Origin of the sequence: Bacteroides sp. 2_2_4 (assembly GCF_000157055.1) — a bacterium.
Taxonomy (GTDB): Bacteria; Bacteroidota; Bacteroidia; order Bacteroidales; family Bacteroidaceae; genus Bacteroides; species Bacteroides ovatus.
In genome coordinates, this window is sequence record NZ_EQ973357.1 from 73,053 (window position 1) to 124,521 (window position 51,469).

Annotated in this window: 29 protein-coding genes; all 29 read right to left on the minus strand. The window is 43.8% G+C overall.

The annotated features are described in order from the left end of the window. Positions 1–59 precede the first annotated feature (59 nt). Positions 60–2,513 (minus strand): beta-glucosidase, encoded by a 2,454-nt coding sequence (locus tag BSCG_RS21000; protein ID WP_008646513.1) that lies wholly within the window; start codon positions 2,511–2,513, stop codon positions 60–62. 37 nt (positions 2,514–2,550) lie between these two features. Then, the gene (locus tag BSCG_RS20995; RefSeq protein WP_008775208.1) at positions 2,551–4,758 is read right to left on the minus strand and encodes a glycoside hydrolase family 3 N-terminal domain-containing protein; all 2,208 of its coding nucleotides are present in this window, start codon (positions 4,756–4,758) and stop codon (positions 2,551–2,553) included. Between the two features lie 67 nt (positions 4,759–4,825). Next, entirely contained in the window at positions 4,826–5,680 is an 855-nt protein-coding gene (locus BSCG_RS20990; RefSeq protein WP_004311199.1) for a DUF4886 domain-containing protein, read from the minus strand. Positions 5,681–5,707: 27 nt separating this feature from the next. Then, positions 5,708–7,528 carry a DUF4886 domain-containing protein gene (locus BSCG_RS0127340; protein ID WP_032849367.1) on the minus strand — a complete coding sequence of 607 codons (1,821 nt, stop codon included), beginning with the start codon at positions 7,526–7,528 and terminating at the stop codon, positions 5,708–5,710. Between the two features lie 8 nt (positions 7,529–7,536). Continuing rightward, on the minus strand, positions 7,537–9,330 hold the full coding sequence (locus BSCG_RS20985) for a glycoside hydrolase family 2 protein (protein ID WP_008775211.1): 1,794 nt from the start codon (positions 9,328–9,330) through the stop codon (positions 7,537–7,539). Positions 9,331–9,358: 28 nt separating this feature from the next. Continuing rightward, entirely contained in the window at positions 9,359–10,660 is a 1,302-nt protein-coding gene (locus BSCG_RS20980; RefSeq protein WP_004311196.1) for an acetylxylan esterase, read from the minus strand. A gap of 25 nt (positions 10,661–10,685) precedes the next feature. Next, a complete protein-coding gene (locus tag BSCG_RS20975) occupies positions 10,686–12,752 on the minus strand; it encodes an alpha-galactosidase (protein WP_004302512.1) in 2,067 nt (688 codons plus the stop codon). Continuing rightward, positions 12,745–14,625, minus strand: coding sequence for an FAD-dependent oxidoreductase (locus tag BSCG_RS20970; protein ID WP_008646516.1), 1,881 nt, complete (start codon positions 14,623–14,625; stop codon positions 12,745–12,747). The genes BSCG_RS20975 and BSCG_RS20970 overlap by 8 nt, the downstream gene beginning before the upstream one ends. A gap of 20 nt (positions 14,626–14,645) precedes the next feature. Continuing rightward, the gene (locus tag BSCG_RS20965) at positions 14,646–16,247 is read right to left on the minus strand and encodes a hypothetical protein (RefSeq protein WP_004311194.1); all 1,602 of its coding nucleotides are present in this window, start codon (positions 16,245–16,247) and stop codon (positions 14,646–14,648) included. Between the two features lie 88 nt (positions 16,248–16,335). Next, the gene (locus BSCG_RS20960; RefSeq protein WP_008646518.1) at positions 16,336–17,979 is read right to left on the minus strand and encodes a SusE domain-containing protein; all 1,644 of its coding nucleotides are present in this window, start codon (positions 17,977–17,979) and stop codon (positions 16,336–16,338) included. 20 nt (positions 17,980–17,999) lie between these two features. Further along, complete coding sequence (locus tag BSCG_RS20955; RefSeq protein ID WP_004302516.1) at positions 18,000–19,721, minus strand: RagB/SusD family nutrient uptake outer membrane protein; 1,722 nt, start codon at positions 19,719–19,721, stop codon at positions 18,000–18,002. A gap of 17 nt (positions 19,722–19,738) precedes the next feature. Further along, positions 19,739–23,128 (minus strand): SusC/RagA family TonB-linked outer membrane protein, encoded by a 3,390-nt coding sequence (locus tag BSCG_RS20950; RefSeq protein WP_004302517.1) that lies wholly within the window; start codon positions 23,126–23,128, stop codon positions 19,739–19,741. A gap of 56 nt (positions 23,129–23,184) precedes the next feature. After that, positions 23,185–24,741 carry a DUF4832 domain-containing protein gene (locus BSCG_RS20945; RefSeq protein WP_032849368.1) on the minus strand — a complete coding sequence of 519 codons (1,557 nt, stop codon included), beginning with the start codon at positions 24,739–24,741 and terminating at the stop codon, positions 23,185–23,187. A gap of 147 nt (positions 24,742–24,888) precedes the next feature. Continuing rightward, the gene (locus tag BSCG_RS20940; RefSeq protein WP_004311190.1) at positions 24,889–25,815 is read right to left on the minus strand and encodes a FecR family protein; all 927 of its coding nucleotides are present in this window, start codon (positions 25,813–25,815) and stop codon (positions 24,889–24,891) included. Positions 25,816–25,962: 147 nt separating this feature from the next. Then, the gene (locus tag BSCG_RS20935; RefSeq protein ID WP_004311189.1) at positions 25,963–26,505 is read right to left on the minus strand and encodes an RNA polymerase sigma factor; all 543 of its coding nucleotides are present in this window, start codon (positions 26,503–26,505) and stop codon (positions 25,963–25,965) included. Between the two features lie 241 nt (positions 26,506–26,746). Further along, on the minus strand, positions 26,747–27,859 hold the full coding sequence (locus BSCG_RS20930) for a glycoside hydrolase family 105 protein (protein ID WP_004311188.1): 1,113 nt from the start codon (positions 27,857–27,859) through the stop codon (positions 26,747–26,749). Between the two features lie 18 nt (positions 27,860–27,877). Further along, positions 27,878–30,082: a glycoside hydrolase family 3 N-terminal domain-containing protein gene (locus BSCG_RS20925; protein ID WP_032849403.1), complete on the minus strand. Its 2,205-nt coding sequence runs from the start codon at positions 30,080–30,082 to the stop codon at positions 27,878–27,880. Positions 30,083–30,097: 15 nt separating this feature from the next. Beyond that, positions 30,098–30,862 carry a hypothetical protein gene (locus BSCG_RS20920; protein ID WP_004311186.1) on the minus strand — a complete coding sequence of 255 codons (765 nt, stop codon included), beginning with the start codon at positions 30,860–30,862 and terminating at the stop codon, positions 30,098–30,100. A 7-nt stretch (positions 30,863–30,869) separates the two neighbouring features. Next, a complete protein-coding gene (locus BSCG_RS20915; RefSeq protein ID WP_008646528.1) occupies positions 30,870–33,599 on the minus strand; it encodes a sugar-binding domain-containing protein in 2,730 nt (909 codons plus the stop codon). 20 nt (positions 33,600–33,619) lie between these two features. Further along, positions 33,620–34,897 carry a hypothetical protein gene (locus BSCG_RS20910; RefSeq protein ID WP_004311184.1) on the minus strand — a complete coding sequence of 426 codons (1,278 nt, stop codon included), beginning with the start codon at positions 34,895–34,897 and terminating at the stop codon, positions 33,620–33,622. Between the two features lie 93 nt (positions 34,898–34,990). Then, complete coding sequence (locus BSCG_RS20905; protein WP_008646531.1) at positions 34,991–36,784, minus strand: glycoside hydrolase family 2 protein; 1,794 nt, start codon at positions 36,782–36,784, stop codon at positions 34,991–34,993. A 154-nt stretch (positions 36,785–36,938) separates the two neighbouring features. Then, positions 36,939–38,996 (minus strand): alpha-galactosidase, encoded by a 2,058-nt coding sequence (locus BSCG_RS20900; RefSeq protein ID WP_008646532.1) that lies wholly within the window; start codon positions 38,994–38,996, stop codon positions 36,939–36,941. An 81-nt stretch (positions 38,997–39,077) separates the two neighbouring features. After that, entirely contained in the window at positions 39,078–40,640 is a 1,563-nt protein-coding gene (locus BSCG_RS20895; RefSeq protein ID WP_004311181.1) for a hypothetical protein, read from the minus strand. Positions 40,641–40,653: 13 nt separating this feature from the next. Next, the gene (locus tag BSCG_RS20890; RefSeq protein WP_004311180.1) at positions 40,654–42,225 is read right to left on the minus strand and encodes a hypothetical protein; all 1,572 of its coding nucleotides are present in this window, start codon (positions 42,223–42,225) and stop codon (positions 40,654–40,656) included. 72 nt (positions 42,226–42,297) lie between these two features. After that, complete coding sequence (locus tag BSCG_RS20885; RefSeq protein ID WP_050428039.1) at positions 42,298–43,599, minus strand: SusE domain-containing protein; 1,302 nt, start codon at positions 43,597–43,599, stop codon at positions 42,298–42,300. 26 nt (positions 43,600–43,625) lie between these two features. Next, the gene (locus tag BSCG_RS20880) at positions 43,626–45,572 is read right to left on the minus strand and encodes a RagB/SusD family nutrient uptake outer membrane protein (RefSeq protein WP_004311178.1); all 1,947 of its coding nucleotides are present in this window, start codon (positions 45,570–45,572) and stop codon (positions 43,626–43,628) included. A gap of 12 nt (positions 45,573–45,584) precedes the next feature. Further along, on the minus strand, positions 45,585–48,971 hold the full coding sequence (locus BSCG_RS20875; protein ID WP_032849369.1) for a TonB-dependent receptor: 3,387 nt from the start codon (positions 48,969–48,971) through the stop codon (positions 45,585–45,587). A gap of 162 nt (positions 48,972–49,133) precedes the next feature. Continuing rightward, complete coding sequence (locus tag BSCG_RS20870; protein ID WP_008646537.1) at positions 49,134–50,252, minus strand: FecR family protein; 1,119 nt, start codon at positions 50,250–50,252, stop codon at positions 49,134–49,136. 161 nt (positions 50,253–50,413) lie between these two features. Beyond that, the gene (locus BSCG_RS20865; protein ID WP_004311175.1) at positions 50,414–50,965 is read right to left on the minus strand and encodes an RNA polymerase sigma factor; all 552 of its coding nucleotides are present in this window, start codon (positions 50,963–50,965) and stop codon (positions 50,414–50,416) included. Positions 50,966–51,469: the final 504 nt, after the last annotated feature.

Below are 51,469 nucleotides of genomic sequence, written 5' to 3' on the forward strand. Positions count from 1 at the left end.
CAAACTTTATAGAGTCGATTAAGTTTTAATTATTTATTTGTCAGTTCACTATTCAGTAATTATAATTCAATCGCAGCCTTTAAAGGTAATTGATTGGAAGCCGGACCGACAAGAATCTCAAATACCCCCTTTTCTACTACAAAGCGGTGTTGATTCATATCGTAATAAGAAAATGCGTCTTCATTCAATACAATAGAAAGGCGTTGTGTCTCTCCTTTCTTCAAGAACACCTTATCATAGCCTTTCAGTTCTTTCAAAGGACGGGGAACGGAAGATTCTACATCATGCACATATACCTGGGCTATTTCCGAAGCATCCATTTTTCCTGTATTCTTTATATCAAAGCTAACCGTCACCTGATGTTCACCGGTTTTCTCCACAGCTAAATTACTATAAGCGAAAGTAGAATAAGACAACCCATAGCCAAATGGATAAAAAGGTTCTTTACCCGAACGGTCATATCCCCGATAGCCAACAAAAACACCCTCTGAATAATCGACACGTTTAATTTCCGCTTTCAGATTCTCATAATAGCTGTCATGCACCGGATTATCTTCCCATTTCTTTTCGATAGAAATCGGCAACTTACCACTCGGAGAAATCTTTCCAGTCAATATTTCGGCTATTGCCTGTCCACCCTCCTGTCCGGGATACCATGCCATCAAAATCGCTTTTGCAGCCTCATGCCAAGAGGTAAAGTCAACTCCACCGCCAGCATTTAACACTACTACCAGATTCGGATGCAGAGAAGCTACTTTCTGAATGAATAATTCCTGATAATGTAACAGAGCAAACGGGCGATCGAACCCCTCTCCTTCTGTATTGCTATTGAAACCAGTACAGAATACAACATTATCCACCTTTGCCAATCCTTGACGAAGTTTCTCTTCATTCAGCCTGGATGCTTTAAAACGGATAATTGCTGAAGAGATATTATCAAAAAACTCGATTCGGAAGCTGTATTCTTTACCTGCCTCAACCGGCAGTTCCACTTCACGGCTTGAATATGAATGATTACCCCAGTCGCCTGTAATATGCTTATCATTCACAAACAGGCGATAACCATCATCGCCACCAATGGATAGTTTTAATAATCCATCCTTTTGAGACATATAACTGGCTGTCCAACGGACAGAAAATCCATCTTCCGGAAAACCTTCCAGTGGTGCTCCATATTGCCAGTCATAATCAACTGATGCTTCTGTACGAATGACCTCCGGTTGTCCCGAAAGCGTTTTATTCTTAAAATATTCGGCTTTAAATCCTTTCGTCTGCCGAGCGGCATCCGCGTAAAATTCATGAAGAATATCCTCATAAATCACATCGTCCGTCAACAGAACGAGGTTCTTTTTTTTCAGTTTTTCCAGTCCCTCACTAACAGATACCGTAGAAAATGGAGTTACAAAACCACTTCCACCACCCGTAGGAATGCGGTCGGCATTGGGCCCCATCACAGCAGTCTTTCCTTTCAAGGGGAGTAGATTTCCTTCATTCTTCAGTAAGACTACACCTTCGCGTGCCAGTTCTAAAGCAGCCTGGCGGGAAAAAGGATTATCCTGCGCGATGTTACTGTCTTTCTGTTCCTTATCCAGCATGCCGTAAGCAATCAAGGTCTGCAAGATATGCTGCACTTTCAGATTGATGGTTTCTTCTGTCACCGTACCGTTTTTGATAGCAGGTATAAGATTGTCGACATTCATAAAACGTCCTTTCGGCATTTCAAGATCAAGTCCGGCATTAGCGGCTCCTACGGCAGAATATACGGAAGTCCAGTCCGACATTAAGATACCTTTAAATCCCCAGAGATTACGCAAGATATCAATATTCAACCATTTATGTTCGGTAGCATGGACACCGTTCAGAAGATTATAGCTGTTCATTACAGCACTTACATTCGCTTCCTGTACAGCTTTCCGAAAGGCCGGAAAATAAATCTCGTGCAAAGTACGTTCGTCTATGTCCGAACTGGCATGATGACGGCTCCATTCCTGATTATTAGCTGCAAAGTGCTTGATGGTGGCAATAACTCCTTCCGATTGCACGCCTAGGATATATTGTTTAGCCGTTTCACCCGTTAAATAAGGGTCTTCGCCAAAGTATTCAAAGTTACGTCCACACATAGGAGCACGGTAGATATTTACTCCCGGTCCGAGCAGTATATTCACTCCTCTGGCTTTGGCATCCTGTCCCAATCCTTGCCCCAGTTGATAAAGCAGACTCCGGTTCCAGGTAGAAGCGGAAAGTATTCCGGAAGGATAGAGAGTGCTCTTGGGGGCATGATTACGAATTCCCTGCGGTCCGTCCGCCAGTTTTATTTCAGGAATCCCCAGACGGGGGATTGCACGAAGCGAGAAGCTGGTATATCCGGAGATATACTCTATTTTCTCTTGCAAAGTCATTTTAGATACAATTTCCCTGGCACGTTGTTCGGCTTGGGGAGTGATTGTCTGCGCACAGGTTAATATGCTCCATGCAAGCATACATAAACCTATGCCTCCTATTTTCTTTTTCATGGTGATTTTGTATTAATATAGCATTGTTAAAAACCAACTAGTCTATCAGTTCTATTTTAACGGTCTGTCCCTGTACCAAAATATGATATTCTCCGGCTTCAAGGAACCGTTTACCATCCTCATTGACAAAACCGAAATCACGTTCCAGGTCTATGTCAAAACGGAAAGTCTTCGTTTCTCCGGCTCTAATCAACTGTTTTTCAAAGTGTTTCAGTTCTTTCACCGGGCGGGTAATCGAGCAATACGGATCGGATATAAACCAATGAACAGTCTCTGCTCCATCGCGAGCACCGACATTAGTGACAGTCACTTCTACAGACAATCGATCGCCGCGCTTCACTTTAGTAACAGAAGGGGTAACGGTGCCATACTTAAATTCGGTATAACTTAATCCATGCCCGAACGGATATAACGGATCGCTTGTTATATCTTTATAGAATCCTTGATGTCCACGTCCGCTCTTGCGGCGATTGTAATAAATAGGAATTTGTCCCGTTGAATAAGGGAATGTCATGGCAAGTTTACCGGATGGGTTGATACGTCCTGATAATATACCGGCCATCGGCAACGCGCCATTCACACCCGGTTGCCAGATTTCCAGTATAGCATCGGAAATTAGTTCCAGACGATTCAATTCCAACGGACGTCCATTCACCAATACCAGTACGATAGGCTTTCCGGCTTTCTTCAGTTCTGCGGCCAGTTCTTCCTGAATCTGCGGTAATGCGATAGAAGAACGGGAAGCATTCTCCCCACTCCAGGTCATCATCTCACCCAAACAAAGAACAACTACATCAGACCAGCGTGCAGCTTCCAATGCTTCTGCAAATCCTTCTTTGTTATCTCCTTTCGTAGCACAGCCTGCTGCATAACGCAATTCAGCTTTTCCTGCAAATTCAGTAGCCAGTCCATTATAGAGCATGGCAACATCCGTATCTTTTCCATGACCACACCAGGAACCCAACAAGTCCCAACCATTTTTTGCCATTGGTCCTATCACGGCAATCTTCTTTTTATCAGTCAGCGGTAATGTTTTGTTTTCATTTTTCAGCAAGACCATGGATTCCGCCGCAAGCCGGGCTGCAATATCCATACTTTGCGGACGGAAGAAACGTTCTTTCTCACTTGTTGCGGGAGTATAAGGACGTTCGAACAGGCCGAGACGGAATTTCAAAAGTAGAACACGACGTACAGCTTCATCTACTTGAGCTACCGATACTCTGCCCTCTTCTACCAACTCCTGCAAATGGCGGTCGTAAGCATGAGACATCATATCCATTTCAAGACCGGCAGTAAACGCATGCCAGGCTGCTTCTTTTTTGGTCGCTGCCAATCCCTGATTTTTCAACTGTTCGATGGCTCCCCAATCGGAAACAATAAATCCATCATGCCCCCAACGTTTCTTTAATATCTCGGTCATTATGTAAGGATTGGCCGAACCCGGCACACCGCTGATATCATTAAAGGAACTCATCAGTGTTGCCGCACCTGCTTTCACACCCATCTCGTAAGGGAGCAGATAAGTATCCCAAAGAGTTTGTTTGGATATCTCGGTATAGACATAGTCACGCCCGGCTTCGGATGCCCCGTAACCTACATAATGTTTCAGACAAGCTGCCATACGGTTTTCTGCTGACAAGTCATCTCCTTGATAACCTTTGACGGAAGCTGCACCGAATACCCCGTTTGTATAAGGATCTTCACCATAACCCTCTGCCACACGTCCCCAGCGGGGATCACGAGCCACATCAATCATCGGTGAGAAAGTCCAGTCCACTCCCGACATACGCGCTTCCTGTGCAGATACAGCACACGCCTGCTCTACCAAATCCGGATTCCAGGAACAAGCCTGTGCCAACGAAATAGGATACACGGTACGGAAACCATGAATTGCATCGTAGCCGAAAATAATAGGAATACCCAGACGAGACTCTTCCATTGCTTTTTTCTGCATACTATTACGCAGTGCGGGATTTGTTTCGAAGTAAATCAGAGAACCGATTTCTGCGGGCACTTTCTTCACTTCTTCACCTACATTATTCACATTGTTATTCCGTCCCAGGGTATATTGATTAAGCTGCATCATTTTCTCTTCCAAAGTCATGCGGGATAGGAGATCATTTACGCGTTTCTCTATCGGAGCCTTCGGATCTTTATATAGTGCAACATCTTTTTTATCTTTTGCCGAAAGGGTGCATATAGAACCTAGCAAACATAATCCGTAAACCAATACTTTCTTTCTCATCGGTGTTTTCGTCGGTTAATTAGTATATAAATATAGCTTTATCAGACAGCCACAACATGGCTTCTTTTTATCGTCTTTCAGATAAATCAGTCACCTTATACGGATGCTTCACTGCTGCATGAGCAGCTTTCTGGGCAACAGCTTTTCGAGCCTCATCCAGGCTCTCCGGGGCATAAGGATTTCCGATTACATTGCGTTTGAAGATACGTTCGAACCAAGTGCAGGCAGCAGTATAACGTCCGACTTTCACATCCAGATGATGTCCGTCCCGGTTCATATGATCGCCAATGAAAGAGGTACGGGCATTCTGTATGGCAGTGCCCGTAGGGATAATCATCTTAATCTTATATGCCTTACCTGCTTTTTTCACTGCATCTACAATTGCGTGATACATCGTCAGCTGATCGCGGTTGTAGTTTTTAAATCCACCGTGATTGGAAGTGGATGCATAGGCCCAAGTCTGGTGCAGCATCAACTTTGTTTTCTTGGGAAGACGGGCTTTTACATACTCTATGAGCTCGGGAAGAGAGGCTTCATACGTCTCATACATTCCGGAAAAAGTACTTGCCTGTTGCAGGCTGACATAATCCCAGTCTTCATCCGCCAACACCATTTCCAAAGACATCTTGCCTTTTTCCCGTTTCTTTCCATCCGTACCGATTTTCCGGTAGGCATAGGCAGGAGCATTTTCACGTGCATTCTTCACATGGCGTTCCAGAGAACAGCCACCAATAAACATATTGCCGATTATGGTTGAAATGCCTTCGGCTTCCGCAAGTTCATGCAGATATTGCTCAACGGCATCTTGGGAAAAGCTGTTGCCAATGGCAAGTATTCTGACCGTTTTTTGCTGGGCATATGCTCCTCCGGCAAGAAGGAGCAGTATGCACATACAAATCACTATATTTCTATATTGCTTCATTGTAATCAATATGATAAAAAACAAACCTTATTTCGCCAGGCTAATGCATAGTGCATTGATATGTCCTTCCGCGGCACTACCGGTATCAAGCCCTTTCACCTCGACAATGACCTTTCCCTCCGAATCCGGTTCTACATTCTCAAACTTGGCAATGTACTCCTCGAAGTTTGCGGCAGCAAACGAGGCAGCATCCTTGATACCTGTCTTCACTTCTTTAACCGCACTCTCCGTTTTACCTACCAATTTATAAGAAGAGATACGGGCGTCTTTGCTTCCATTGAAACGGATGGCTAAAATAGTGAAATTATATTTCCGGGCTACATCCAGTTGAGAGATTTCTATTCTTCCTGGACCTACATCACCCTGGTTTTTCTCTCCTTTCACTAACAAACCGTCTTTCCATGCAGTCAGAGGAAATTCCACGCCATCCACCGTCACTGGGCTAGCCGGTTCGGAACCGACTCCAGCATGAGTCGCAGTAAATCCGTCAAGCACTCTGACACCAATATTCGTATAATTGTTTTCCACATCTTTTATCCAGCTGGTGGTTGAACTTTCCTGATGAGAAGTTATATTATTCCACGGAGTGGCAGAAAGTGAAGTCGGACCGAAATCAATATAGATGGGGGCTTTCAAGTCGGTGTCAGATATCTCCGGTTGCTTGAAGTCAACCAAATCGGTCACTTCATCAGGTTTCTGCACAGCGTAATGGGCAGCATTTTGTGCAATCTTCACTACCTGCGGGTCAATCGTTTCGGGAGCATACGGGTTGCCAACAACGTTTTGTCCCGTAATCATCTCAAACCAGGTGCAGGCAGCAGTATATCGCCCGTAAGTAACCTCCAGATGATAACCGTCACGGTTGAATGCATCACCCAGGAATGAGGTGCGGCCGTTCTGTATGGCTGTCCCCGAAGGAATCAACAGGCTCAAATCCGTATGATTCGTCATAGCCTGTCGTGCAGCCGTTACGATAGAAGAATACATCGTCATCTGGTTGCTATCATAATCCGGGAAACTTTCATGAGTGGAACTGGAAGCGTATGCCCAAGTCTGATGCCACAGCAGTTTAGCTTTCGGACAACGTTCCTTTATTCCTGCAATCAAATCAGCCAATACCGTATATGTTTCGTATTTACCGGATTTACCGCTCGCCTGTTGCAGACTGATATAATCCCAGTTTTCATCCGCCAATCCCTGTGATAGTTTATAATCGGTTTTACCTACTTTCTCGCCTTTTACTATTTTACGATATTCATAAGCAGCGGCATCCGACTGGAAGTTAGCCCAATGCTTATCCAGGTCACAGCCGCCAATATACATATTTCCGATAATTAACTCATAGCCTGCCGCTTCTGCCAGTTCATACAGATATTGCTCAACGGCATCCTGCGAGAAACTATTGCCAATTGCCAGTATTCGTATAGCATTTTGCTTTACGGTCACCGGAATTGTAGCAACTAGCGGTTTTGTATTTGTAGGACATTCGATAGAAATCGCTGTGCTACCATCCGCAACACCCGTAATAATAATGCTATTATTATCTTCGCTGACAGCTACTGTAGCGATGTTTGCATCTTTGGAAGTACAGGTATATTCCGGTTTCAGCTCTTCTTCACCACCAACCGATACGTTCAGAGTGACAGATTCACCAGTCATGACAGTGACTTCCTTAGAAGCAACCACCATCCAGTTTCCATCTACATATACTATTTTTTCTTCTGTCTGGGTTACAATCTTCTCCGAGTCCGAGCAGGAAACCAACGAACTGCCAACAGAAAATAACGTTACTAAAAAGAATAATCCGCTCAACAGAAAATTATTCTTTATTCTGAAATGCTTTATCATAAGTACTTTTAGTTATTTCTTTTTTTCATGTAATAATCTCTCATCAGATACCATGCCTTCTTGCGCATTCCCTGATCGGATATTAACCCTTTGCGGTTCCAGCCATCCTGATTAGTGGGGTGGAAACGGAACGGAGAACGGAAGTCGAACAGAATCCAGGGAGATACTCCACGCAGGTTAGGGATATTGTCGAACATACGGATATTGTCTCTATACAGACGTGCCTGATACTCTTCACTCCAGGAGCTGACTACATTCTCATCGCCGGACTGACCGTACAGTGCTTCACCACCAAATTCAGAAATAATCAACGGTTTGTCCGTCACTACTTCCCAGATTGCATCTTTCGGTTCAACAGGCCATGGATGATACCAGCCCATATATTTATTGATTGCTACGACATCCAATTGGGAAGTAAAGGAATCTTCCATTACAAAACGCTGTTTCTCACTGTTAAAGCGCACAAGGTCAAAAGCGGCGACATACAGACGGGTAGTATCCAGTTGTTTGCCTGTTTCAAGCAGGGAAGTCAAAAAATCATTCCGTTCTTTGGAAGGCTGTGTTTCATTGGCAACACCCCAGTAACCTACTGCACAACGATTCTGATCGCGCTTTATCATTTCAGAAAGCATCTTCTGTGCTTTCTTACGGGTATCTTTGTCTGTAAAGTCAATGCCTTGCCAAATAGGAATTTCCTGCCAGAGAAGGAAACCCATCTTTTCTGCCAAGCGTACCGTGTATTCATTCTGCGGATAATGTGCCAGACGAATCATGTTCACACCAAGCGCCTTAGCTTCATTCAGCAACATAGCTGCATCGGCTTCCGAGAAAGCACGTCCCATGCGCTGCGGAATCTCCTCATGGAAAGAGATGCAACACATAAATGTCGGTTTCCCGTTCAGGTAAATATCCGTTCCTTTCACTGTGATGTTACGGAAGCCTATTTGTTCCTCCACGCGGTCGGTACTTGAAGAAATGGCCACACCATAGAGTTTCGGTTCTTCGGGCGACCAGCGTTGCAGTTTCTTTGCATTCAATACGGTTTCCGCTTTTCCTTCCGCATCAGTGGTAAGTTCCGCATTGATTTTAAGTTCGGAGATGGCGACTGTCACCTTTTCACCTGCCTTTTTATCAGAAAGACGTACACGGGCAATGATCCGGTCGGGAGCATTTTTATCCAGTTGGATGAAGTAATCTTCTATAAATGTGCGGGGAGTTTTCACCAGCAACACATCTCTTGTGATGCCGCCATAATTCCACCAATCGAACGCCATAGCAGGAATGGCGTCCTTGGTACGACGATTGTTCACTTCTATTGCCAGGAAGTTATCGCCATCTTTCAACAGGTCCGTCACTTCTACTTGGAAAGGGGTGAAGCCACCTTCATGTTCTGCTATTTCTTTTCCGTTCAGGTAGACTTTGCAACGATAGCTGACAGCACCAAAATAAAGAAACTGACGCTTGTCTGCCAGACGTTTGGCATCAAAATGACGCGCATACCATACAGTACCCTCATAATATTTCAGTTCGGGCGACTGCGAGTTCCAGTCTCTCGGGACATTAAGACGCAAGCCGCCTTCGAATGCATATTCGTAGAAATCAGTATTTCCTTTCGGTTGCTGATTTTCATAGATTTTCATTCGTTGTCCCTGATCGTACAGGTCGATAATGGCATTCCATTTACCATTCAGTGAATGAATGTCACGACCGTAGACATTCGTTATCAGTTCTTGTGCCGCAACGCTTCCTGCAAAAGCGATCAGCAACAACAGACATAGATTTAATTTCTTACCTATTTTCATTTATCTATTAGTTTGTGGTATTTATACATTATTCGTTTCTCGATTCATTCTTCAGGAAATTCATCACCCAGTTCCAGGCAGCACTCCACTGCTCTGCATAGGCATAATGGGCAGTCGTTTCGGCCACGAACAACTCTTTCGGAGCATTAATCATGTTGTAAGCCGAATAAGTGGTGGTAGGCGGACAGACCATATCATTATAACCGAAAGTATAGAATCCCGGTACTTTAACCTGCCGGGCAAAGTTGACTACATCAAAGTACTGAATGGTTTTAATCTTCTCCGGTGTCCGGTTCCTTTCATCCTTAAACATGTGCGGCCAACCTCCTGCGCGACCATGAGCATAGCCTGCAATATCACACAAAGCCGGATAGAAAGAAACTAATCCTTTGACACGGTTATCCAGTCCGGCAATCACTATGGAAAGTGCTCCGCCCTGACTTCCACCGAAAGTTGCCAGATTACCATTAAATTCGGGAAGTGTGTAAATGAAATCAATGGCTCTTACACAGCCTGTATAAACCCGTTTATAATAATACTTATCCCGATCGTCCGTATTGAATGAATGGTAATTCTTCAAGGCCCCGTTATAAAGTCGGTGATATACATCCCCCGTCAGGTTGACCGGAATGCCGTGAATACCGATCTCCAAAATGATAAAACCATTTCCGGCACGTTCGGGCTCCCCGTTATATGCGCGGATACCCGCACCCGGTACTTTCAAGATGGCCGGATATTTTCCGGGAGCTTTCGGCACACAAAGGATGCCATACATGCGGGATGCATAGTCATTATTCGCAAAAGAAACATGATATACATTCACTTTGTCCGTACACTTTTCCGGCAATAAAGTCATTATAGGTTCCAGCGCCCACTTTTCAGCGGCTTCTTTGGTGCTCTTCCAGAATTCAAGAAAATCGGCGGGCAACGGAGTAGTCGGTTGTAGCTTCTCCGGATCAAAGCCGACGGTAGCTACACCTTCATATTCACGCCCTTGATAACTGACAAAAGCACGGCAACGCAGGAAACCCTCTTTTTTCATTGTACCTGCATTAATTTCGAGCTTTTCATTCTTCAAAGGTTGTTTACCTGTCTGATGAGGTTTCATCATATCTTCCGAAATCTCATAACGCACTTCCAGATGATCCTGTGGAATATTGCATTTCAGTACAGCTACTTTGAATTTCACTTTTTCTCCCGGTTGATACAACCAATTGGTGTGGTCGGGAGTGACCAGCACTTGAATCAGCCTTTCCGCCGGTTGCCCGTACACAACGAATTGCACGGCAACAAACAAAGCAAGAAAAACAGAACGCAAACTTTTTATCATAATTCCATTATTGTTTATAGTCTTTTCATGGTTTTACCTGGTATTGATAAAGAGTGAAAGAATTCTTATCATTCAACTCGAAACTTACTTTACCCTGTACACCGACTTCAGCAACAAACTTTTTGCCATTTCCCATCAAAGGAGTAAAAGTTACCTTCTTGCCCTCCGGAAGCCAAGTATCAATGGTTCTTTTGGCTATATCATTGTCTTCGCGGTAAATAATGAGATAACCTTGCGTGTCAGAGACTATTGATTGAAATCCTGTCCACGAGCGTCCCGAAGGTTCTTCACCAATGGGTAATATGATGCCTTGATGAAATTGAAGTTGCAAGGGTTGATATTCCTTGAGCAGAGTTGCCGTAGCATAAGCCTCTTCGGGCAGGTTCGAAGCCTCCATCCAAGCCAATGGCTGTGCCGCCAGGGTGATGGCAAAGAGGTAGTCGAAACTATAACGAGCGGGAGCAAATGGATCGGTAGTGCTGTACTTATCGGCATTACGCCATTTATTAAGGAATTCTATCTGCATCTTCTCGGCCGGTACATAGCGAGACAGCATCCAAAGATTACGCAAGGTGCGATAGGGATAATAGTTGCCCCAATCGGTATAACGGTTTTCCAGGAAGATATTGCCATACTCATTCATATAATGATATCCACCGCGACGACCGGCAGTGGCATCGAGGTTGAAAATCACCTCATGGTTGGTTTGTGCTAACACGGCATCAAACAACCGGCGCAAATTCTGTTCGGCTGTTTTAGTAGGTATTTGTAAGCCATCTATCTTGAAACAGCAGATGCCATACTCCTTGTAAAGCCCGATAATGACTTGCGCGTCTTTTTGCCAATCGGCAAAATCATTCTGTATACTAGGATTGAACCATAATCCGATACGAATACCCAATTTCTTTCCTTTCTCTACAATGCGTTTCAGTCCATGAGGGAATTTCGTGGGGTTGGGCGTCCAGTAATCGGCATTTTTCCAAATATCTTTAAAGCTGCCTCCGGCTGTCTTTGAGTTGGGACTTTTTCCGCTCTGCCAACCATCGTCCAGTTGAAAGAGGGTGACACCCAGACGTGCGGCACGATCCAGCTCAGCCAGACAGAAAGCCTCATCTATTTTGGCATCCTGACTACGGTCACCCCAGGTATTGAGCATAATCATCTCATCCTGTGCGGCAGTGTGGTGGCGCAGTTGTTTTTGATAAAGGCGCAATGCTGTTAGTGCTTCTTGTTCATCTCCGGTATAGACACCGGTAACGCATCCATAAACACGAGTCCAGCTATCCGGTTTCACATCATCAGATGCAATGCCCAGACCCACTACCATAAAATCGCTAAAGTCGGCCACGAAGTCGGAACCATTATAATGTAATTGGGTACTGCTGCAAGGAGCCTCTTTCAAGAAAAAGAAACCTTGCCGGGTAGCCACATCGTGAGCAAAAAGCAGATTACCACGATAGGTATTGCGACGGTAAGGAAGCCAGGTACGTTCTGTCACCAGATTGTCGTTCCAATCAGTATAGTCGAAGAACTCTACCGTACGGGCACGCCAATGATTACCGGAGAGTTGCAATCTGTCAATCGTCGGAGTTTTCACCCCCGTAGTCATATCGGCTGTGTGCTCTATATTTTTACGATCGGCATTAGAACGATTGTCATCTTTATTCTGGTAAAGTTCTACTTGTCCTTTCAGATAGGTATCGCAGGCAATGGCGGGACAGTCTGCATAAATGCGATAGCGACGTTCTATACTTAGAGAACCGATGGTGCAAGCCACAGTGGCTTGCAGATAGCTGGCATGTATACCATTCGTTGGAATCTCATTCACAGTGAAAGTAGCAGCTGTAGAGATGCCTTTCACAATCGAGAAGTCGGGCTCTTTGCCTTGAGCCGGGATTATTTTTCCACATAGCTTATCGGTGAGGCTAATGGTGACAGGTGTACCATTATTCCACAGCATGGTACGCTCCATGTAGTTATTGCCCATACGTAGTGTATCACCTTTCAGGAAAGCATAATAGTGTTGTCCCCCCCAAAGCGGCAATCCCAATATGGTTGAGAGAAATATCGTGATAATACTTTTTTTACTCATAGTTTGTCTGCGGTTTGATGTAAGCCGGAGCCTCCAACAATTTGTTGGGTTCGTTGAAACGTTGGTTATCGGGTACATTGTGTTTGCCCAAGCCTGCCTGCATAAGCTGCTTTAATTCGGGCAGATGATGATGATAGATATCACGCGGTTCTACGCCATGCTTATGACAGAGTCCGGCTGCCATACCTACTACTTCGCCCATCATACCAGTAGTACGCATCACACGCACCGTACCCAAGGCTACGTGTGTGCAACTCATATTACGACCTGCCATAAAGAGGTTATCCACATTGCGCGAATAAAGACAACGATAAGGGACAGCATAAGGATGAATCCAACGATGCACCGTTGCCGACTTGAATTCATTATCAGGAAAACGCACACTGTTCACGCTATCGGGGAAGTGGAGGTCGATACTCCAAGTGGTAGTAAACGAAGCATCCTCGTGCGCCACATTTTTGTCTATATCGTCTTGTGCTAACACATAGTCGCCCAGAAGGCGGCGAGATTCACGTTTACCGGAAACATACGCCACCCAATCGAGTGAACGGTTGGCATACTTTTTACGATCCGCATAGTGATTCTTCAGATAGCTCCAATTGGAATATACCACCAAAAGTCCATAGTCGCGTATGCGTTCAGCCTCGGTGATTTGATTACGGTTCATTCCTGTTTCCCATTTCCATTCGCCCATAGTTACAGGCTCGCAATTATCAGCGCCAAAGCGCATACCATATTCGAAGCGGGGGAAAGAGGTCTTCTTCTTCATGTCCTTGCTATACCATTGTACCGATGCGCCCATCACTAGCGAGTCGGGCTGCTCGGGAGCGAGACTTTCGCCATATTCATCGCGGCCTTCACGTCCCATAGTCCAATCGGCACCGGCTAAGTAGCCTATGGTAGCATCGCCAGTGCAGTCACTAAAAAGAGGAGCGGTAAGTTCCGTTTGTTCACCTGTCTCAATGTGTTGAATAGTGACTGATGCTATGCGATCACCCTGCATCTTTACGGCCACAGCACGTTGCGAAGCATAAAGGGTGATATTCTTTTCGGCAGCTATAAAGTCTTCCTTTTTCTGATCTTCATAATAGTCACCCGGTTGGGCATTACCGGAACGTTCATGACCGAATTCGCGTATCATACGACCTAACCCCTCGTTGGGTCCCTTTTCGATAATACCACCCAGGTGTACACGTATCTCCGACGAGTTATTACCACCCAGTACAGGACGATCGTTCACTAATGCCACCCTACAACCTAACCGGGCAGCAGCCGTAGCGGCACACATGCCGGCTACGCCTCCTCCCACTACCACAAAGTCGTACTGATGGGTGGGCACCGTTTGTTGTTGTTGCAAGCGGGCACGAAGTGCAGCTGTCTCTGCCTCGCCCCATGCAGTGGGTTGCGCATTCATATCAGTCGTGAGATAGATGGCATCACAACGACCATTAAAACCTGTAAGGTCTTTCAAAGCAAGGGTAATAGTACCTGCCTTCAATACGACCTTACCGGCGGACTGCCATTGCCAGGAATTACCGGTGTGTCCCAACGTAGTTTTCAGTAACTTACCACCTAAAGCCAGACGAAACTTTCCGGGTCCTTCGGCATCGGTCCAAGGTGAAGTCCAGTTGTAGGTGCGGGCATATACATAGTAAGTGCCCGCCTGGGGAATATTGATTTCTGCCGTAGCATCGGCCACAGGAATACCCATGCCATGTGCCATGAGATAGGGTGAACCCATTTGATCCATGAACTGCTGGTCGAGCACCCAGCCGCCTCGCTGGCTGAAGCTTTCTGCTTCGATGAGCAGTTCTCCGGCTACAGCCACAAGGCTACAGGCTACGGCTATGCATGTCAGTAAGATTTTTTTCATCATAGCACAGCGTTTTTTAATTATTGAATAGTTATATCACCCACTTTCACCCAACCTTTGGAGGTTTGATACTCATCGCGGGCTGAAATTAAGATACCAATGGCATTCTCTTTGGTAGTATCTACCAATCCTACTGCCCAAATGTAATTCCCTGCGGCTACATCAGTGAGTTTGATATTAGTAGTGTAAGTCTTGGGAGCTCCCTTCATCCAAGTGGCAATGTTTGCTTTGTCTTCTATATAGATGCGGACGGGCTCCTCTGTATTCTTATCGAGCAGAGCGATAGCAAGTTTGTACTTGTCACCATACTGCGGCAAATTGGTAGGACAGTAACCCCAACCCAAGTTCGACCAGCGGTGAGTAAGTGATACACTACTGCCACTACGAGCTATAGTAGGAATAGACAGACGGTCGGGATAGAGACGGTAACCACCTTCGGCAATAAACTCCTTCACCAAATGGAAAGCTGTATTGAACCAAGAATGAGTTTCACCTTTGTTCACGTTGGTATCAAAGCGGAGGTCCATCATGTTGACATAACCACCCTTGGCTTCATCATATTCTCCCTGGCGCACCTCGGCAAAATTCTTGTAACCATCGCCGGCAATAGAACCACCGTGTGATGATTCTACCCAACCACCTTCCATAGTAATAGGTACGATACCATGATAGGTAGTACTGATGCCACGCTCCCAATCCTTATAATATTGCTTCATGCCGAAAGCATCGTGACGCAAACAGAAGCCTTTAGCTACGGCACGTTTCACCATATCGGCAGCTACATCGGTATCGGTATCACTAAACTCTTTGCCACTAAGCAAACAGCGATGATAATTAATCATGATAGGCACTTTAGTGAAAAGGCGTGACATTACGTCTGTAATCCATTCAAATACTGCTTGTCTAGGAGCTTCATCACCTGTAGAGTATTTCAGGGTGTGAGTCTCGCCCCATTTGCCTAATCCAAAACCACTCACAAATTGAGTGACATCAGGATCATTGTATTTGGCTGCAAAAGCAGTAAGAAACTCTTCATACTCCCTCTGGAAAATGGGATCGTCCGGATAAGGTGTCCATACGTTTACACTACCGGTAGTAGTGGTAAATCCTTCAGCACCGGCCTCTTTTACATAATCGGGACAGGCATCTTCATGTTTGTCACGACTATCACACACAAAGGTAAAGGCGAGCTTCAAGTTTCGTTCTTTAGCTCCTTCCACCAGCATACGAAAACGCTTGGCAGGTTCGGTCTGTACACTTTCATCCCATACATATTTGCCTTTTTCAGGATTAAAGTTACTCCAAAGACCACGTACGTAGAGCGTATTGCCATAGTCAGATACCTTCACAGTACCTTCTGACGACTCGAAGTTATCATAAAGATCCCAGAAATCCATCATCATACCACTTCCAATACCCGCGTAAATGACCCATCCACTCATAGGGTTACGCTGCAGTTGGTAGCGTTCGGGCATGATATTGACGGTCGTGTTGCCTTCAATGTTCCAACTATAATCGGTTATAGGGGCATCATCGTCTGAACAAGCAGTGCCAATGAAAGACGTAGTAGCCAGCAGACACATCGACAAGGTCTTGATGCTGTTTTTTATTATTTTGTTCATAAAATATATCTCGTTTATTGTTATCATTTAAAGGTAGAATAAGAAGTGAAGTGATAAAAGCTCCACCTCTTATTCTTTCATTTTGGATTTATTTAATATCAAAGAGTACAGTGTTGTTCTCCAGGTCCACTACCACATAGTTACAGCCCTCCGGGATGAGGAAATAAGCATAGCGGTTATTGCCCTGACCTGTTACGGCTCCTTCTATCTTACCCGCTGTTACTGTGGTGTATCCATTGTAGCTATTACGAACAGCATCAGCAGTAGAACCAACGAACCATCCGTTATTAGCATATCGCAGCGTGCTGAAGTTCACCCAACCGGCATTTGTCTTCCCATAATTATCCTTATATTCATTACGTGGCAATACATCACCTTTATAAACGAATACTTTCGGATTGGCAACACTCTGAATAAGATTATACTTCACTTGACAGTACTTGAAGCTTTTTCCGGTTTCTTCATCAATACCCGAATCGTAAGCAAAACTATTGAAACCACCATACATGTGCAGTACATTGACTTCCTGACTCCATGGGTTTTTCCCCAGTTCGGTATTGTTGAACGATACGGTGAGTGGTTTCAGATCGGTAGCGGTCGAATAGATGGTAATAGATTTCTCCTCCTTATTCAATACAATGCGGTAAGTTCCATCGGCCGGAATTGTCCAATATTGTTTATCCACTTTGCTAATGAGTACTTGTCCGAATGTTGACAATTGACCATCTTCGATGTCATGACTATCAGCTATTTCCGGTACAATGGCCATCGCTTGTTCACCTTCGAAGGTGAGCGGGATGTAAAGGTTACCAGCTTTCAGTGCACCACGCCAAGCATAAATCTGGTCATTTTCGAGGACTTGAGCCATCTCAATCTGTTCCCCACCTACGGCACTACCAGCCAGGAATATCTGATCGGCTTCAACTACAGCACCAGCTTCTACTATCTTCACCGTCTGTTTACTCATATTCACAGTGATACGATAGGTAGCTGCAGATGGAATTAACCACGAATTGGCTTCAGCGCGATCGGATATGACGCCTGCCATTTCACCTGTGGTGATAGGGGCATCGGCGGTTTCCGGGCCAATGGCATTCAATTCGTCGGCATAGTCAACGGGGAAGTTTATCTTACCGGCAACCAAAGCTCCTTCGTAACTATAAATTCTGTTTGTCTCGTCTTTCAACGTCATCTTAATATTATCATCGCCTACGGCAGTACCTCCCACATAAAGGTTATCAGCTTTATACTGTTTGGGGCCATAAGTTTTGAACTTCACCGTTGCAGTAGCAATATCGGGCACCATAAGACGGGGACCTTCAAAGTTGGCTGTAACAGTAAAAAGGACTTCGCCAATGGTACTGGTGGTTAGACCGAAGTAATCGACCAATATATCCTGCATCTCTTTGTTGGTGTACGAGCGAAGAAATTCACCATCATCATCAAATTCCTTGATATTTGCAACATCGCTACCGATAAGCTGCATCTCATATTTATAAGTTGTGATATAATCTTCACCAAAATTGTGAGCGGTGCTCCACTTCAGCGTAAAAGCTGTCTCGTTGGGTTTACTTTCATCGAGCTTAATATATTCGCCCGAAGGAGTCAACTCAATCTCCGACTGGTTGCGTGAGGCAGTATTGTCTATCTCCTCTTCGCACGAGGTGGCAAGCATGCTCATCATTCCCACAGCCACCATTCCAAGGTTTCTATATAAATGCATTGTCTTCATGTTCGTAATAGTTTATAGGATTAATAACCCGGATTGTTGGGTAACAAGTTGGGACACAACTCCACATCATGTGTAGGCAGCGGCCACAAATATTCGCGTTCGGGGAAGATGCGTTTAGCACCCTGCGAACAATAACCGGCATTAAAGAGAGCTGCAAAGTCTGCTAAACCATCTTCGTCGATTTGCGGAGTCATTCCCCAGAACCAGAGGTTCTTGTTCACGATATTGTTCAGCAATTCTGTGGGGTCAATAAGCATGATGTAATTGTAACCATTCAATGCTTTTCCTGCCAATTTCCAACGCATCAAGTCTTGCAGGCGTTGGTTCTCCATAGCAAACTCCATGCGGCGCTCTATACGCAGGGCACGTCGCAGTTCGGTTTGGTTGGTAGTGGTCACGGCAGGATAACTATCAGTAGCTGTTACATTCACACCATAAGCACGAGCACGTACCATATTAATGGCTTTCAGCACGCTGTCGTCAATCAGGTTCTGTTCTATCATGGCTTCAGCATAAATCAACAGTACGTCAGCATAGCGCATTATGATATAGTCTTGTTCCACCTTTTGGTCTACTGTCCACGTAGCATCAATACCTTTCTTCCACAACAATCCTGTATATGAACTATATTGATTCACGATACGGGTATCTTGGTTGCTTTGTGTCTTACCTGTGGTATAGTTCATTACAGTTTTAGCTGCAGGACTGGGGTCGTATTCGAAACCACAGTGCTCGGTATTGAATTCAACGATGGTCATTGTACAACGCGGGTCACGGTTCTTGAAAGGCTTGCGAGGATCAAACAACGGTGATTCGTCAATAGGTAGCCCGTCAGTACAGAGATATGAGGCCAAGAGGTCCCATGAGGGATTGTATGAGCCATATCCTCCGGCATTACGAGGAAGACCGTTCTTCACAATCCAGGAATCGAGCATCACTTCGTTTTCAATGGAGCGAGGTATCACGAACACTTTCTCGTCATTCAGTTTGGTGCTCTGCTTGAAAAGTTTAGCATAGTCAGGTTCCAAAGAATAGAGTTTAAGATCCATACAAGCTTTGGCGGCTTGTGCAGCTATCTCATAATCACCCATATAGAGGGCAAAGCGCGCTTTCATAGCCAGGGCTGCTCCTTTGGTAGGATGGATATTTTCGTCTTTTCCATAGCTTTCAGGCAAACCGGCAATGGCTTTATCGAAATCAGCATACACCAAAGGAATCACTTCCGCTTTAGGTCTGCGACCACGTTGCAAAGCTTCGGAAATGGTTATAGTCTCTTCCTGATAGGGCACATCACCATAAAAGAAGATCAGTTCAGCATATTTGCAGGCACGACAGAAATAAGCCTCACCGGCATAACGATTATAAACTTCCTCGGTCACAGCACCCTTTGCCTTGTGAATATTTTCGAGCATTGTGTTGGTGCGGGCAATAAGTTTGAATGATTGCTGCCACAAAGCATATACTTCATACTGCTGGCCGTTCAGGGTTCCATCAAGCACGGTTCCACCACTTCCCGGGTTACGGTTCGTCTGACGATAGGTTGTGTTGTCCGACCATTGTTCGGATGAGCTAAGAGGTTCTTGCCAATAACCTAAAATATAGAAATCATTGGAAGCCAAACGCAATTCTGTTTCGGATGTGTACCAAGACTCGGTATTACCTTGCGATTTGGGTACCAAGTCCATGCTCTCGCAAGCAGCAAGACTCAGGCACATTCCGGCTAATAATATCTTTGTTTTCATATTCTATTCCTATTTATTTAAAAGTTAACTTGTATGCCCATTACTAAAGAGGTGGTAATAGGATAATCCGATGTACCCATTTCAGGATCCCAACCACTAGGGAAATTGCTCAAACAGAAGAGGTCACTACCACTCACATAGAAGCGGGCACGGTTTATACCGGCTTTTTGTGTCCAACTCTTAGGCAGGGTATAGCCTAATGTGATATTCTTCAAACGGAAGTATGAACCGTTGAACATCCAGAAGTTAGAGGTAGCATAGTTATTGCTCTTCGACACATTCGAAAGGCGGGGATACTTGGCTGCTAAATTCTCTTCAGTAGTATTGAAAGGACTCCAATATTTACCCTCGAGAATGGCTGGTACGTTACCATAGTTATCACGCAAAGGTTGTACCATAGAAGTAGAGAGGTAAGAATTTTGCTTGCCGATGCCTTGGAAAGCAAGACTGAAGTCAATGCCTTTGTACGAAGCGTTAAGGCTACCACCATACTGGAAACGAGGCAGTGAGTTACCCAAAGGTACACGGTCGTATTCGGGACTGATTACGCCATCGGGTACACCATCGGGACCACTGATGTCACGATACTTCAAGTCACCAACTGTAACGGTAGTACTAGTGCGAGCCGAGTTGTTCACTTCTTCTTGAGTTTGATAGATGCCCTCGCACACATAACCATAGAATTCATTGAAGAGCACGCCGGCACGTTTAATCTTACCACCACTGATTTGCTCACCATCATTCATATAATCAATCTTTGAAAGGAAGTCGGAGAAATTCACATTTACACCATACTTAAAATCTCCTATCTGGTCGTTCCATGCCACTTCAATATCATAACCATGAGTGGACATCTTACCTGCATTCGTACTAGGGTTGTTATATCCCATAAAATAAGGGATTTCGATATTCAGCAACATGTCCTTGGTCTCTTTCCAATAGTAATCGAAATGAAACTGCAGACGGTTGTTCAAAAAGTTGACATCCAGACCTAAGTCAGTACTGGTAGTCGTTTCCCAAGTAATATCTTCTACAGCCAACACAGCAGGACGAGCAGTTTTATCAGAAACTACACTTCCATCAGCCATATAGAAAAGTGAATTACCAAAACTCATCAAAGCAATGTAGGGGAAGTAGTTGCTGCCGATACGTTCGTTACCTAACATACCCCATGAACCACGCAACTTCAAGAATGAAAGCCAATCCCATTTGAGGTTCTTCATGAACTTCTCTTCACTCGCTACCCAACCAGCTGAAAATGAAGGGAAAGTACCCCAACGATAACCTTTGGCAAAACGTGAACTACCATCGTGACGCACGTTAGCCTGGAACAGGTAACGATCGGCATACGAATAAATAACACGGCCAAAAACAGAGTTTGAAGTATACTCTGAACCTGTACCGCTATTGGTTTGGAAATCTTCCGAACCGATATTGAGGTAAGGATAACCGGTCAGTTCATATTTATCGCGCGCAGCACCGAGACTTTCGCTCTTCATATAGTAGTTTTCGAAACCGGCCATTACTGTGAGATTATGACTGCCAAAGGTTCCCATATAGTTGGCAATTGCCTGGCTAGTGACATTATAATCATCGTTACGAGTTTCTGTGAGCGAATTGGTAGTCCAAGTGCTCCCGGAGTCGAAATAACCGCCAAAGGTTTCGGGATCATCGGGCAAGGTGTATCCACATGAATTTTTAAACGCTTTCTTCTTTTGATAGTTGATAAAAGGAGATACGATACCCGAGATGCTTAGCCCCTTGATAGGCTTGAAGGTTAGCGAACCTTTACCTGCCACCTGCGTACTGTGAGCTACCGAATTACCACCGGCTACAAGCAATCCATAAGGATTTGCACCACTCTTACCCGAAGCTAAACGACCATCATCCCAGGTTGCGGGGTAAATGGCGGGCATTTTACGCATGGTATCAAAAGGGTCATAGTTTGTGGCAGTACTCTTAGCATGACGGATATTTACGTCTATTTGAGCACTAAGTTTATCATTGATATTAAAGTCGTTGTTCGAACGGAACATGTAGCGTTGGAAACCACGACCGTCATAAAGACCGTCTACTTCGTCATACGAAAGGGTAGCTACCGACTTTACCGCTTTGTTACCGCCTGATACAGAGAGAGTATGAGTCATACGGGGAGCACTTGACTTCAAAATCAGATCAGTCCAATCGGTAATGGGGTAGTTGTTCGGATCAGTAGCATTATACTTCACCCAATTCTTGGTTTTGTCAGCCGTATATTCTTGGAAAAAACCACCAGTAGGGTTATCGTTGTATTTCAACTCGTTGCTCATCTCCAAGTAGCGAGTGACTCCCACCATACTAGGTTGTTTAGTAGGAATTTCCCAACCAAATTCAGCATTATATTTCAGATTGATTTTACCGGTATCGTTACCGCGCTTGGTAGTAACTAAGATAACACCAGCAGCAGCTTTCGAACCATAGATACTGGCAGCCGCAGCATCTTTCAATACAGATATGCTCTCTACATCATTAGAATTCACATAGTCGAGCGAACTCTGCACACCGTCTACAATCACTAACGGGCTCGATTCACCCATAGTGGTAATACCACGCACACGAATAGAGGCGGCTCCTGCACCGGGAGCAGAGCTATTACGCGTCACCATCACACCAGAGAGTGATCCTTGCAATGCATTGGAAAGCATGGCTGTACGCTTGTTCACCAGCTCTTCTCCCTTCACGGCTGCCACCGCACCGGTAAGGTCTTTCTTCTTTACCACACCGTAACCGATAACAACTACTTCGTTGAGCGCTCTGCTAGCTTCTTCCATTACTATGGCATACATATTTTTGCTATCTATCCGCACGATTTTATCCACAAAGCCCACATAGCTAATGAGCAATTCGCTACCCTCGGGAACGTCTATCTGAAACTTACCATCAAGGTCGGTGATAGTAGCTGCATCACTACCTTTCACACGAACCGTAGCACCAATCATCGGAAGATCAGTTGCATCGACTACCTGACCAGAGATGCGCTTCGCCTTTTTCACTTGAGTAGTAGCCTTTTTAGAAGGATTAGCAGTGATGGTTACTTGACGGTTCTGAATGGTATATTTCAAATCGGCTAGCCGACATACTTCCGTCAAAATAGCATCGATCGACTTTCCTTTCAACTCGATGTTCACTTTGTTGTTGAGACGATCTTTTACAGGTTGATCATAGACAAAAACATATTGGCTATGTTTTTCAATGTAGTCGAACACTTGTTTCACTGTCGAATCTTCGGCTTTAAGGATATACATCCCATTTACCTTTTCGAACGAAACAGTCGACGCACTAGAATAAGCGGGCACAGACAGTAGTCCAGCCAAACAGAAAGCTTTTGCCAAGCTTACCACCGTAGTTGTGATTGTTTTTCGATTCATAATATAAGATTAATAATTAATATTTATTGCATAACGATTTATGAGTAATCTACCAGTTAATTGTTGATTTTAAGTTTACCGACTTTGCACCATCCCTCAAATAGAAGATTCTTGTCGACCGCCATTTTCAAGCCCGGCTGGCATGCTTTGGTTGTATCAACCAAACCAATAAGCCAAGTGTAGTTTCCCTTTTGAAGTCCATCCAATTTGACAGTTGTGGTATAATGACCATCACGCCCTTGTACCCAAGTTGAGAGATCAGCCTCATCTGCAAGCTGTTTTTTCACAATGTTATGATTGTCATCCATCAAAGCGATGCAGACTTTATATTTTCCTTTCCATTGAGGAATATTGGTAGGACAGTATCCCCAACCCAGATTGCGCCAATTGTGTTGCACGCTCACACGCTCGCCTGAACGGGCTTTATTTACAAAACTGACCTCTGTGGGATAGAGCCGGTATCCTCCCTCACGTTCGAAACGCTTCACCAAATCGAAAGAGCTATTAAACCACGAGGCTACTTCATCACCAATGCGAAGATCCATCATATTGACATGGGCATTACGGCTTTCTTCGTACTCGCCCCAGCGCACATCTTCCGAATGCCCCTGGCGATACTTGCCACTAGGATCAATCCAGTAACGGTGGTGCGCTCCGGTAATCCATCCTCCCTCCATAATGATGGGCAAGCGAAAGCGGTAAGCACGGGCAAAATCTTTTTCCCACTGTTCGTAGTAACCAGTCATGCCAAAAGCGTCGTGACGAATGGTGTATCCTTTGGCAATGGCTCTTTCGAGCAATCTTTTACTATCAGGGTGTGGTTCTGCCCAGCTGATGGTATCTCCCACCAAACGATGGTAGTTTATCACCAATGGTACACGTTTGAAAGCTTTTGCATAGGTATCGGTAATCCATTCGAATACTTCTACTTTATTTGAGTAGTTATTATACTTCACGCCATGTGCTTCTCCCCATTTACCAAGCCCATAAGCATCAATAAAATCTACTTTATCGGGATCGTCAAAAGCAACAGCAAAGGCTTGAAGAAACTTTTCGTATTTCTGTTGAAACACGGCATCGTCAGGATAAGGCGACCATATTTGGGGATTATTAGGATCTTGAAAACCTTTCGCACCGGCTTCCTTTACATAAAGAGGTGTGTTCTGTCCTTGGTCGCGGCTGTCTACATTGATACGGAAAGCCAGTCGCATACCACGTTCACGCACCGAAGCAAGCAATTTATAGATACGTGAGTCCGGATCGTTCCATACATAATCTCCCTCTTTACTCTCAAGCATATTCCAATTGATGCGAATGTAACATGTACCGGCGTAATCGCTCACGCGAACAGTGGAATCCCCACCATTTACGGGCATAGCATCATAATGGTGAGTTTGCCAAAAGTTTTCATCCCATGCACGTCCCAAATACATCACCCAACCTGTAAGGGGATTTTTGAGTACAGAGGTAGTATCAGGCTCAAAACATACTGTTTGTTCGGGCGCTTTTAGTCCTTTAGTTATAGATATTTGTGTATGTGCCGAAGACCATCCACAGAGTATCAGAGCTGCTATAAAAAGCATAAATGTGCGTAACAAAGTGTATCTTTTCATATTTTTCACTGGTATTAATAAAGCATAGCTTCTCCTTACGAGAAGGCGTATAAGTTTCCTCTACCTTGCTATGAAGGCATTATAAATTGGTTAATAATAAGTTTCTATGTAATTATTTTATTCAGGAATAATCAATAACAAATATAATTACTCCTTCACTAAGTAGATCGTATCACCATGAATTTTCATTCGGGTTTGCGTCATGGTTTCAATGGCTTTCAATACATCCTTTACCTGATCGTCAAGTACTAGTTTGCCATAAAGTTTATTAGCCGACATCTTATCATCAAACAGAATAGTCACTCCGTAATAATGACTGAGCCGTTGGGCTACAGACTCTACACTTTCACCGGCAAGGTTTATCATCCCTTGCATCCAGCAAGTATATTCATCGGTATTCACTAACCGTTTCTCAGCAAAACCACCCTCCTGCAAATTTACCAGTTCATTCGGTTTCATGCGAACCCTGTCATTGTTGGACGTTTTGAGTTCTACCGAACCTTGTACCAACACAACCTGCGAATCCGAAGCATCGTAATTGTTCACATTAAATTTAGTTCCAAGCACCTTCACTCTAAAATTATCAGAATTAACTAAAAAAGGATGCTCCGCATCGTGTGCCACATCAAAGTAGGCTTCACCTTTCACGTATACCTCACGATACTCGCCATTAAAACGTTTGGGATAGCGGACAACGGTACGCGAATTGGCTATGATTCTGGTACCATCTGCCAACATCAACGTCATCTTTTCGCCAACAGGCACTTCGACCTCTTCATCGTAAACATCAGCCATCATTTCCATAACTTCCGCACGGTACAAACCGTCCGTTGTATTCTCCCCGATTATATATTTAATACCTATTAAAAGAAGCAGCGTCGCAGCCACCGAGCCAACATACATCATAATGCGTCTCTGCCTAGATTTACGCTCTTGTTGGTGCATTTTCAAAAAAGCTCTTTTCTTAATGGCGGAGATATCTATCTCAGCCGGAGTGCTATGTTGTATGAACGACTTCAACTTGATGTCGTCCAGCAAATCACCATATTTATAATCATTTATATCTTTATCCATCTTCAATTCTTTTTATCCTTTCAATTTCTTTTTCCTGCAAACAATCTTTTCACCTAAAACTTCTTTCTATTTATAAAGACGCAGAGGTTGAATTTATCTATAGGTTTAATTTCCACTTTTTTTCTTTCAGTGCTGTTTTTTTCTGAATCACCCGCCTACAAGTCTCTTTCGCAAAGCATTCATAGCATACCCTATATGGTAGTTCACTGTAGGAAGTGAAATTTGCAACATACGCGCAATTTCCGCATAAGGCATTTGTTCCAGTTTTGCCAGGAAGAATACATGCTTGCACTTGGGCGGCAAACTATTGATTGCTTCATTCAAACACTGTATCTCTTCACGCGAAAGCATATCATCCATCGGAGTCTGCATATCAGGGAAAGAGAAATTCTGAAGTTCCTCAAAAGAGATCTCCTGATTACTCTTCACCTCTTTACGCAAATAAGAGATTGATTTACGATAAACAATCGTATTCAACCAACTCGACATACTGGCAATTTCCAAAAGCGTACTACGTAGTTTCCACACTTCAAAGAAAACATCGCCTACCACTTCTTCCGCCATTTCCTTATTACTAAGGATACCAAAAGCGTGATAGTATAACCTCTTCGAATATCGGTTCATAAAACTGTTAAAAGCCAGTTCATCCCCTTTGGAAATCAACAAAAGTTCTCTTTCCAGGTCTTCCATTTAATTAGATTACTATTTTATATATTGACAGGCGCAGAATTCTTATGTATTATATAGGTCAAGTCTCATAATATTAACTTTCTTTATCAATTAGCCTATTTTCCCCCAACAATGAGAAAAGCTATATCATCACTCGGAAAACGGAGTTTGATATAGCTCTTCCACACTTAACAGCTACCATCTGGACCTTACAGAACGAGCTTTTTAGTTTTGCTACAGTTCTTCTCCATAAAGACACAAATTATCTTGCCATTTTATAGATTTCATTGCCCGCCATCAAGAAAGCGCCGACTCCATAAACTTCCGTCATATCACGAGTCACTTTCTTCGGATCAGCACCGATTTGCTGCACATAGCCTAGTTTCCCATCCGGTTCCACTGCCGATAACAATGCCTTCCATCCCTTTATCATCACAGGAAGATAAGTCACCTTATCCAACAACCCTTCGTTAATACCATAGGCTATGGAATAAACTATAAAAGTAGTGCAACTGGTTTCCGGTGACGGATAAGAAGCAGGGTCTAACAGACTTGCGTGCCAGAAGCCATCAGGATGCTGCAATCCGGCAATCCGTGTAGCCAGTTTCACAAACAGTTCCTCATAGAATTTGCGGTTCTTGTCTTTTCGAGGTAACTCTTTCAATATTTCAACCAGACCACCAAGCACCCAACCATTACCACGACCCCAAAAGACTTTCTTGCCATTAGCTTCACGCTTATCAAAATAGCGCCAGTCACGGTAGAATAAATTTTCTTCCTTATCGAACAAGTAATCATAAGTCGCTTTATACTCACGGTTCATAAACTTGATGTATTTCTTGTCTCCGGTCAGCATATACAGTTTGGCATATACAGGGGGAGCCATGAAGAGGGCGTCACACCAAGTCCACCGTTCCAAAGTTTTCAAGTCACCTTCCACTAATTTGAAACTGCCTTTAGAAGGATGATTGATAATCCATTCCGTACGAGCCAATGTTGGTACAATCATCTCTTCATCCTTATATTTGCGATATAAATCCAAAAAGGATTGTGACACGGCAATATCATCAGCATGATAAAACCGTTTGTCCGGCTGCCAGCAATTCCGGCGACCTATACGGGTCAACCATTTATAGTAAGTATCATCACCGTCTTCTTTCTCTGCCAATTCAGCCCAATCGACCATACCGACATAGAGAGCACCTTGCGGCCAGTTCAGGTCGTCATGTTCAGGAGCCGGATGTGGATTGGCAATTTGCCAATCCGCAACCTTTCTCATGATAGACTTAACTTCGGACTTTTGGAAAGGGATTTCTACCGCTCTCACGAAAACACTGCATAAAAGGTATGCGCTTAACAAGAATATCTTTCTCATATTATCAATTCTTTACTTTCAGTCTATCAATTCCAATTTCACCTTTTTATCCTTCACTTGTACATAATAAGTACCTTTTTCCAAAAAGCGTTTACCGTCTCCATCAATAAAGCCCAAGTCACGTAATAAATCCACTTCAAATCTGAAAGTTCTGGTTTCACCGGCCCTAATCGTTTGCTTCTCAAAATATTTCAATTCTTTTACCGGACGGGTAATCGTTGAATAAGGGTCTGTAATGAACCAATAGACAGTTTCCGCACCATCCCTGTCGCCTGTGTTGGTCACCGCAACTTCTACTGACAGTTTATCTCCCCTTTTTAGTTGAGTAGCAGATGCCTTGAGGTCGCCATACTCAAAAGTAGTGTAGCTCAATCCATGTCCGAACTCATAGAGCGGTTCTATCGTCAGGTCTTGATACTTGCCCTGATGAGGACGGGCACTCTGCCGCCGATTATAATAGATGGGAATCTGTCCGGTTGCATACGGAAAAGTAATGGGCAACTTGCCGGAAGGATTGATTCTTCCTGTCAAAATGCCCGCAAGCGGTTTGCCTCCGGCAATGCCCGGTTGCCAGATTTCAACAATGGCGTCACAAACCGGCTCCAGACGGCAAAGTTCCAACGGACGTCCGTTGGAGAGAATCAGCACAATCGGTTTGCCGGTCTTCTTCAGTTCCATCGCTAATTTCTCCTGTATCTTCGGCAAGGCAATGGAAGCACGCGAAGCATTCTCCCCGCTCCAGTTCCGCTTTTCACCTAGACAAAGCAGGATGACATCCGCCTTCCCGGCCGTAGCGACAGCTTCGGCAAAGCCCGATTCATCCTTACCGTCAAAGTCGCATCCTTTGGCATACAGCAGTTGTGACAAGTCTTTCAGTTCCAGTTTCAGCCCGTCATAAATTCCTACCACATCACCGTCCTTGCCGTGAGCAGTCCAGGAGCCTAACAAGTTCCAGCGATTTTTACCTAACGGACCTATGACCGCCACCTTTGTATCCGCCGCCAATGGCAAACGTTTCTCCTTGTTCTTTAACAGCACAAAAGACTCTTCCGCCAATTTCTCTGCTATTTTTATATCTTCCGGCTGCAAGAAGCGCTCCTTTTCTGTCGTCTCTCTTATGTAAGGATTCTCAAACAAGCCCAGGCGGAACTTCAAACGAAGGATGCGGCGAACGGCATCGTCCACAATCTCCACCGGCACCTTGCCCTCCCCTACTAGTTCTTTCAGGTATTTGTCATATCCGCGGGACATCATGTCCATATCCACGCCTGCCATGATTGCTTTTTCGCTGGCTTCCTTCAGGTCTTCCGCCGCTCCCTGGGAAATCAACTGTACAATGGAACCCCAATCCGAAACTACAAATCCGTCATGACTCCAACGACCTTTCAATACCTCTCTCATCGTATAATGATTGGCAGAGGCGGGTACACCGCTTATATCATGAAAGCCACTCATCAGGGTAACGGCACCCGCCTTCACTCCCATTTCATAGGGAAGCATATAGGTATCCCAAAGAGTCTGCGGAGAGATTTCCGTATATACGTAGTCACGTCCCGCTTCCGAAGCTCCATAACCGATATAATGTTTCAGGCAAGCGGCAATATGCTCCCCGTCCGCCAAATTATTACCTTGATATCCTTTCACTGAAGCGACAGCAAAAACTCCGTTCGTATACGGGTCTTCCCCATATCCTTCGGAAACGCGCCCCCAGCGAGGATCGCGTGCCACATCAATCATCGGCGAGAACGTCCAGTCCAGTCCTGCCAGACGCGCTTCCCTGGCAGCCATGGCGCAAGCTTTCTCCACCAAAGCCGGATTCCACGAACAAGCCTGCGCAATGGAAATCGGGTAAACAGTACGGAATCCGTGAATCACATCGTGCCCGAACAGTACAGGTATCCCCAACCGCGACTCTTCCATAGCTTTCTTCTGTATGTTGTTACGCAGGTGGGGACTAGTGCTATAATAAAGAAGCGCACCGATTTCCGCAGGGATATTCTTCACCTCCTCACCAATATTGTTCGCGTTCGTATTCCGTCCCGCAACATACTGGCTCAGTTGAAGCACTTTCTCTTCCATTGTCATGCGCAAGAGTAAATCCTCCACACGCTTCTCCGTCGGAGCTTTCGCGTCTTTATATACGGCAGGCTTCTCATTCCTCGCCTCAAGCATGCAAAACGCCGTCCAAAGGCACACCCCACACGCTATCAACCTTTTTTTCATCATGGTTTCTTTCATTTAATTAAATATAGCTTTATCTGACAGGCGCATGGTGCGCTTGCCGTTACTTTTCAGTTCAAAAACGGTCAGGGAATTTGCTCCCTTTTGCAATGTTTCTGCTGGAAGTTGTATAGATTGCTGCGCATTCTGTTCCCAGTAAGAGCCCGCATAATGTCCGTTCACCCATACTTCTCCCATTCCCCAACCGGAGACATCCAGATAAGTATCAGCGGGGATTTCTACTGTAAAAGTCCCTTTATAGAAACAAGGGCGACCACCGTCCGTTTGTGGTGCGAAAGTCAGTTCACCGACTGCACAATCGCGTACCGCCAAAGGAATCATTCTCCAATTCCCTATTTCCGTATCCGACAAGGTGATACTGCCAAAAAGCCCTTTGGAATTATCCAATATCTCCGGCCCATAGGTGATACGGCCGATATTTTCCGCATATAATTGCAAGGTGTGCTTGCCTGCAAGCACCTGTAAGGGGATTGCTTTCTTCTCTTCCGTCATCCATCCCTGTAACTTTCCATCTACATATACGGCGGCATAGTCTCTTACATTTTCCACCGTCAATACCGGGTTCTCCTCCTCTGCCGTGATTGTGGCCTCATAAAGGGCGTATCCGAACTCAAGTCCCAACTCATTCATCGGCAGCAATTCCTCTGCCTCCTGCACTTCTCCGTAAATTTGCTCCAAAGAAGCCGTCTCCGACATCTGTATTTCCTGTGCCGATACAGATGTCAGAAACAAAAGACTTAGAATAAAACTAAAACTTCTCATTCTTTCCCTATTTTCTTAAGAACGATTCTATAAACGACGCTTCTACATCTACTTGCGGGTTGAAGCGGTCACTCTTCACATAGCGGTCGATACTAACCAGCAGTTGTTGAGTGGCAGGCCGTTTCTCCATTTCTTTCTTTGTATCCAGTGCCAACACCATCAGCTTCCCATTTCCTATTCTGGCTTCAAAACCGATTCCCAGTTTGTGGTTAGTTTCATAACTGTCTATCACCTGAATGAACGGACGCAACTGACGTGGCGCCTCATCCATTTCGATTACTTTGGCATGCGTTAAGATGTCCCACCATTGCCAGTCAAGGTGTTTTTCCGTAATGAAATCGTCGAACATCGCCTTGTCTGTATGAATCAGACAACCCAGTGTCATCGGTTTCCATTTGAACATGATAGGATTCCAGAAATGATTATGGAAATTGGAACTACGCCCTATAACCTTAGCCGGCATGGGGCATAGGACAACTTTCCTTCCTTCTTTAAGGAATTGTTTAGCCCTGTCGTCAAATACCGTCGTATAGAGAACATCCGCCGTAGACTGCATCAGTTCTTTCAGTTCCCGACGAGGATATACCCAAATATCCCAGCTATTATTGATTGTATTATTCACCGATAAATGAACAGTCAGCTTTTGAGGAGCGGTGATACCGTTAAGTGCATAACTAAATTCTCCTGCGGAAAAAACACCATGATTACCGATATTTTGTGTTTTTAGCTTTCCACTTTTCAGCACCTTGCCGTCCGCATCTGTCACCCACCACTTAAACTTAGCGTTTTTCAGGGCAGAGGGACTATAATTATAGATTTCCGCTTTTCCTGTGAATACGTCGTCGTTATAGTACGAACGTTTCGAAAAACGCAGCAGAGCCACAGTCGGAGCACAGAATTCCCGGAACTTCTCCGGTGTAATCAGTCCTTTAGAGTTCCAGAAAGGATCGAGGATACCGACAGGCGCATATCCTTGCCCCGTAAAGTCATTAATAGACAAAAGCTGGAAACCGGATTTCAGATAAGTACGCAGTTGAGCTTCAATCACGTCTTTATATTCGAGTACGGTTTGCGCACCGGAAACCTGATAGAAATCATCTGCCTGATCCAACATGCCATGTGCTTTCAAGGAATCACGATACACTTCAAAATTGCGTGCTTGTACAGGGCCGGTAAAGTTAGGAATCTCCTTAAAATTAGGATAGATACAGCGTTGTCCCGATTCATGGGAAATGACAGGTACGTCAATACCCAACTCTTTGTTTTTATCCCAGTCGGTAGATGGTCGTCCTTCATAAATAGCCATGTGACCTTTGGTAGTCTGGTGAGTGATATAGAATTGGTCGGACTTGACACGGGTACGGGCCGTCGAACCGCTGTACAGTCTGCGGCTGTCAGTGGTACGTCCATAATGAGTAAGTTCTTCGATAAAATCAAAATTACCGGTAATCTCATTACCATTGCAATAGAGAACAAAGGAAGGATGATTGCCATACTCTTTCAGAATGGCTTTCTGCTCGCGACGGAAGAAATTATAACGGGCTTCGTCCGGTTCAGCATCTTTTCCCCACATCGGCATTTCCACTTCAAGATATACTCCCAATTTATCAGCCACCCGAAATGCAGCCGCAGGCGGACACCAAGAATGAAAACGCATGTGATTCATTCCATAGTCTTTCAGGATAGTCAGCACACGTTCCCAAGACGCATCATCCACCGGCGCATAGCCTGTTTTAGGGAAGACAGCGTTCTCTACTGTTCCACGTAAGTGTATCCGGTTACCATTGAGATAGATTTTATCCTTATCCGCCGTTATCTCACGCATTCCGAAAGTAGTAGAACGGCTATGTTGATAGTTTGCATTGTCAGCACGGATAGTCAGGTCACATTGCAATGTATAAAGATTGGGAGTAAATTCATCCCACAACCGGACATTCTTTCCTAATGCGATAACATCTTCTACATAAAAGACAGAATCATTTCCACTGACGGTTATCTCTTTATTCAAATCATACGAATTGCCTGATATTGTAAAAGCCGCTTTTCCGGTAACCGGTTTATGAGTATGATTCAGTATTTTCATTTTCACTTTTACCGAACGGTCTGACACATCCGGATATAACTGCATATCATCAATGTACACAGGGTCTACAGCCATTAACTTCATTTCACCCAATATGCCATTCCAGTTGATTTGCGTAAATTCGGAATGAGCATGATCCCATTTGTGGGTATCATACTGATAACGATTGTCAATACATACGGTAATAACGTGTGTCTTACCCGGTTTCACAAAATCTGTCAGTTCATGATTATGAGGAACACTGACATAATCAATCTTACTAACCTCTTTCGTATCCACATAAATGGAACTTAGCCAATGTGTCCGTTCAAAATACACGAAGATACGTTTCCCTTTCCACTCCTTCGGAATAGCAATCTCACGTTGATACCAAGCCGGCCCCATGTATTCATATACACGGGTCAGACGGTCAATATGCCGATACGGAGATTTGTAACCTATCTTGTAATCATCCGTAATGGCCGGCAGGACAATCGATTCTTGCAAACGATGTATATAACGCACATCTAACGAACCACGCCGGAAATCCATCACATCCGTCTGAAATCCCCACTTACCGGATAAATCTATTTCCTGCGTCTGCGCTTTCAAAGGTGATAATTGGGTTATCAGCGCAAATGCAACAAAAACTAACTTTATAAACTTGTTCTTCATATAAATATCTATTAGTGATCTTACTTCAAATGTTTATCGGCAAACTTCACAAACTGCGTCCAGTCATACAGATTAATATCATGTTTTCCCGAACGGATATGATAACCTATAGTGCCTGACAATACAGGCTGATTAACAGCCGGCATTTCTTTTACCGGCAATCCCGGCAGCCCGAACAACTCATAAACAGGAGAGGCATATACACCGGAAAGAAATTCCCCTTTCGGGTCAGCCCAGCGGTCTTCTTCCGCACTGGCAATATAGACCGGACGGGGAGCCATCAGAGCAATCAATTCATGCTGGTCGACAGGAAGAGTGTCTTCTTTATCATTGTATTGCCAGAAATTCCGGCAAAACCAATGTGTAAACTGACAGTTCACAGCCCGTACAGTCTCTCCGAACTTTCTCCGCGACAATGCCGCACCACCACAACCGGAATCATTAGAAATAACCAAAGCAAAACGTGGGTCTATCGCACCGGCCCATAAAGTCGTTTTTCCGAGACGTGAATGTCCGAAGATGGCTATACGTTTGGCGTCAATGTCTTTATCCGTTTCAAAATAATCCATCGCACAACTCATTCCCCATGCCCAGGCAGCCAGAGTTCCCCACTCATCTTCAGCAGGCCGTGTCTGTCCCTTTTTGTAGTACAACGGATGAACTCCGTTCTGAAAACCATCATCAAAATCCGGATCAATGTCCCCACGGTAGAAAGTGGCCAGTCCATATCCATGTTCCATCAACATCTCTACCGGCCATCTGGAAGCTGCACTACCCCGGGGAAACATACGTTTTCTGCCATAAGCAATCATTCTCTCTTCTGACGGGAAAGTGATGCCCTCATCCGGGTGAATGGCATGATTACCTTTGAAATTTATTCCGAAAAACATGGGAACAGTCCCTTTTCGCCGATTAGGCAGATACATAAGTACTGTCAGATAATGCTTCTCATCTTTTGTGAGATAAACGGCTACTTCCTTACGGGTAGCCAAACCGCCCAAAGCTTCTCTATCTTCGTTCAGTAGCCGGAAATGCAAGTCCTTCGAGCGAACTGGAGCTTTACCATATATTTGAGTTTCGAACAGGCGGAGCAGTTCCGGACGCCGCTTTTCCACCCATTCTTTTTTAGTCGTCACTTTTCTGCCATTAGTCAGGGTCAGGACATCAGGAAGCGTATAGACAGGCACCTTACTCTCATCATAATTTACTTTTGTGATAACTTGTTCCAGTTCCGCAAGTTCTGATGTAGACTTGGAGCGAAGCCCTGTTTCATGGGCCGATTTCTGTTGGGCTTTCATTTCTCCTCCAAGAAATGAAAGCCCAAAAAGCAAACATACAAACCGAAAGCTATTTTGTCTCATGGATATTTAAGATTACATCCTAATTAATTTCTACTCACCAAACTTTGTTTTATAATACTCCCTCATCAAGTACCACGCCTTTTTGCGTATTCCCTGATCCGAGACTAATCCCTTACGATTCCAGCCATCCTGATTGGTCGGATGAAAACGGAACGGAGAACGGAAATCAAATAAAATCCATGGAGATACCCCCCGAAGATTCGGTATATTGTCGAACATACGGATATTGTCTCTGTAAAGCCGGGCTTGGTATTCTTCACTCCAGGAGCTTGCTACATTTTCATCTCCCGACTGCCCGTATAATGCCTCACCGCCAAACTCCGATATAATCAGCGGTTTATCCGGTATTACTTCCCATACCGCATTTTCCGGCTCGATGGGCCACGGATGATACCAACCCATGTATTTGTTGACCGCTACAACATCCAGTTGTGAGGTAAATGAATCTTCCATCACAAAACGTTTCTTCTCACGATTAAAACGTACCAAATCGAAAGCAGCCACATACAAACGGGTCGTATCCAATTGTTTGCCTGTTTCCAGCAAAGAGGTAAGAAATTCATTCCGTGCTTTGGAAGGCTGCGTTTCATTGGCAATTCCCCAATATCCGACTGCACAGCGATTCTGGTCACGCTTTATCATTTCAGACAACATCCTTTGCGCTTTCTTACGGGTATTGTTGTTCGTAAAGTCAATACCCTGCCAGACAGGTATCTCCTGCCAAAGGATAAAGCCCATCTTTTCTGCCAGTCGCACCGTATATTCGTTTTGCGGATAATGTGCCAGCCGAATCATATTTACGCCAAGCGCTTTTGCCTCATTCAGCAGCATCGCCGCATCTGCTTCCGAGAAAGCACGCCCCATGCGCTGAGGGATTTCTTCATGAAAGGAAATGCTGCACATAAATGTCGGCTTGCCATTCAGATAAATATCCGTTCCTTTCACCGTGATATTGCGGAAGCCGATTTGTTCTTCTACACGATCATTGGCTGAGGAAACGATTACTTCATAAAGTTTAGGATTCTCCGACGACCAACGTTCTAACTTCTTTATATTGAATACCGTTTCAGCCTTTCCTTCGGCATCAGTCAGCATATCAATGCTTGTTTTCAGTTCAGGGATAGAAACCGTAATCTTCTCACCTGCCTTTTTGTCCGAGAGAGCGACTTTGGCAATCATCCGGTTGGGAGATTCCTTATCCAGTTGGATGAAATAGTCTTCCAGATAAGTTTGTGGGGTAGTGACCAATAATACATCACGTGTGATACCGCCATAATTCCACCAGTCAAATGACATGGCAGGTATGGCATCTTTGGTACGACGGTTGTTTACTTCAATGGCAATAAAATTTTCTCCCTCATTCAGCAAGTCCGTCACTTCTATCTGGAAGGGAGTAAATCCTCCTTCATGACTTCCGATCTCTGCCCCATTCAAATAAACACGGCAACGATAGCTGACAGCTCCGAAATAAAGGAACTGACGTTTATGTGTCAAACGCTTTGCATCAAAATGACGTGCATACCATACTGTGCCTTCATAGTATTTAAGCTCCGGCGTTTGTGAATTCCAGTCACCAGGAACATTCAGCCGCAATCCTCCTTGAAAAGAATATTCATAGAAATCAGTGTTTCCTTTAGGACTTTGATTTCTATATACCTTCATTCCCCGACCTTGGTCATACAAGTCAATGATAGCATTCCATTTGCCGTTTAAAGAACGGATATCCCGACCATATACATTAGTTATCAGGTTTTGAGCTACTGCATTCCCTACAAAAAGGATAAACAGCAACATACACACGATTGTCTTTTTTCTGATTTGCATTAAATTATCTATTTATAAGATTAATATTCTTAACTATCAACGATTTACGCTCACGTTACTGAGTATATATATCCAGCATGGTGAGTATATATATCCAGCGTGGTGTATCTATATACCCACCACGCTGGATATATATGGCCTGTAAACAGGATAATTATCTTATTTCATAGCGATATAGCATAAAGTCATTCTTCTCAGGTAGAGAGACTTTTATTGTTCCTTTTCTGCCGACAGTCGTTACCATCAGTTTCCCATTCCCCAGTATCGGCGTACACATAACTTCTGCACCTTCGGGCAACCATGTTTCCACCCATGTCTCCTCCCGTGCATTATCTTCCCTGTAAATAAGGAGATAACCGTTTTTTGAATGACAAAGAGACTGAAATCCAGTCCACGAGCGCCCCGAAGGCTCTTCACCAATCGGTAAAATAGTTCCTTGATGGAAATCATACTGCACTTTCTTATACTTCTCCATTAAGTCTCTAATGCCAAATGCTTCTTCCGGCAAGTTGGAAGCCTCAAACCATGCCAATGGTTGCCCCGCCATAGTGGTCGCAAACAAATATTCAAAAGAATATCGGTGCGGGGCAAACGGATCATCTCCATATTTCTCCGTATTTCTCCATTTATTCAGAAACTCGATTTGTAATTTCTCTGCCGGAACATATTTGGACAGCATCCACAGGTTGCGAAGCGTCCAGTACGGATAGTAATTCTGCCAATCCGTATAACGGTTCTCTAAAAAGATGTTTCCATATTCGTTGAACATATGATAACCTCCCCGCCGACTGGCTGTCGCATCCAAATTGAACATGACTTTATTATCCGTTTCCGCCAATACTTTATCAAACAAGTTCCGGAGATTAATCTCCGCTTTCTTGGTAGGAATAGTCAATCCGTCAATCTTAAAAATACGGATACCATATTCACGATACAATCCTATCAGTGTTTCGGCATCTTTCTCCCAGTCGACAAAATCATTCTGCACACTCGGATTAAACCACAAACCAATTTCAATGCCCAGTTTCTTTCCTTTCTTTACTATCGGAGCCAATCCGCGGGGATATTTGACAGGATCCGGTTTCCAATAGTCCTTATTGTCCCAGATATTCTTAAAAGAACCTTTAGCTACCGCTGAGTTCGGGCTCTTGCCCACCTGCCATCCATCATCTATTTGAAAATGAGTGATTCCCAGTTTTGCGGCACGTTCCAACTCTTGCAGGCAAAATGCCTCATTGACTTTTGTGTCCTGACTACGGTCGCCCCAAGTGTTCATCATAACCATTTCATCACGATTCCGGAAATGACGACGAATATTCTTCTGGTAACTGCGGAGCGCTGTCAGTGCCTGCAATTCACCATCGCCATATACCCCTGTGACGCAACTATATGTTCTTGTCCATGTATCTTCCTGAATATTCTTTTCAGTAATTCCCAGTCCTGTAATCATGAATTTTCCGAATTCTGCGATGAAATCAGCACCTTTATAGGCTAACTGGACACTGGAACAAGGGGATTCTTTCAGAAAGAAAAAGCCGGTGCCTTCTTCCCCGTTTCGAACAAAGAGCAAATTCCCCCGATAACTGTTTTTACGATAGGCTATAACATCCCTCTCTGCCAACAAATTGTTGTTCCAATCTGTCACATCCCAAAATTCAACAGCCTTGGCATGCCAATGCTGCCCTTTAAGATATAATTGATCCAAAATAGCCGTAACGGATTTGGATTTCATGTCTTCAACGAACTCGATGTTTTTCCGGTCAGCCGCATTTTCTTCCCGTCCGCCAAAAACGCTGTTAACACTCCCTTTCAGATAAGTGTCACATGCTATGGCCGGACAACCGTCATATATACGATAAATCCGTTGTATATCCAATGTTCCCAAAGAGAATGTAACTATCGTCTTCAAGTAGGCCGGATGAATATCAGTCGCAGCCACCTTTTCTACCCGACAAGCTCCTTTGGAAGCTTCCCGGGTATCTTTGGAGATAAAGAAGTCCGGTGCCTGCTTTACCGTGAAAGTTGTTTTCCGGTTTGCCTTATCGCTCAGACTATAAGTGACAAGATTACCGTCATTCCAAATGAATTTTCGTTCAATACACTCATTTCCAATCACTAATGTATCTCCCTTCAACTCACTATAGCAGGTTTTCTGTGCATAAAGAGAAGACAGAGTACAGGCCAAGGCCAATACTATCAATAGTTTTTTCATGGTTAAAAAGTTATTATTATTTCTTCAAGGTACACGAATCCTGTAACCTTTCGTTAACCCCATCAAGTAGCTGATTGCCTGTTACCTTACGGTTACTTCCTGTAATTTAGCCCATCCGGCATTCAACATGTTCTCCGGCACAGCCATTTCCAAGCCGATCGCATTATCCTTGGTAGTATCAACAAGCCCCACTGCCCAATAATAACTCCCCGGAGTTACTCCTTTGAGACGTAAATCAAAAGTGTAAACTGCAGGGATGCCTTGCATCCATTTGGATAAGTCTGTCTGTTTGTCCACAAACACCTTCTGCACCCTATTCCGACTGTCCATCAGCGCGAAAGCCACTTTATATTTTTGGTTCCATTGCGGAATATTGGTGGGGCAATATCCCCAGCCAAGATTATTCCAACGGTGTATAATCCGAAGTTTCTGATTTTTTGCCACATCTGTAGGTAAAGAAATCATATCCGGATAGAGACGATAGCCGCCTTCCGAAATAAACCGTTGCACAAGAGGGAATGTATTGTGAAACCACGATTCCGTTTCACCCACACGGAAGTCCATCATATTGACACGCGCCTCTTTACTATCATCGAATTCTCCCTGACGCACATCTTCGGGATGTCCCTTCCGATAATTGCGGGGATCCACCCAAAAGCTGTGGATTTTGCCTGTAATCCATCCGCCTTCCATCAGTATGGGGCGAACGCCGAAATATTTCTTGGCAAAGTCACGTTCCCATTCACCATAATACAGCCCCATACCGAATGCGTCATGACGCAAAGAATATCCTTTTTCAACTACTTCATCAAGCAAGAACTCACTGTCAAGGTCATACTTATTATCGTCCCAGTCCTTACCGGCACCCACAAAACGATGATAGTTGATGACAACCGGAACGTCTCTGAATGCTTTCAGATACAAGTCTGCCAGCCAGTCAAGTACAGGTTTACGGGGCTTTTCATCTCCCGTAGAATAAAGCGTAGTGTGATACTCGCCCCACTTTCCCAGACCTGTTCCGTCGATAAAGTCCACCTCGTCAGGATTGCCAAAGTCTTTGGCTAAAGCCCAAACGAATTTTTCATAATACTTTTGAAAAATAGGGTCATCAGGATAAGGTGACCATCTTCCTCTCCACACGAAGCCCTTCGTACCAGCCTCCCGCACAAAGTCGGGCGTAAAGTCATAGCCTTTATCACGGCTGTCGACCACCACCCGGAAAGCAAGACGCATTTTTCTTGCACGTGCTCCCTCAATCAGCATTTTCAGCATGGGATCCGTATTCCAGCCATAAACGTTTTCTTCAGGATTCAACTTCCTCCAACTGGTACGGATATAAAGAGTATGGGCATAATCGGACACCTTTACCGTTCCCACACCGGGTACCTGCATATTGTCACACTTCTCCCAGAAATCTTCCTTCACACCGGGGGTGGCATAAAGCACCCAGCCGGTTTGTGGGTTACGCAACAAGCGCTGCCTGTCTGGTTCTATTCTTATTATCTTGTTATCCCGTGCCAAGTTCTGTTTCAAGGTTCCGGCATCCGACCCGCCGCTTATGGCAGCGGCTTGAAGCGCAAACGACCCTAAAAATATAGGCATCAAAAGTCCTGATCTCATTTTACCTTTAATCATACAACTCATTATACGTATTTACTTATTTTACCGTAAGTGTCTGTAATTTCAACCAACCGGAATCCAGTAGGTTGGCATCCTTGTTCACGGCCATTTCGAGTCCGATTTCATTGTCTTTGGTAACGTCCACCAAACCTACCGCCCATGAATAGGCACCAACAGAAACGCCTTTCAGATTCAACTTGGTGGTATAAGTAGTCGGGGCTTCCTTCAGCCAAGTCGACAGGTCGGTTTGCTCGTCCACAAATATCTTTTTCACTTCATTATTATCATTCAGCAATGCAAAAGCCACTTTATATTTCTGATTCCAAGTTCTGATATTAGTAGGACAATATCCCCAACCCATATTGCGCCAGCGGTGAACAACAGTAACATCCTGACCACCATTTGCCGAAACAGGCAAAGAAACCATGTCCGGATAGAGACGGTAACCGCCTTCCGCTATAAAACGCTGTACATAAGAGAACGTTTTTTCAAACCATGATTCCGTTTCACCCAAACGGAAGTCCATCGTATTGACACATGCCAGCATGGAATCTTCAAACTCTCCCTTGCGGACATCTTCGGGATGACCTTCCCGATAACGATAAGCATCATCGAAATACCAATAACGGTGCGTGTCGGTCACCCATCCACCTTCCATAATGATAGGAAGCTTATATCTGTATTTCAAGGCAATATTTTTCTCCCAATCTTTATAATAGCCACTCATACCAAAAGCGTCGTGACGCAGGATGTATCCGTTATTGAGGGCTATGTTCAGCAACGGCTCCGCATCAGGCGGCACTGTTTCCTGCCAAGAATCCTGATAAGTATCGCCCAACATACGGTGATAGTTGATCACCAGAGGCACTTTCGTGAAATGACGTGCATACAACGCTGTAATCCACTCCATTACCTGAAACTTATTTCCATCGTTAGCATAAATCATAGCGTGCGACTCTCCCCATTTACCCAATCCGTAACCGTCAATAAAATCTACCTTATCGGGGTCATTGTATTGGCGGGCAAAAGCCTCGATAAACTCTCCATAGTGCTTTTGGAACACTTGGTCATCAGGATAAGGACACTTATTGTTTGCTGTATTATACCATTTACAGCCTTCATCGAATACGAACTCAGGAGTATTCTGTTTTTGGTCGCGCCCATCCACCAGTACACGCAAGGCGATACGTAATCCTCTATCATGTACACTTTTAATGATACGTGAGATATCGGAGCTAGGGTCATCCCAAGCATATTTTCCCTTTTGGGGCTCCAATGTCTTCCAATTCGTACGCAAGTAGCAGGAAGAAGCGTAATCGGAGACTTTTACGTATTTTGCCAGATCGGGTACATACATGTGGTCATAGCCTCTTTCTTCCCAAAATGTCTCGTTTTTCTCACGCGCCAGATACAGTACCCAGCCATTCAGAGGATTCCGAAGAACACGTGTCTTATTAGGGTTAATCCGCACCGTTACATTCTCGGCAGGCAAATCCCCATCACCGGTATTTCCCGTTTCACTTTCACTATCCGAGCAGGCAATTGCTACCATAGCCCCGAAGAGCAACACTCCCAAAGGCATCATTATTCGTTTCCAGTTCATTCTCATATAATTATTCTTTAAAAAGAAGGATATGCCGCCCTAAAAACAGGGCAGGCACACCCTCTTCAGTAAATGACTTTAATATTCGCTCATGTATATCCGCATATTTCTTAAGTCGACGATGGTGAGCAACGGTCTCATGTACCATGTGAACATAGCTTCACGATACTGTTCACGAGCTTCGCTTTCCGCATGGATAGGTGTCCAGGTGTTCAGTTTCAACTCTTGCTTGTATTTCCATCGGCTATCACTCTTGTCCAGCGCAAGTATATCGTCAGGAATTACAGGAACAAGACACCATGAGAAATGGGGACCACCGGGATAACCGCCTTCGAAATGCGGAACATCAAGAACAAACTTACCGTTTTCTTTCTTATCCGAACCGCCTCCCCAAGCGGAAGTCCATGAAATCTTGCCGACAAGCAGTTGCGGATCGACCAAACTCGGCTTGAAGCCGCCGCCCTTCAGATCATTCCCCCACTTGGTAATGTCGCCATATGCCCAAAGGTTGGTAACATCTACATCATGCCATCCATTAAGTTTATCCTTAAAATGCGCCTTATATGGTTCCAGCTTCTTATCCGGTGAGTAAATTTTCAGTTTCCGGGTTTCCGTGTTCAATATTACACGATATTCTCCGTCTTTAGGCAAATTCAGCATCGCAGGCTCATCTCCCAATACAACATCTACCTCTTCACCGTCTACCCAGTTGTTAACGCCTTCTGCCAGTTGGATATAAGATTCACCCTGTTCTGTTTCCAAAGCAATCCCCATCTCACCCTGCACTAAATCTTGTACAAACGCATATTGGAACTCATTCTCCATGGTTTTGCTCATTACCAGCTTATCATTGTCGGTAGAAGTTCCGGAAAGAACAATGCGATTGGCTTCCCATACCAATGGACGGTAAGGACGCACATTTACAGTAACAGTACGCACTTCGGGCATAGCATAACGGGGACCACCCTCCCATTTTGCAATGACACGAAACTGCACGGGCACCACTTTGGAGTAGTTCTGTCCCCACTTATCCACCAGCAACATTTGCAGCTCTTCAGTGGTATAACTCTTATTAAATACTCCATAGTCCTCATCAACACGTACACAGCTTTCAAACTCGTGTCCTTCAATATCTATTTTAGTCACATAAGAGATAGCATAGTCTTCGGGCATCTCACGAGCCGGTGTCCACTCAAAACTCACCGCCACTTCATTCGGTCTGTCCCTATCTAATTCTATATCGGTAGCCGAAACAGTCAGTTCCATCTTCTCACCGGGGTTGGTGAGCCATGTCAAATCAGCTTCTTTATCATCTTTACATCCGCCAAGGATAAACAGTACTACCAATGGCAGATATGCATAAAATAGTTTGTTTCTCATATTTCTTATTGATTTTATAGTGTTAATCAATTCATCCAACCCGGCATCTGTTTCAAGTTCGGATTCTTGTCTATCTCATCCTGAGGTATCGGCCACCAATAACTTTTGAACTTACGAGTTTGATAACGCACACGTTTATAAAACTCATCTCTATTCCCCTTTTCAGCCAGCATGTTCATACCATAGAAGTTACCATTCAGCACATTCTCCGCCTCTTTCCAGCGACGCAGGTCGAACCAGCGCAAACCACCTTCGCAGTTCATCTCAACTCTTCTCTCACGACGAATCAGTTTACGCATCTCTTCCGGGTCGGTAGGAATTCCGAGCTTTTTTTCTCCTGCTGCATATTGCGGAATGCCGGCTCTTTCACGAATTTTATCAATGTATTTCACAATATCTGTCTTGTCGGCATCATAAGTACCTTTAGCAATACTATACTCGAGTGCTGATTCTGCATAGCTCAGATAGGCTTCAGCAAGGCGATAAAGAATACCTTGACGCGACTTATAGCTACCGGTATTCGTTGAATGAACGAAAGTAGGATCAACATGCTTCCGAATCAGGTAACCGGCTGACGGGTTATCGTGCGACGGCTGCCCATCTTCACCATTAAAAAAGAAGTTGGTCGCTTTCCCTTTCCCCCAATGGTACTGTTCGTTGTAGACCACCGAAATATAGAAACGAGGTTCACGATTACAATACATATTGAACGTATTCTTTGGAGCAACGACATGACGGTCTCCACTAGCTTTGGAACCGGCTACGGCATAATGCCAATTAGTAGCACGCACATCATCTTCTGTAGAATAACCTGTTTCACTATATCCGGACTCCAAATCAACAATGGCTGTTTGTGTTTCACCACTATTGTTGTATCCTAAGATAGGCATTTTACCGTCTTTCATAAAGAAATCGTCCACCAGCAACTGAGTAACACCTAGCGAACCAGACCCACCAGCACCACGAGGAAGAGCTTGGTCGTCAAACCAACCTGCATTATCCTTAGTACGCGGGAAAATAATTTCCGTATTGCCTTCCTTATAACGAAGCATCATCATGTTCTGATAAGAAAGGAACGGATCAATAGTTACTCCATCAGACAAATATTCCTTATATAAAGCGTGTCCCGCTTTCTCGGCTTCTTCAATCAGCAGTTTATTGGCGTCTTTTGCCCGTTTCCAATGATTTTCATTGAAAGTGGAATTAAAGATTTTCACTCCATCTACATTAGTCATAGCCTGCATTTCAGGATCCATATCTTTCCCAGGACTAGGATTCACCAAATCACTGGCAGCAAACGTCAGCAAACGGGCACGCATAGCAAGACAAATCAGTGAAGTGATACGACCGTATTTATTGGCTTCGTCATAAGAAGCGGGTAACTGTCGGGAAGCTTCCAACAACTCGTTAGCCGCCCAGTCTACAACAACATCAAAAGGTTCTTGTTTCAGTAATAAAGATTCCCCCGATAGTTCTACAGCCGCTTCCCGAATAATAGGAACTGCTCCGTACGTCATCGCCATCATAGCGTGGTAGTAAGCAATGAAAAAACGACACTCCGCTTTCATATAATTAATCTCCTTTTCAGATACATCGGACAAAGGATGCGCATATTTAATCAAAGTGTATGCTTGACGAATTGCCTTTGGATACTTATCCCAATAAGTCACTACTCCCGGACTGATAGGCGTCCAGTTTCCATTCTGATACTGAATCGCCTTAAATCCCTGTGACTCCCACCCTACAGAAGGTGCAAGTTCGTCACCAATGGCGTCCGGACCGTCATAAATATAAAACTCCGGCATTACAGAATAGAGATAGGAAAGCCAACGTTCCAGATTGCCCCTGTTGGAAAATACATTCTCCAATGTCAGCTGGTCATCCGGCATTTTGTCCAGATAATCAGAGCATGAAGTTAAAGGCAATACACCCAAAACGCCCAATAATATATATGTAATAATTCTGTTTTTCATATCATATTTATTTTAGAAAGTAATGTCAAAACCTACTGATACTGATTTCATAGCCGGATATTTAGCACCGTCACCGGTTGCCAGCTCCGGATCCCACAGATTGAACTTGGAGAAGGTTAGCAGGTTCGTTCCACGCACGAAAACACGGGCATTGGAAATCACAAACCCCTGCAACCATTTCTTCGGACAGGAGTATCCTAATTCTAAATTTTTCAGACGCAGGAAACTCATATTGCGCAACCACCAGGTAGACTTCTGGCTATTATTGGCATTCGGTCCGTAATCGGCACGCGGATAGAATACATCCTGGCTTTGGTTATCCACCGTCCAACGGTCTTGATAGTTATCAAAGATATTATACATGGAGCCTTTATTGGATGCCGGCATAATATTTGAAGAAAGGATACGCCAAGTACGTCCAATACCCTGAAACATTGCTCCAAAGTCAAGCTCTTTCCAGCGTAAATTCACTCCGAATCCGTAAACTATCTCCGGATTCTCGGTACCTCCGATAGCCATTTGGTCATAAGTATCGATAAATCCGTTCTTGTCCAGATCCACATACTTGATATCACCCGGGCGAACTTTTGCTGTAAAAGTTTGTTTCGGAACACCATCTTTCAAAACTCCGTTCTCCACATCTTTAAAATCATCTTCTGTAAACAAACGGTCGTGGACATAGCCGAAAATCTGCCCTACCGGATGACCGGTTTCAGCACGAGTTGTTCCAATGGTTCCCAAAGGTTCATCTTTGTCGATGATTTCATTATGGGCATAAGTGAAGCTACCCATCAGACCGATAAAGAAATCTTTGCCGATTTGCTTGTTGACATTCAACGTTACTTCCGCTCCCTGATTCTTCACTTTACCACGGTTGCCCCATGGGTTCCTATAGAAACCGGAGGTAGCAGGAATAGAGTTCAACTCTACAAGGATGTTGTTACGGCGTTCGTCGAAAAAATCTACCTGAAGGTCTACCATACCATTGAACAGACCCAGTTCCAAGCCAACGTTGGCTTTGTTTACAATTTCCCAAGTCAAGTCAGGAATACCGAAGTCGCCCTCTACCATGTTATTACGTCCATAATCTCCGTCCAACCCCCAACGGTATAAGTCAGGCACATCATTCCATTGATCAAGGATAGTGGATATATAGGCGAAACGACGTCCTTTCAGATTAGCATTACCTACCTGTCCGTAGGAAGCACGCAACTTCAATTTAGAAATCGTGTTGCGAAAAGGCTGCATGAAAGGTTCTTCCGAAACAATCCAGCCAACAGCAGCCGACGGAAAGAAACCATAGCGTTTTCCTTTGGCGAAGTTTTCAGTACCGTTGTACCCAAAATTGAATTCGGCTACATACTTTCCACTGTAGGTATATGAAGCACGTCCGGCCAATCCCTGATTACGGTAAGGCAGCGATTCCCCCTTATCGTAATGGCGACGGTTGAAGAGTAGCATGGCAGATACGGCATGTTTGTCAGCAAAGGTACGGTCATAATTCAGGCTGGCTTCCATATAGATACTCTTGTCACCATATTCTGCCGATTTGGAAGTACCCAAGAAGTTACCACCTTGTTGTTTTTGGGCCAGAATCAATTCGCCCTCTTCGTTTCTGCCGCTAGCGGCATTCCAATATTCTATTTTCTTGGAACGAGTCACTTTGCCGGTAGAATAACGGTCAAATGAGAAAGTTCCTTTTATTTTCAAACCGGGAGTCAAAAATTTCAGGTCTTGCTCCAGAGAAAACAGCGTCTCAATCTTACTGGCAGTGGAACGGGCGAAACCGCTCTGAGTAGCCATTGCCCAAGGATTACCCTCTTCCTGCCAAGCAGGAATCTCACCGGATGAATAGCGGATGGGAAACATGAAGGGAGTGAAACGGAACGCACGGCTGAAAATTTGGTCCGTACTTTCAGGTGAAGAGTTACGATCCTGAAGATATCCCCCGATATTAAAACGAACTTGAGTGGTGGGAGAGAGTTTCAAGTCAACATTGGAACGTACATTGTAACGTTGCAATTTGATAGTAGGATCCCAATCCAGGCTCTTGTCGCGTGTAAGAATGCCACGTTCGTTGTAAACCGCAGCCACAAACGAATAACGCAAATTTTCCGAACCACCGGATACATCTACTGTAATACGTTGGTTGGCAGCATGGTCTCTAGAAATAGCATCAATCCAGTTTACATCAGGATACAAATCGGGGTCATATCCCGCACGTGTTTTGGCAATCCGGTCGGCATACATCGGAGACTGTCCGGTATCATCCAATACATCATCCAGCAACTGCATATAATCGGCAGCCCCGATATAGCTGGGAAGTTTTATCGGTTGCGTGAACGCAAATTCCGATTTCACCACTACCCGAGGCTTACCCACATGTCCGCGCTTGGTATTAATCAAAATCACACCATTCGCACCACGTACACCATACACTGCACTGGCAGCCGCATCTTTCAATACGGAGAACGACTCGATTTCTTCTACATCAATATTATTCAGGCTACGTTCAATACCATCTACCAGCACCAATGGGTCTTTACCCACATCCTGAAAGGTACTGATACCACGGATCCAAAACGAAGAGTTATCGTATCCCGGTTCTCCGGAACGCTGCACACCAATCACACCTGTCACTGTGCCAGCCAAATTGTTACTCAATGAACGGGAAGTAGAAACATTCAATTTTGCCGGTTCAACAGTTGTGATAGAACCCACTACAGACTCTTTCTTTTGTGCGCCATAAGCCACAACAACAACTTCATCTAACTGACCAACATCTTCTACCATTATCACATTCAGTACTCTACGATTATTGACCTTTTCATCTTTCGGGACAAAGCCGATATAGCGGAAGGAAAGTTCAGCATATTTATCCGGCACAGCAATGCTATATGCACCATTCATATCTGTTATCGCATTCACCGTAGAGTCTTTTTTCATAAAGATTGAAACACCAATCAAAGGTTCACCCTTCTCATCGGTAACGTTACCCACAATCTTAAAACCTCGAACTTGCTTTATCGCAGGAGCCTGTTCCGGCACTGAAATCGTAATCTGTCTTCCCGACATTTTATAATTCAACCCCGTTTTTGAGAACAGCTCATTTAATACAGCATCTATTTTCTTATTGGAAACTGAAATGGAGACTTTGTTATTCAGATTCTTTTTCACATTCTCTGAATAAATAAATATGTACTTACTATGTTTCTCGATATAATCTAAGATATCTTTAACTGTAGCATTCTCATACTGTACTGAGAATAGATCTTCTTCGGAATTCCAACTAATAGAATTAGCACCGAATGAAGAAAATGGAATCATAAAAAAGACGTTTATAATGCAAAAAAGCTTAAGTCTTTTCTTTAAGTGTAAAAAAATACTTTTCTTTACCATAAAAATTTCTTTTTAGGTTAACAATTTTGGATTTATTGATTTAACGAAGGAATTAATATCGGGTAAATACGCCAATATTTATCCGATTTTTTTGTGTATCATGAATAGTATTATCTGTTTCTCATAGGCTATATTGGTTTTATAAGATTAATTAAATTGTCATTATTTACTCAAGTATATACTAGTATCACTTTTTTCTACTTCAATAGGGATTGTCTGCCGGATACATTCAATCACCTCATCAATATCATCTTTCAAATCCAGTTTTCCATAAACCTTTTCTTTACCTACCATCGGATCGCATTGAATAGGAATGCCATAATAAATACTCAACTTCTGAATGATATGAGATAAATCATTACCATTTAACAACATGACACCATCCACCCAGCTAATATATTCGGCTACGTCCACTTGCTTCTGATAGGCAATTGCGCCATTGGCTATATTCAGCAAATCACTAGGTACCAGTTGCGCTTTTCTCTCATTCCTATCGGTCACCTCAACAGAACCTTCCACCAATACAATATTAGTTGCCCCCCCCTTGTAGTTTGAAATATTAAACTTCGTACCTAATACCCGTAATTTGAAATCTTCAGATTCTACAATGAAAGGGTGTTGCTTATCATGAGCAACTTCCAGAAACACCTCTCCCTGGGCATATATTTTACGAATATCTCCATTAAAACGACAAGGATAAATCACTTTTGATTGAGAGTTGACAACCAATCGGGTTCCGTCAGACAGTTCAACCCGCACTCTTTTCCCTGCAGGAACAAGTAACTGGTTATATTCCGGTTCGGCCTTTACTTTCTTTTCCTCTTTTTCTCTTATTACTTTAGAATTAACAGTAACCTTTCCTTCTTTTGAATAGGTAACAAAAGCATCCTCATCCAAATTGAGCTGTTCTTTAGCAGTGATAAGAGTCACTTCTTCAACAGACTGGCTGTCCATCTGTTCGGCAATAGCCTGAAAATCTAAATTAGTGTTTTCACTATGAGTTAAGAAGTGGATGGTTGAAATACAAATTAAAATAGAAGCTGCGACAGAAGCAGAAGCTACTAAGAAATAATTTCTTCGACGCCTCATTACATCTCTCCGGATCTTTTGTTTGGTTCGCTCTATTATAGAAGAAGCATCAATCTTTTCATGCCCGCATTTTTCCCAAAAGAATTTCAGTTTCCCGCCTTCAGGTATAGTAGTAAAATCATCCTCAAGCTTTTCTTGAGAATTCAGTTTACCAAATAAATCAGCAAGGCAATGGTATCCTTTTAAGTCCATAATCTTCTTTAATGTTGTTTTATAAATAAAGACGCAACATTAAAAAAAATCTCCTAGTTAAAAATGAACTTTTTTTATTTTTCTCGAAAAGTAAAAATAGCAAGAAGCTCTTTTAAACAATTAAGCCATTAAAATACAGACAATTAACAGTATACCTTCTATCATTTCTTACGCAAAACCAGATTCAGATTTTTAGCAATTTCTTCTAAAGCAAAAGCAATATGATTATTGATAGTCTTCACAGATATATTTAATATGTCTGCAATCTCTTTATAAGGTAACCCTTCTATCTTCGCCAAGAAAAAGACATGTTTACATTTAGGTGGTAGCTGTTGGATAGCATTGTTTATTTTCTCCATCTCCTCTTTACTAATCATCGCCTCGTCAGGTGACTGGATAGGAGCAAATATAAAATCCCCTATACCGTCAAGCGATAATTCAGTTTTTCCCGTTTCCTTCCTCAAATAAGAAATAGCTTTCCGATAAGTAATCGTCTGTATCCAGGCATTCATATTTTCTATACCACCCAAGGTTTTTCTGTTTTTCCAAACCTCATAGAAAACATCACTTACAACCTCTTCAGCCGGTTCCTTTTGACCAATCAAAGCAAAAACATAATGATATAGACGTGAAGAATAACGTTCCATAAAACGGCAAAAAGCCGCTTCATCACTGTTTATAATTCTGTCTATGTCATTACTTTCAGGTTTCACGGAAGTGTTTTACAGATTATTTCTAATTAACAAAATTGTGCCAAATATAGTAGTATATTAGCAATTATAAAAATAAAAAACCACAAAAACGAATTAAAAGTTATCAATTACGAAAGATTAAAAAGTAACTTGGTAGGACGTGCCATCAGAGACAGATTCTTTTACGCCTCACGCAATAAGTTTTCAAACATGGGGTTCACCTTTCACCTTTTCGTCGAAACCCTTTATTCATCGATGGTAGCGGGTGAAGGCTCTTCTTTTCACCGAATTTTTCTCTCTGAATGCTGTATCGTCCTTACTCTAGTGGTTCTTTTTCAATTTAGTTGACTAGTCATTGTAACCCACTACTTCATCTCCAATCTATTAATAGATAAGTTCTGTTTCATTAGGAGTAAAGTTACTTTCGTCTAATAGTAAAGTTATTTCCGATAGTACGGAAACTATAAACGCAAATTCTGATCATATAAATGCAAGCTTTGTTTTTATAAACGCAAGTTTCATTTA

Excerpts from the sequence above, each read along its gene's own strand:
- BSCG_RS21000 (WP_008646513.1), bottom strand. The coding sequence starts at position 2,513 with ATGAAAAAGAAAATAGGAGGCATAGGTTTATGTATGCTTGCATGGAGC.
- BSCG_RS20995 (WP_008775208.1), bottom strand. The coding sequence starts at position 4,758 with ATGAGAAAGAAAGTATTGGTTTACGGATTATGTTTGCTAGGTTCTATA.
- BSCG_RS20990 (WP_004311199.1), bottom strand. The coding sequence starts at position 5,680 with ATGAAGCAATATAGAAATATAGTGATTTGTATGTGCATACTGCTCCTT.
- BSCG_RS0127340 (WP_032849367.1), bottom strand. The coding sequence starts at position 7,528 with ATGATAAAGCATTTCAGAATAAAGAATAATTTTCTGTTGAGCGGATTA.
- BSCG_RS20985 (WP_008775211.1), bottom strand. The coding sequence starts at position 9,330 with ATGAAAATAGGTAAGAAATTAAATCTATGTCTGTTGTTGCTGATCGCT.
- BSCG_RS20980 (WP_004311196.1), bottom strand. The coding sequence starts at position 10,660 with ATGATAAAAAGTTTGCGTTCTGTTTTTCTTGCTTTGTTTGTTGCCGTG.
- BSCG_RS20975 (WP_004302512.1), bottom strand. The coding sequence starts at position 12,752 with ATGAGTAAAAAAAGTATTATCACGATATTTCTCTCAACCATATTGGGA.
- BSCG_RS20970 (WP_008646516.1), bottom strand. The coding sequence starts at position 14,625 with ATGAAAAAAATCTTACTGACATGCATAGCCGTAGCCTGTAGCCTTGTG.
- BSCG_RS20965 (WP_004311194.1), bottom strand. The coding sequence starts at position 16,247 with ATGAACAAAATAATAAAAAACAGCATCAAGACCTTGTCGATGTGTCTG.
- BSCG_RS20960 (WP_008646518.1), bottom strand. The coding sequence starts at position 17,979 with ATGAAGACAATGCATTTATATAGAAACCTTGGAATGGTGGCTGTGGGA.
- BSCG_RS20955 (WP_004302516.1), bottom strand. The coding sequence starts at position 19,721 with ATGAAAACAAAGATATTATTAGCCGGAATGTGCCTGAGTCTTGCTGCT.
- BSCG_RS20950 (WP_004302517.1), bottom strand. The coding sequence starts at position 23,128 with ATGAATCGAAAAACAATCACAACTACGGTGGTAAGCTTGGCAAAAGCT.
- BSCG_RS20945 (WP_032849368.1), bottom strand. The coding sequence starts at position 24,741 with ATGAAAAGATACACTTTGTTACGCACATTTATGCTTTTTATAGCAGCT.
- BSCG_RS20940 (WP_004311190.1), bottom strand. The coding sequence starts at position 25,815 with ATGGATAAAGATATAAATGATTATAAATATGGTGATTTGCTGGACGAC.
- BSCG_RS20935 (WP_004311189.1), bottom strand. The coding sequence starts at position 26,505 with ATGGAAGACCTGGAAAGAGAACTTTTGTTGATTTCCAAAGGGGATGAA.
- BSCG_RS20930 (WP_004311188.1), bottom strand. The coding sequence starts at position 27,859 with ATGAGAAAGATATTCTTGTTAAGCGCATACCTTTTATGCAGTGTTTTC.
- BSCG_RS20925 (WP_032849403.1), bottom strand. The coding sequence starts at position 30,082 with ATGAAAAAAAGGTTGATAGCGTGTGGGGTGTGCCTTTGGACGGCGTTT.
- BSCG_RS20920 (WP_004311186.1), bottom strand. The coding sequence starts at position 30,862 with ATGAGAAGTTTTAGTTTTATTCTAAGTCTTTTGTTTCTGACATCTGTA.
- BSCG_RS20915 (WP_008646528.1), bottom strand. The coding sequence starts at position 33,599 with ATGAAGAACAAGTTTATAAAGTTAGTTTTTGTTGCATTTGCGCTGATA.
- BSCG_RS20910 (WP_004311184.1), bottom strand. The coding sequence starts at position 34,897 with ATGAAAGCCCAACAGAAATCGGCCCATGAAACAGGGCTTCGCTCCAAG.
- BSCG_RS20905 (WP_008646531.1), bottom strand. The coding sequence starts at position 36,784 with ATGCAAATCAGAAAAAAGACAATCGTGTGTATGTTGCTGTTTATCCTT.
- BSCG_RS20900 (WP_008646532.1), bottom strand. The coding sequence starts at position 38,996 with ATGAAAAAACTATTGATAGTATTGGCCTTGGCCTGTACTCTGTCTTCT.
- BSCG_RS20895 (WP_004311181.1), bottom strand. The coding sequence starts at position 40,640 with ATGAGTTGTATGATTAAAGGTAAAATGAGATCAGGACTTTTGATGCCT.
- BSCG_RS20890 (WP_004311180.1), bottom strand. The coding sequence starts at position 42,225 with ATGAGAATGAACTGGAAACGAATAATGATGCCTTTGGGAGTGTTGCTC.
- BSCG_RS20885 (WP_050428039.1), bottom strand. The coding sequence starts at position 43,599 with ATGAGAAACAAACTATTTTATGCATATCTGCCATTGGTAGTACTGTTT.
- BSCG_RS20880 (WP_004311178.1), bottom strand. The coding sequence starts at position 45,572 with ATGAAAAACAGAATTATTACATATATATTATTGGGCGTTTTGGGTGTA.
- BSCG_RS20875 (WP_032849369.1), bottom strand. The coding sequence starts at position 48,971 with ATGGTAAAGAAAAGTATTTTTTTACACTTAAAGAAAAGACTTAAGCTT.
- BSCG_RS20870 (WP_008646537.1), bottom strand. The coding sequence starts at position 50,252 with ATGGACTTAAAAGGATACCATTGCCTTGCTGATTTATTTGGTAAACTG.